The 48424-nt window shown below is 36.3% G+C and carries 50 protein-coding genes, 2 tRNA genes and 1 rRNA gene; 1 reads left to right on the top strand and 52 read right to left on the bottom strand.

Features of this window, described 5'->3' with window-relative positions:
- Positions 1–360: 360 nt before the first annotated feature.
- The 42 genes from lysS to metG form a co-directional block, all read right to left on the bottom strand.
- Positions 361–1860: a lysine--tRNA ligase gene (lysS, locus tag ACUXEY_RS25680; RefSeq protein WP_087959058.1), complete on the bottom strand. Its 1500-nt coding sequence runs from the start codon at positions 1858–1860 to the stop codon at positions 361–363.
- Between the two features lie 159 nt (positions 1861–2019).
- Positions 2020–3018 (bottom strand): tRNA dihydrouridine synthase DusB, encoded by a 999-nt coding sequence (dusB, locus tag ACUXEY_RS25685; protein ID WP_461301889.1) that lies wholly within the window; start codon positions 3016–3018, stop codon positions 2020–2022.
- Between the two features lie 23 nt (positions 3019–3041).
- Entirely contained in the window at positions 3042–3245 is a 204-nt protein-coding gene (locus ACUXEY_RS25690) for a helix-turn-helix domain-containing protein (protein WP_000387027.1), read from the bottom strand.
- Positions 3197–3712, bottom strand: coding sequence for a 2-amino-4-hydroxy-6-hydroxymethyldihydropteridine diphosphokinase (gene folK / locus ACUXEY_RS25695; protein ID WP_166705328.1), 516 nt, complete (start codon positions 3710–3712; stop codon positions 3197–3199). The genes ACUXEY_RS25690 and folK overlap by 49 nt, the downstream gene beginning before the upstream one ends.
- On the bottom strand, positions 3709–4071 hold the full coding sequence (folB, locus tag ACUXEY_RS25700; protein WP_048526406.1) for a dihydroneopterin aldolase: 363 nt from the start codon (positions 4069–4071) through the stop codon (positions 3709–3711). Before folB ends, folK begins: the two co-directional genes overlap by 4 nt.
- Positions 4072–4932, bottom strand: a complete 861-nt coding sequence (gene folP, locus ACUXEY_RS25705) for a dihydropteroate synthase (RefSeq protein ID WP_461301890.1) — start codon at positions 4930–4932, stop codon at positions 4072–4074. It abuts the gene before it with no gap.
- Positions 4907–5779 (bottom strand): aminodeoxychorismate lyase, encoded by an 873-nt coding sequence (pabC, locus tag ACUXEY_RS25710; RefSeq protein ID WP_429602130.1) that lies wholly within the window; start codon positions 5777–5779, stop codon positions 4907–4909. The genes folP and pabC overlap by 26 nt, the downstream gene beginning before the upstream one ends.
- Entirely contained in the window at positions 5773–6360 is a 588-nt protein-coding gene (gene pabA, locus ACUXEY_RS25715; RefSeq protein ID WP_048526403.1) for an aminodeoxychorismate/anthranilate synthase component II, read from the bottom strand. The genes pabC and pabA overlap by 7 nt, the downstream gene beginning before the upstream one ends.
- A 5-nt stretch (positions 6361–6365) precedes the next feature.
- Positions 6366–7763 carry an aminodeoxychorismate synthase component I gene (pabB, locus tag ACUXEY_RS25720; RefSeq protein WP_461301891.1) on the bottom strand — a complete coding sequence of 466 codons (1398 nt, stop codon included), beginning with the start codon at positions 7761–7763 and terminating at the stop codon, positions 6366–6368.
- A 220-nt stretch (positions 7764–7983) separates the two neighbouring features.
- Positions 7984–8907: a cysteine synthase A gene (gene cysK / locus ACUXEY_RS25725; protein WP_461301892.1), complete on the bottom strand. Its 924-nt coding sequence runs from the start codon at positions 8905–8907 to the stop codon at positions 7984–7986.
- A gap of 113 nt (positions 8908–9020) precedes the next feature.
- Positions 9021–9896 (bottom strand): redox-regulated molecular chaperone HslO, encoded by an 876-nt coding sequence (gene hslO, locus ACUXEY_RS25730; protein WP_098345288.1) that lies wholly within the window; start codon positions 9894–9896, stop codon positions 9021–9023.
- Between the two features lie 6 nt (positions 9897–9902).
- Positions 9903–10691, bottom strand: a complete 789-nt coding sequence (locus ACUXEY_RS25735) for a type III pantothenate kinase (protein WP_461301893.1) — start codon at positions 10689–10691, stop codon at positions 9903–9905.
- Between the two features lie 224 nt (positions 10692–10915).
- Positions 10916–12817, bottom strand: a complete 1902-nt coding sequence (ftsH, locus tag ACUXEY_RS25740; protein WP_071758861.1) for an ATP-dependent zinc metalloprotease FtsH — start codon at positions 12815–12817, stop codon at positions 10916–10918.
- Between the two features lie 85 nt (positions 12818–12902).
- Positions 12903–13445, bottom strand: coding sequence for a hypoxanthine phosphoribosyltransferase (gene hpt, locus ACUXEY_RS25745; RefSeq protein ID WP_000981839.1), 543 nt, complete (start codon positions 13443–13445; stop codon positions 12903–12905).
- Entirely contained in the window at positions 13442–14872 is a 1431-nt protein-coding gene (tilS, locus tag ACUXEY_RS25750; RefSeq protein WP_166705333.1) for a tRNA lysidine(34) synthetase TilS, read from the bottom strand. Before tilS ends, hpt begins: the two co-directional genes overlap by 4 nt.
- 224 nt (positions 14873–15096) lie before the next feature.
- A complete protein-coding gene (gene spoIIE / locus ACUXEY_RS25755; RefSeq protein WP_166705334.1) occupies positions 15097–17568 on the bottom strand; it encodes a stage II sporulation protein E in 2472 nt (823 codons plus the stop codon).
- A 260-nt stretch (positions 17569–17828) separates the two neighbouring features.
- A tRNA-Glu gene (locus tag ACUXEY_RS25760) sits at positions 17829–17900 on the bottom strand.
- A gap of 13 nt (positions 17901–17913) precedes the next feature.
- A tRNA-Met gene (locus tag ACUXEY_RS25765) sits at positions 17914–17987 on the bottom strand.
- Between the two features lie 159 nt (positions 17988–18146).
- Entirely contained in the window at positions 18147–18629 is a 483-nt protein-coding gene (locus ACUXEY_RS25770) for a S1 domain-containing RNA-binding protein (protein ID WP_000021452.1), read from the bottom strand.
- A gap of 87 nt (positions 18630–18716) precedes the next feature.
- A complete protein-coding gene (gene divIC / locus ACUXEY_RS25775; RefSeq protein ID WP_001208736.1) occupies positions 18717–19076 on the bottom strand; it encodes a cell division protein DivIC in 360 nt (119 codons plus the stop codon).
- A complete protein-coding gene (gene yabQ / locus ACUXEY_RS25780; protein ID WP_166705335.1) occupies positions 19073–19726 on the bottom strand; it encodes a spore cortex biosynthesis protein YabQ in 654 nt (217 codons plus the stop codon). Before yabQ ends, divIC begins: the two co-directional genes overlap by 4 nt.
- Positions 19723–20031: a sporulation protein YabP gene (gene yabP / locus ACUXEY_RS25785; protein ID WP_461301894.1), complete on the bottom strand. Its 309-nt coding sequence runs from the start codon at positions 20029–20031 to the stop codon at positions 19723–19725. Before yabP ends, yabQ begins: the two co-directional genes overlap by 4 nt.
- Positions 20032–20089: 58 nt before the next feature.
- Positions 20090–20365 (bottom strand): RNA-binding S4 domain-containing protein, encoded by a 276-nt coding sequence (locus ACUXEY_RS25790; protein ID WP_081143310.1) that lies wholly within the window; start codon positions 20363–20365, stop codon positions 20090–20092.
- Positions 20366–20376: 11 nt separating this feature from the next.
- A complete protein-coding gene (gene yabN / locus ACUXEY_RS25795; protein ID WP_166705336.1) occupies positions 20377–21840 on the bottom strand; it encodes a bifunctional methyltransferase/pyrophosphohydrolase YabN in 1464 nt (487 codons plus the stop codon).
- 12 nt (positions 21841–21852) lie between these two features.
- Entirely contained in the window at positions 21853–23454 is a 1602-nt protein-coding gene (locus ACUXEY_RS25800) for a putative polysaccharide biosynthesis protein (RefSeq protein ID WP_166705337.1), read from the bottom strand.
- A gap of 230 nt (positions 23455–23684) precedes the next feature.
- Positions 23685–24221: a stage V sporulation protein T gene (spoVT, locus tag ACUXEY_RS25805; protein ID WP_000648302.1), complete on the bottom strand. Its 537-nt coding sequence runs from the start codon at positions 24219–24221 to the stop codon at positions 23685–23687.
- A 136-nt stretch (positions 24222–24357) separates the two neighbouring features.
- Positions 24358–27888, bottom strand: coding sequence for a transcription-repair coupling factor (gene mfd / locus ACUXEY_RS25810; protein ID WP_461301895.1), 3531 nt, complete (start codon positions 27886–27888; stop codon positions 24358–24360).
- A 105-nt stretch (positions 27889–27993) separates the two neighbouring features.
- Positions 27994–28218: an anti-sigma-F factor Fin gene (locus ACUXEY_RS25815; RefSeq protein ID WP_000399442.1), complete on the bottom strand. Its 225-nt coding sequence runs from the start codon at positions 28216–28218 to the stop codon at positions 27994–27996.
- A 70-nt stretch (positions 28219–28288) separates the two neighbouring features.
- Positions 28289–28849 carry an aminoacyl-tRNA hydrolase gene (gene pth, locus ACUXEY_RS25820; protein WP_279588549.1) on the bottom strand — a complete coding sequence of 187 codons (561 nt, stop codon included), beginning with the start codon at positions 28847–28849 and terminating at the stop codon, positions 28289–28291.
- A 72-nt stretch (positions 28850–28921) separates the two neighbouring features.
- Positions 28922–29875: a ribose-phosphate diphosphokinase gene (locus tag ACUXEY_RS25825; protein ID WP_000107420.1), complete on the bottom strand. Its 954-nt coding sequence runs from the start codon at positions 29873–29875 to the stop codon at positions 28922–28924.
- Between the two features lie 18 nt (positions 29876–29893).
- The gene (gene glmU / locus ACUXEY_RS25830; protein ID WP_000071036.1) at positions 29894–31273 is read right to left on the bottom strand and encodes a bifunctional UDP-N-acetylglucosamine diphosphorylase/glucosamine-1-phosphate N-acetyltransferase GlmU; all 1380 of its coding nucleotides are present in this window, start codon (positions 31271–31273) and stop codon (positions 29894–29896) included.
- A gap of 323 nt (positions 31274–31596) precedes the next feature.
- Positions 31597–31890 carry a septation regulator SpoVG gene (gene spoVG, locus ACUXEY_RS25835; protein ID WP_000454041.1) on the bottom strand — a complete coding sequence of 98 codons (294 nt, stop codon included), beginning with the start codon at positions 31888–31890 and terminating at the stop codon, positions 31597–31599.
- Positions 31891–32042: 152 nt separating this feature from the next.
- Positions 32043–32417 (bottom strand): RidA family protein, encoded by a 375-nt coding sequence (locus tag ACUXEY_RS25840; protein ID WP_048526389.1) that lies wholly within the window; start codon positions 32415–32417, stop codon positions 32043–32045.
- Positions 32418–32540: 123 nt separating this feature from the next.
- The gene (gene purR / locus ACUXEY_RS25845) at positions 32541–33389 is read right to left on the bottom strand and encodes a pur operon repressor (RefSeq protein WP_000702473.1); all 849 of its coding nucleotides are present in this window, start codon (positions 33387–33389) and stop codon (positions 32541–32543) included.
- Positions 33390–33443: 54 nt separating this feature from the next.
- Positions 33444–34313 (bottom strand): 4-(cytidine 5'-diphospho)-2-C-methyl-D-erythritol kinase, encoded by an 870-nt coding sequence (gene ispE / locus ACUXEY_RS25850; RefSeq protein ID WP_000772099.1) that lies wholly within the window; start codon positions 34311–34313, stop codon positions 33444–33446.
- Positions 34314–34509: 196 nt separating this feature from the next.
- Positions 34510–34689, bottom strand: a complete 180-nt coding sequence (gene sspF, locus ACUXEY_RS25855; protein WP_001985066.1) for an acid-soluble spore protein SspF — start codon at positions 34687–34689, stop codon at positions 34510–34512.
- Positions 34690–34780: 91 nt separating this feature from the next.
- Complete coding sequence (gene veg / locus ACUXEY_RS25860; protein ID WP_000044349.1) at positions 34781–35041, bottom strand: biofilm formation stimulator Veg; 261 nt, start codon at positions 35039–35041, stop codon at positions 34781–34783.
- Positions 35042–35279: 238 nt separating this feature from the next.
- Positions 35280–36143: a sporulation peptidase YabG gene (yabG, locus tag ACUXEY_RS25865; protein ID WP_048526387.1), complete on the bottom strand. Its 864-nt coding sequence runs from the start codon at positions 36141–36143 to the stop codon at positions 35280–35282.
- Between the two features lie 110 nt (positions 36144–36253).
- The gene (gene rsmA, locus ACUXEY_RS25870) at positions 36254–37132 is read right to left on the bottom strand and encodes a 16S rRNA (adenine(1518)-N(6)/adenine(1519)-N(6))-dimethyltransferase RsmA (RefSeq protein ID WP_071758545.1); all 879 of its coding nucleotides are present in this window, start codon (positions 37130–37132) and stop codon (positions 36254–36256) included.
- Positions 37129–37686: a ribonuclease M5 gene (gene rnmV, locus ACUXEY_RS25875; protein ID WP_000692830.1), complete on the bottom strand. Its 558-nt coding sequence runs from the start codon at positions 37684–37686 to the stop codon at positions 37129–37131. Before rnmV ends, rsmA begins: the two co-directional genes overlap by 4 nt.
- Before the next feature lie 215 nt (positions 37687–37901).
- Entirely contained in the window at positions 37902–38669 is a 768-nt protein-coding gene (locus ACUXEY_RS25880) for a TatD family hydrolase (protein WP_461301896.1), read from the bottom strand.
- Between the two features lie 166 nt (positions 38670–38835).
- Positions 38836–40818: a methionine--tRNA ligase gene (gene metG / locus ACUXEY_RS25885; protein WP_166705341.1), complete on the bottom strand. Its 1983-nt coding sequence runs from the start codon at positions 40816–40818 to the stop codon at positions 38836–38838.
- Between the two features lie 520 nt (positions 40819–41338).
- Here metG and ACUXEY_RS25890 point away from each other — a divergent pair.
- A complete protein-coding gene (locus ACUXEY_RS25890) occupies positions 41339–41623 on the top strand; it encodes an AbrB/MazE/SpoVT family DNA-binding domain-containing protein (RefSeq protein ID WP_000843036.1) in 285 nt (94 codons plus the stop codon).
- A 20-nt stretch (positions 41624–41643) separates the two neighbouring features.
- Here the strand turns inward: ACUXEY_RS25890 and rsmI are convergent, their stop codons facing one another.
- From rsmI to rrf, 10 genes are all read right to left on the bottom strand, one after another.
- Positions 41644–42519, bottom strand: a complete 876-nt coding sequence (rsmI, locus tag ACUXEY_RS25895) for a 16S rRNA (cytidine(1402)-2'-O)-methyltransferase (protein WP_048552623.1) — start codon at positions 42517–42519, stop codon at positions 41644–41646.
- Positions 42488–42778 (bottom strand): GIY-YIG nuclease family protein, encoded by a 291-nt coding sequence (locus ACUXEY_RS25900; protein ID WP_461301897.1) that lies wholly within the window; start codon positions 42776–42778, stop codon positions 42488–42490. The genes rsmI and ACUXEY_RS25900 overlap by 32 nt, the downstream gene beginning before the upstream one ends.
- On the bottom strand, positions 42765–43505 hold the full coding sequence (locus ACUXEY_RS25905) for a tRNA1(Val) (adenine(37)-N6)-methyltransferase (RefSeq protein ID WP_001055351.1): 741 nt from the start codon (positions 43503–43505) through the stop codon (positions 42765–42767). Before ACUXEY_RS25905 ends, ACUXEY_RS25900 begins: the two co-directional genes overlap by 14 nt.
- Before the next feature lie 120 nt (positions 43506–43625).
- Complete coding sequence (gene yabA, locus ACUXEY_RS25910; RefSeq protein ID WP_000412056.1) at positions 43626–43976, bottom strand: DNA replication initiation control protein YabA; 351 nt, start codon at positions 43974–43976, stop codon at positions 43626–43628.
- Positions 43977–43990: 14 nt separating this feature from the next.
- On the bottom strand, positions 43991–44818 hold the full coding sequence (locus tag ACUXEY_RS25915; protein ID WP_000272429.1) for a PSP1 domain-containing protein: 828 nt from the start codon (positions 44816–44818) through the stop codon (positions 43991–43993).
- A gap of 5 nt (positions 44819–44823) precedes the next feature.
- Positions 44824–45807: a DNA polymerase III subunit delta' gene (gene holB, locus ACUXEY_RS25920; protein WP_000169570.1), complete on the bottom strand. Its 984-nt coding sequence runs from the start codon at positions 45805–45807 to the stop codon at positions 44824–44826.
- 36 nt (positions 45808–45843) lie between these two features.
- Entirely contained in the window at positions 45844–46470 is a 627-nt protein-coding gene (gene tmk, locus ACUXEY_RS25925) for a dTMP kinase (RefSeq protein ID WP_429602139.1), read from the bottom strand.
- 1 nt (position 46471) lies between these two features.
- On the bottom strand, positions 46472–47893 hold the full coding sequence (locus ACUXEY_RS25930; protein WP_429602140.1) for an aminotransferase class I/II-fold pyridoxal phosphate-dependent enzyme: 1422 nt from the start codon (positions 47891–47893) through the stop codon (positions 46472–46474).
- Between the two features lie 72 nt (positions 47894–47965).
- A complete protein-coding gene (locus ACUXEY_RS25935; protein WP_000842028.1) occupies positions 47966–48145 on the bottom strand; it encodes a sigma factor G inhibitor Gin in 180 nt (59 codons plus the stop codon).
- 191 nt (positions 48146–48336) lie between these two features.
- Positions 48337–48424 (bottom strand): 5S ribosomal RNA (rrf, locus tag ACUXEY_RS25940); the annotation flags it as partial.

Consider the following 48424-nt stretch of genomic DNA (forward strand, 5'->3'; position numbering starts at 1 on the left):
TTAGTTTGTCTAGCATCTAAAAATAAAAATTGACGTTTCACGTTGTTTGTTTCGTTCAGTTTTCAAAGAACTTGTCTGCCGCTCAGAAGCGACTTTATTAATATAACATTTCGTTATATTTTCGTCAACAACTTTTTTCAATAAGTTGTTTTTCGTTTGTTTTGCTTGTTACCTTTCGTGGCAACGAATATAAATATACCAGTTTGATTATTAAAATGCAATAGTTTTTCTAATAAAATTTTTAACTTAGTAAAAAACTATAAAAACAGCACATTTCTTCTATATAAATATAATTTCTCGCACCACCAAACTCTACTACTTATACATAAATAAAAAAAGCTTTGGAGAAATCTCCAAAGCTTAGTCTTGTTTATGACGCATAGCAGGGAATAATAGTACATCACGAATAGATGGTGCATTTGTTAATAACATAACAAGACGATCAATACCAATTCCTAGTCCACCTGTTGGAGGCATACCGTACTCAAGAGCTTCGATATAATCGTCATCCATCATGTGAGCTTCGTCATTACCTTGTTCACGTTCTTTTAATTGCGCTTCAAAACGTTCTTTTTGATCGATTGGATCATTTAACTCAGTGAATGCATTTGCATGTTCACGTGCAACGATAAATAATTCGAAACGATCTGTGAATCGTGGATCTTCGTCATTCTTTTTCGCAAGTGGCGAAATCTCTACAGGATGACCGTAAATGAATGTTGGTTGGATTAATTTATCTTCTACTTTTTGTTCGAAGAATTCATTTATAATATGACCAACTTCCATTGTATCCTTAATATCTACATTGTGTTCTTTCGCAAGTTCACGTGCTTCTTCCACACTCATCGGATTCCAGAAATCCGCTCCAGAATGTTCTTTAATTGCATCTACCATATGAAGACGTGTCCATTCTGGCTCTAGATTAATTTCATAATCACCATATTGGATTGTTGTTGTACCTAGTACTTGCTTCGCGATATGAGCAACCATATTTTCTGTTAGTTTCATAATATCTTTATAATCAGCATACGCTTCATATAATTCAATCATCGTAAATTCAGGGTTATGACGAGTTGATACACCCTCATTACGGAATACACGACCGATTTCATAAACTTTTTCTAATCCACCCACGATAAGGCGTTTTAAATGAAGTTCAATTGCGATACGCATATATAATTCCATATCTAACGCATTATGGTGCGTAGTGAAAGGACGAGCAGAAGCTCCACCTGCAATTGCATGCATCATAGGTGTTTCCACTTCAAGATAACCGTTGTCATCTAAGTATCTTCTCATTTCGCGAATGATCTTACTGCGAGTAACGAATGTTTCACGGCTTTCCATACTTGTAATTAAATCTAAGTAACGTTGACGGTAGCGTTGTTCAACATCTTTTAATCCATGATATTTATCCGGTAATGGACGAAGGGATTTCGTTAATAGCGTAAAGCCCGTTGCTTTCACTGAAAGTTCTCCAACGTTCGTTTTGAACACTTTACCTTCAATACCTACTAAGTCACCTAAATCTGCTGTTTTAAATAATTCGTACTCTTCATCTCCAACAGCATCTTTACGAACATAAATTTGAACTTGTCCATGTAAATCTTGAATATGCGCAAATCCAGCTTTTCCTTTGCCGCGTTTCGTCATAATACGACCAGCGATAGAAACAGAGATTTCTTTTTCTTCTAATTCTTCTTTAGAGAACTCTCCATATAAGCTTAATAAGTCATTTGTTGCATTTGTACGTTCAAATCGTTTACCGAACGGATCGATTCCTTGCTCACGTAAGTTATGTAGCTTTTCACGACGAACAAGCAATTGGTCATTTAATTCTTCGTGGTTCATGTTATCCATGGTATTGATATCACTCCAGCTCTATTAATTTTTACAATATATACAGTATAGCATTTTCTACTCAACTAGAAAAACTGCCAGCAACTAACTGGCAGTTCTTCTTTCTTTCACGTAATTATAGGAAGTGTATAGAAGAATGTCAATCTTCCCTTTCTACTATTAACCAACGTGAATTGTTTGTTGTTTCGCTTCTACTTCTTCTACAAATGCACCTAATACATTCGCAAGGTCTTCACGCGTATTACAAGCATTAATACCATTACGTACAGTTGCATTACCACGAATACCTTTTAAATACCAAGCTGCATGCTTTCTCATCTCTCTTACAGCAACACTTTCGTTCTTTAAATCAATAAGACGATCTAGATGTAACATACATACGTCAATTTTCTCACGCACTGTCGGTTCCGGCATTAATTCACCAGTCTCCAAATACTTTACCGTACGATAAATCATCCACGGATCTCCAAGGGCAGCGCGACCAATCATAACACCATCTACACCAATTTCATCAATCATGCGCTTCGCATCTTGCGGCGTCGCGACATCACCATTTCCGATAACCGGGATATTTACAGCTTGCTTTACTTGCTTAATAATACCCCAATCCGCTTTCCCTTCATACATTTGTACTCGTGTGCGTCCATGAACTGCTACCGCTTGTCCACCAGCACGCTCGACTGCTTTTGCATTCTCGACTGCAAAAATATGATCCTCATCCCAACCAATACGCATTTTAACTGTAACTGGTTTTTCTACAGCATCTACAACTGCCGCTACCATTTCATATATTTTATTCGGGTCTAACAGCCACTTTGCTCCTGCATCACACTTAACAATTTTCGGTACTGGGCAACCCATATTAATATCAATGATATCCGCTGTCGTATATTGATCCACATATTTCGCAGCATCTACAAGAGTTTCTTTCTCTCCACCAAAAATTTGCAAACTTAATGGCTTTTCTCTCTCATTGATATATAACATATCTAATGTTCTTTTATTGTTCAATAGTATCGCCTTATCACTTACCATTTCGGCACAAACTAGACCTGCACCGAATTCTTTTACTGTCAAACGGAATGCAGAGTTACACACGCCCGCCATCGGTGCTAATACAACCGGGTTTTTCATCTCAATATTTGCGATTTTTAACACTCGATTTACTCCTTCCTTCATGGTCACTTTGGCATTAGCTCATCTATCGAGACCTTTAACGCTTTAGCAACTTCTACTACAAAATCTTGGGAAGGCGATCGATTCCCTCTCTCAACTTCACCTAAAACAGATACAGATACCCCTAATTCTTTCGCAAAACCTTCTTGCGTATAACCTTTTAGCTTTCGAAAAGCACGAATGCGTCTTCCCCATTTTTCTGCTTCCATACCGTTACTCCCTCTCGCCTTTTCATTTCTTCTACTTGTGAACGTGAAATGTTTTGTTTTATATCTTGATTAATTTCTAACAACGGAACGATAACAAAAGCTCTTTCGAACATCCGCGGATGCGGAACAATAAGATTCTCTGTTTCAATATTTTCTTGATTATATAGTAAAATGTCAAGGTCGATAGTCCTCGGACCCCACCTTATTTCCCTTTTTCTTCCTAGGTCGTTTTCTACTTTTTGCGTGATTTTCAATAATTCTTGCGGTGATAAATTGGTAGAAATTTTTATAACTAGATTTAAAAAGGAACTTTGGTCAGTATAACCAACTGGTTCCGTTTCATATACAGATGAAACATCCTCAACTTGGATATAAGGATTTTTATTTAGAAATTGAATCGCTTCAGTTAAATACGTATAACGCTCTCCAATATTTGAGCCTAATGCAATGTACGCTATATTATTCATGGACGTTCTCTCGTAATTTCCACTGCTACAGCACGATAATGTCCTGGTATTGGTGGATCTGGTTTAATCACTTTTATTGTACATCTTGAAATACTCTCATATTGTTTCAATATATCTGCAGCAATATTTTCAGCAATGCTCTCTACAAGCTTATACGTTCTATCTTCAACAACTTTCCTACATAATTCGAAAAGCTCTCCATAATTGACAGAATGCTCTAAGTCATCACTTTCTCCTGCCTGCTTCAAATCCAATTCTACCGTTAAGTCCACTTTAAATCTCTGGCCCAATTTATTTTCCTCTGGGAATACACCATGATAACCGTAAAACTCCATATCATGAATATAAATTTTATCCAATTACTTTACCTCCTTACCAATCATCACATCCATCATCTTAGCCATACGCGCCATTTCCTTCACATCGTGAACACGAACAAACTCACAGCCCTTTTCAATACCGAGACAAACGGTAGCTCCCGTTCCCTCAAGACGTTCCTCTACCGGTAAATCTAGTACATGCCCAATAAAGGATTTTCTTGAAGTACCTAGGAGAACAGGATAACCTAGTACGTTTAACTGTTCTAAATTACGCATCGCTTCTAAATTTTGTTCAGGCGTTTTAGCAAAACCGATACCTGGGTCTAAAATGATATTCTCATCTCGCACGCCAGCATCTTTAGCAATTTTAATACTGTCATATAAATCAGCAATCATATCAGCCATTAAATTACGATAATTCATGTTATCGCGATTATGCATTAAGATAATAGGTACATCGTAATGAGCTGCAACTTCAGCGATTTTCGGTTCCCCCTTTGCTCCCCAAACATCATTAATAATGTGAGCACCCGCTTCGATTGCTTGTTTTGCAACTTCAGCTTTATACGTATCGATAGAAATAGGCAATTTTACTTCTTTTGAAACAGCCTGAATCATTGGAACAACTCGCTTTATTTCTTCTTCTACTGATACTTTAGCAAAACCCGGACGAGTAGATTCACCGCCGATATCAATAATATGAGCACCTTCATCTCGCATTTCTTTCGCATGGCGCACTGCAGCCTCTACCTCGTTGTAACTCCCACCATCAGAAAACGAATCTGGTGTTACATTTAAAATCCCCATAATTAACGTTTTTTCATTTAAGTTCAATGTATATTCACCGCAGCGCAAATCATAATCCCACTTCAAACTACACATCTCCTCTTCGCAATTCATTTCTGCTCCACAATTTCTCTCTCTGCATTTCATAATGATTCATAAATCTTTTTGTAACCATCCCTACTTTACCCGGGAAATCTCGCTCCTCTATACGATTAAGCGGAACAATTTCTTGAATCGAGTTTGTTACGAAGACTTCATCAGCTGAAAGCAATTCATCTTTTGTAAAGAAACCTTCCTTCACTTCTACGCCTAGTTCTTCAGCAACCTTTATAATAAACGCACGAGTGATGCCATTTAAAATCCCTGTTTCGAGCGAAGGTGTATATAAAATATTACCCTTCACAAAAAAGAGATTCGAAACAATACCCTCTGCAACATAACCTGTTTCAGTAAGGAAAATACCTTCTTTATTTGCAACATTTCCAATTTCACGTTTTCCTAAAATGTTATTTAAATAATGGTGAGACTTCAAGCGAGATGCACCCTCTGGTGTATTACGCACTTGTTTTAAAATAACCCCTTCTTTTTCCACTACATCTCCCGGGGCTGCTAAAGGTTTTATAAAAACAATAACAGACGGCTCTTCATACATTTCCGTTTGCAATCCAATTTCATCTATACCCGCTGATACATTAAAACGGACGTATGCATGCTCTAACTCATTCTTAACGAGTAAATTCTGCAAAATAAGCATTACTTCATCCTTCGTCATCGCCCATTTAATTTGCAATGTATCCAGCGCATCTACTAAACGGTCATAATGATCATCCAATAAGAAAGGATGACCATTATAAATACGAAACGTCTCAAAAACTCCAAGACCATATAAATAACCATGGTCATACGGCGAAATTCTCGCTTCATTCGCTTCTACATACTGACCATTTACGTAAATTAACATGATGTCACACTTGGACTGTATTTCCGAATGAAATTCTGCAATAACTCTTTCCCGTGAGAAGTCATAATAGATTCCGGATGGAACTGTACACCTTCAATCGGCAATGTTGTATGACGGAGCGCCATAATTTCCCCTTCCTCTGTCCAAGATGTTACCTCTAAGCATTCCGGTAACGTCTCTTTCTTAACGATAAGGGAATGATAGCGCGTCGCAGTAAATGGATTAGGGATATCCGAAAAAATCGTCTTTCCATCATGATGCATAGGCGACGTTTTCCCATGCATTAATCGCTCGGCACGAACAACCTCTCCACCAAACACTTGCGCAATAGATTGATGTCCTAGACAAACCCCAAAAATCGGAATCTTTCCAGCAAAGTATCGAATAACCTCCATACTAATTCCTGCTTCATTCGGACTACATGGACCTGGCGAAATCATTAAAAAATCTGGTTTCATATTCTCAATATCCGAAATAGTCACTTCATCGTTACGTTTAACAACGAGCTCTTGTCCAAGTTCTCCAAGAAACTGCACTAAATTAAATGTAAAAGAATCATAATTATCAATCATTAATATCATTTCTCTCACCTAACCGTTTCTTCGCTACGTTCTTTTGCACGCCATAAAGCAATCGCCTTTTTTAGCGACTCTTTATATTCATTTTCCGGATTTGAATCAATTACAATCCCCGCTCCTGCTTGTACATGCGCTTTTCCATCTTTAGCAAGAAGCGTTCTAATTACAATATTCAATTCTGTATCTCCAGAATAACCGATCCAACCAATTGAACCTGTATAAATCCCTCTGCGAACAGGTTCTAATTCTTCAATGATTTCCATCGTACGTATTTTCGGGGCACCAGTAATTGTCCCCCCAGGGAATACAGCCTTCACTAAATCAAAAGCATCTTTATCTTCTTCCACTTCACCACGCACATTAGAAACAATATGCATAACATGTGAGTATTTCTCAATTACCATAAATTCATCTACTTCTACCGTACCATATTTACAAACGCGCCCTAAATCATTTCGTTCTAAATCTACAAGCATGACGTGCTCTGCTCTTTCTTTTTCGTTCTCAATTAATTCTCTTGCTAACGCTTCATCTTCTTGCGCATTTGAACCTCTAGATCTCGTCCCAGCAATTGGCCTTGTACTTACTTCGGTTCCTTGTTTCTTAATTAACAACTCTGGCGATCCACTAACAATTTGAAAATCCCCAAGCTCCAAGTAACCCATATATGGAGATGGATTAATTTCACGAAGACTTGTATAAATTTCTAGCGGGTGTGTTTGTAACGTCCTTTCTTGTCTCGTCGACAAGTTTACTTGGAACACATCACCAGCCCCAATATATTCTTGAATACATTCAACTGCCTTCATAAAGCTTTCTTCAGTAAAAGCAACTGCTTCACTTTTCTTTTCAGGGCACGCAAATGGTATAGTCAATTCCGGCGCTTCTGTCGCCCAAAGAATCTTCCACTCATTTAATCGCTCTTGTGCCTCTTCATACTTATCTACATAATGTGTAATAATCCATAATACTTTTTCTTCTTGATCATACACAAATACATCGTCAAATAATAAAAAGAATATATCAGGTATATTAATGTCATCCTCTGCAAGAGAAGGAAGTTTTTCAATATAACGGATGCAATCATAACTAAAGTAACCAATTGCACCACCTTGAAATGGCGGGTACTCCGGATTATAGTCCGTTTTCCATCGCTCCATATATTCCTGCATTAAATCTAATGGATTTCCTTGCTTTATTGTTTCCTTACCACTTTCACTTATATGTAACGTTTCACCCTTCCCTCGGATTACCGCTACTGGATTCAACCCCACAATGTTATAACGGCCGCCACGTCCACTCTCTAACAAAATATGTTGCGGTTTATCCTTAGAAAGAAATTTATATTGCTTAAAGAAATCTAACTGATATGGAATAGAAAGCGCTAAAGATTTTCTTCGTTGCATATCAACACCCCGTCTTCTTTTATCCCACCCTCTGAAAGTAGCCACTTCAAACTACATTTGTTATGTATGCAGAAGGGTTATACTCGAAGGCTAGTGAAAATAAATTAATTATACTACATCTTATTTTACATGAAGTTTTCTAGTCATTCACTCTTTTCCTATTTCCAATCCAAAAAGAAAAAGCATCCTTTTTCAAGGATGCTTTTTCAATCGCATATAATTAAGACTCAAATTGATAAAGTGGTGTACTTAAATAACGTTCACCGTTACTTGGGATAATAACAAGTACCTTTTTCCCTTTACCTAACTTTTTCGCAATTTCTGCTGCTGCATAAATAACTGCTCCAGAAGAGATACCGACTAAAATACCCTCTTCTTTCGCCACTCTTCTCGCATATTCAAACGCTTGTTCTGTTTTCACTTGAACAATTTCATCATATACTTCTACATCCAACGTCTCTGGGATGAATCCCGCTCCAATTCCTTGGATTTTATGTGGACCTGGTTTCCCACCAGATAGTACTGGTGAATCCGCAGGTTCTACTGCATAAATTTTAATATCTTTATACGCTTCCTTCAGTACTTCACCAGCACCAGTAATCGTTCCACCTGTACCAATACCTGCAATAAATGCATCTAATTGGCCACCCATTTGTTCAACAATTTCCGGACCTGTTGTTAAACGGTGAATTTCTGGATTCGATTGGTTTTTGAATTGTTGTGGTATAAAGTAGCCATGCTCTTTTGCTAATTCAGTCGCTTGACGAATTGCTCCACCCATTCCTTCAGGTCCTGGAGTCAATACTAATTCCGCACCGTAAGCACGTAATAAATTACGACGTTCAATACTCATTGTTTCTGGCATTACTAAAATCGCCTTATATCCTTTAGCAGCCGCTACCATCGCTAAACCAATTCCTGTGTTACCACTTGTTGGCTCAATGATTGTATCGCCTTCTTTTAATAATCCCTTTTTTTCAGCATCTTCAATCATAGCTAATGCAATACGATCTTTAACGCTGCTTCCCGGATTCATAAATTCTAATTTTAAGTATATATCTGCGCTGTCTGATTCTACGATGCGGTTCAACTTAACGATCGGCGTTTTCCCGATTAATTCTGAAACTGATTGTGCCACTCGCATTCCTGTCACTCCTAACACCGAGTATTTTTATTGGTTTTATCTATATTTAGATTTTGTCAGAAAATTCCCTGTTTGTCAATGTATTTAGGGGGTGAATCCCCTTAATTTCCTTATTACAAATTCTCAATTAAATTTGTAATATCTTCTTTAGAGAACTTGTATCTCTCATTACAGAAATGACAATGAACTTCCGTCTCTTCCTCTTCTTCACGAACTTGCTCTAACTCTGTTTTACCTAAACTAATCAACACACTCTCAATACGTTCGCGTGAGCATGTACAATTAAATTGAACATCCATCGTTTCTAATACTTTTACTTTATCTTCTCCAAGAACTGCATACAGTAACTCTTCTGGAGAAAGCCCTTGTTCAATCAACGTTGATACAGGAGGAATCTTCTGCAAACGATCTTCAATGAACGAAATTGTTTCTTCCTGTGCACCCGGCATAATTTGAAGGATAAATCCACCTGCCGCTAATATGCTGTCGTCTCCATTTACAAGTACGCCAACACCTACAGAAGAAGGTGTCTGCTCAGAAACCGCAAAATAATACGTGAAGTCTTCTCCTAATTCTCCTGAAACAATTGGAGATTGACCAATAAACGGCTCACGCATACCAATATCTTTAATTACTGTTACAAATCCTTCATTACCTACCGCTTGATATACACGTAATTTCCCTTGTTCTGTTCCTTCAAAGTCAACATGCGGATTCGTTACATAACCACGTACATCCCCATTTGCATGAGCATCTACTAGGATAGGACCAATCGGGCCATTACCTTCTACCTTAATCGTCAGCTTTTGGTCACCTTTTAACATTGCGCCCATCATTGTACCTGCAGTTAAAGAACGACCAAGTGCTGCTGAAGCTGTTCTCCATGTATCATGACGTCTTTGTGCCTCACTTACTGTATTTGTAGTACGTACACTATATGCACGCACTTCTCCGTCAAACGCTAACGCTTTTACTAAATAATCTTTCATACTCATTTATTCACCTTTCTCATGCTGTAAATTTGCATTACGCTCGTATAACATATGCAAGCCTTTTAACGTTAAGAATGAATCTACAACATCAATTACATTCGATTCTTCTGAAATTAATTTTGCCAATCCACCTGTTGCAATAACTTTCGGTTCTTGTTTAGCTTCCTCTTTCATACGCTTAACAATACCTTCCACTTGTCCCACATAACCGTAAAGAATACCAGATTGCATCGCACTTACCGTATTCTTTCCAACAACACTACTTGGTTTTGTAATTTCAATACGTGGAAGTTTTGCCGCTCTACTATATAAAGCCTCTGCTGAAATCATAATTCCCGGCGTAATAACGCCACCCATATAATGCTTTTCTTCGTTAATATAACAATATGTAGTAGCCGTACCGAAATCGACAATAATAAGCGGACTTCCATATAAATGGATTCCTGCTACTGCATTTACAATTCGGTCCGCGCCTACTTCACGTGGATTTTCATATTTAATATTTAGCCCCGTTTTTATTCCAGGACCTACTACAAGCGGTTTAATTTTAAAATATTTTTCACACATGCGCTCTAAAGCAAACATAATTGGTGGTACGACTGAAGACACGATAATACCTTTCACATCTTCAAACGAAAGACCCTCATGCTCAAGCAACTGTTTTACAAGCATTCCATATTCATCTTCTGTCTTATGACGATCTGTTTCCATGCGCCAATGTTGACGAAGTTCCCCCTCCTCAAACACGCCTAGTACAGCATTTGTGTTCCCTACATCCAATACAAAAATCATATTCTCACCACTTATCTTATTTAATCTATATTTGTGCAGTATGTACAAAACTTATAAAAACATCATATCACACATACTTATATAATCAGCTTTTCTATCCTCATCATTTTACAAAAAGATTACGCTCTATTTCAATTTTTAATACCAGATTTATTTAATTTCTTTTTCTGCTTCATTTCGTTCCACAAATAAAAAAGGAGTGACTATCGTCACTCCTTCATCTCTTACTTATCTTCTGATTCTTCATCGTCCTTCTTCATGTTAATGTTTACTTTCACATCAGCTGAAGATGTTGGACGTTCTGGCAATCTGCCGTAATCACATAAGTGATTGATTTGCTCTGCATCTAACGTTTCTACTTCAAGTAACGTTTTCGCAATAAGATCTAGTTTATCACGATTTTCAGTAAGAATATCTTTTGCACGAGCATAACATTCTTTCATAATCGTTTGCATTTCCACATCGATTTCGTGTGCAATTGCATCACTGTAGTTTTGTTCTGAATGGAAGTCTCTTCCTAAGAACACCTGACCACCTTGTGAACTACCAAATTGCATTGGTCCAAGCTTATCACTCATACCGAATTCCGTAACCATACGTCTCGCAATGCCAGTCGCACGTTGGAAGTCATTGTGAGCACCTGTACTCACTTCACCAAATACAATCTCCTCAGCCACTCGACCACCAAGTAAACCAGTGATTTTATCCAGTAACTCTGGTTTTGTCATGAAGTAACGATCTTCTTTCGGAAGCATTACTGCATACCCACCAGCTTGACCACGAGGGACAATTGTTACTTTATGAACGACATCAGCTTCATCAAGAACAACACCAATTACAGTGTGACCCGCTTCATGGAAAGCAACGATATTACGTTCTTTTTCAGAGATAACACGACTTTTCTTAGCCGGACCTGCAATAACACGATCCGTCGCTTCATCAATGTCACTCATATCAATTTTCTTCTTATCCTGACGTGCAGCTACTAAAGCAGCTTCATTTAATAAGTTTTCAAGATCGGCACCAGAGAATCCTGGCGTACGAGTTGCGATTGCTCTTAAGTTGATATTCTCATCAAGCGGTTTATTACGGGCATGTACTTTCAGTACAGCTTCACGACCATTTACATCTGGACGATCTACTGTAATTTGACGGTCAAAACGACCCGGACGTAATAATGCTGGATCAAGAATATCAGGACGGTTTGTCGCAGCGATGATAATAATACCTTCGTTTGCACCGAATCCATCCATTTCAACAAGTAATTGGTTCAATGTTTGCTCACGCTCATCATGGCCACCACCAAGACCTGCGCCACGTTGACGTCCTACTGCATCAATTTCATCAATGAAAATGATACAAGGAGCATTTTTCTTTGCATTTTCGAATAAATCACGTACACGTGATGCACCGACACCGACAAACATCTCTACGAAGTCAGAACCACTGATAGAGAAGAACGGAACGCCCGCCTCACCTGCAACAGCACGTGCTAATAAAGTTTTACCTGTACCTGGAGGTCCCACTAATAGAACACCCTTAGGAATACGGGCACCAACTTCAGCAAACTTGCGAGGATCTTTCAAGAATTCAACTACCTCAACAAGCTCTTGTTTCTCTTCATCCGCTCCAGCAACATCTCTGAAACGAACTTTTTTCTTTTCGTCATTATATAACTTCGCCTTACTTTTCCCGAAGTTCATAACACGGCTACCGCCGCCCTGAGCTTGGTTCAATAAGAAGAAGAATAAAATGAAGATAATGACAAACGGAATGATAGAAGTAAAGAATGTTACCCAAGCACTTGTTTCTTCTGCTGGTTGATACTTAACTTCAGCACCTTGCGCTTTTTCATTAATTTTCTTTTGTAATTCCTCAGTATTTGGTGCATAAGTAACAAATTGTTCTCCCTGGCTAGAGTTATTAAATTGTCCTTTTACTTCAAATACACCATTTTTCGGTTGAAGCTGCACATTACGCACTTCACCTTTTTCTAGTTTAGTAATGAATTTATCGTAGCTAACTGATGTCGTTTTTTGTGTCGAACCATTAAAATAGCTCACGATTCCAATTACTACTAGGAATATCAGTAAATAAAAGATGGTATTACGGAAGATACGATTCATTCCTAACCTCCTCTCACGGCATAAACACTATAGTAAATCGTAACATAGAAAAACTTTCCTATACAATTGTGACGCCTGTATTTAATTAATTTGAGTAAACGCTTGGTTTTAATACTCCTACATAAGGAAGATTACGGTACTGCTCTTTATAATCTAATCCATACCCTACAACAAATTCATGCGGTACAGTAAATCCAACATAATCCGCTTTCAAATCTACCTTACGGCCTGTTGGTTTATCTAATAACGTAACAATTTTTACAGACTTCGCTTTACGATATTTAAATAGGTCTACTAAGTAGCTTAGCGTAAGACCGCTATCAATAATATCTTCAACGATTAAAATATCGCGACCTTCTACAGAAGTATCAAGGTCTTTTAAAATTTTCACTTCGCCTGTTGAAACAGTTGAGTGACCGTAACTAGATACAGCCATAAAATCCATTTCAAGATATGTATCTGTTCTCTTTAATAAATCTGCCATGAATGGCATTGCACCCTTTAGTACACCGATCGCAAGAGGTACTGTGTTTTTATAATCCTCTGCAATAACCGCGCCTAATTCGAGCACCTTTTCTTGTATTTGTTCTTCAGAAATTAATACTTTTTCGATATCTTGATTCATCATTTCATTATCCTCCCGGAAGACTCCTTGCTTTTGTAGTGAATAATCATATATTTATCCTTCTTTGCTGTCTCTTTCGAGATAGCAAATGCAGATCGCTTCAACAAGGGTAACCAAATAATATTCCCACTTGCATCACAAACGACCGGCCATTCTTCTCTTTTTTCTCTTGGTACTTTCGCTTCGATAAAAATAGTTTTTATCTTTTTAGTGCCATTCATACCTTGTATTGACATGCGATCTCCATTTTCTCTAGAACGAATACGAAGTGGATATGATATATCATTATACTTAGCAACAAAAACTGTTTCATTCATGTTACTTGGTATATCTTCGCTCACCTCTGTTACAAGCTTATCCCCGTTCGATAGCGTAATTGTCCCGGGCACTGATAAATCTTGTAAAAAAGGAGAAACAATTTCTTGTTTAAATCCAAAGCTGCACTCCTCGTATGCACGGACAATTTTTAAATCACCTGGGAAATCAAGTGAACCCGAAGGTTGTGTCCGCTTAAAAAACTCAATCACTTTGTCAATATGTATAGAGGAAAGAGAAGATGGAATCTTATATTCATAAAGATAGTTTAATATTAGTTGAATCCCTCTTCTTTGTAAAGGCATAGACATGGATTCAAAGGCAGGAATTGATAAGCTAATTTGTTTATCACTTTTTTTTGTAATTACTTTATTCATTTTCTCAAAAGCTAATTCCTGCAAATACGCCTCATCCTCTTGCATCTGCATGCTAAATTTTTGGAATTTCTCATGCACCTGTGGATTTTCTTCTTTCAAATGAGGGAGAACATATTTACGTAATCGATTCCTTGTATATACTTCCTTTTTATTACTTGGATCTATACGTGGAATTACTTTCAGCTTATGACAGTAATCAACAATTTCTTCCTTCGTTACTCCAAGTAACGGCCTAATTAAATACCCATTATGAAAAGGACGCTTCACTGCAATTCCTGCATATCCTTTCGGAGTACTCCCTCGTACAAGGCGCATTAAAATCGTCTCTACTTGATCATCACCATGATGTCCAAGGGCTACGTATCTCGCATCATATTTCTTCATTATTCTTTCCAAAAATGCATATCTGCATTCTCTAGCAGCAACCTGTGCATTCATCCCGTATTGCTGTTGATATTGCGACACATTAATCCTTATCGTTTCGCAAATAACTCCCAGTCCTTTACAAAGTTCCTGCACAAACTGTAGGTCCTCATGAGATTCATCACCTCTAAACATATGATCCACATGCGCCACTACAATTTCAAACTGTTTTGCTGCTCTTTTTTCTAACAAATAATATAAAAGAGCCAAAGAGTCAGGACCACCAGAAACCCCTACAACAATTGTTGAACGTTCCTTTAATACATCATGCTGCTTTACAAAGTCATCTACCTTCTCAACAAATGTATCTTTCAACTTCGTAATCACCTTTCATTAAACAAGAACAGCAACGTTAGTTACCTTGTTTATAATGGTACAACTTTTACAAACATTGTGCAAAAAAAAGATATACAAAAATTGCATTTTTATCTTACATCATCCATACATATTCAAAAAAATAATAACATTATCTTTTAAAGCAAAAAACCTAGGCATTCACCTAGGTTTTTAGAAAGAAATATCACACTTGAAATTTCACCTTATTGTGCCTGCATTCCTACAATTGGAATCGTAGCCCACTTCGGCATATTTTTCTTCACTTTCGCCACAACAATAGTCATATCATCATTTATATAACCATCACAAGAGCGAATCACCTCTTCCATAATGATATCAGCAATTTCTTGTGGGTCTTCAGTTTGTAACTCTTTAATTTTCCGCTTCATCCATAGTTCATGATTTTCCACATGTTGCGCTCCCTCAAAAATCCCATCGCTCATCATAATAAGAATATCGCCCGTTTTTAATTGCTCACCCACTACATCAACTTCAACATCCTCAATAATTCCCATCGGTAAGTTACTTGCTTCAATTTTCAAAATATTATTTGCGCGTTTAACAAAACTCGGCGTCGACCCAATCTTTAAAAACTTCGCACTCGCATCCCGTAAATCTACCATAGCTAAATCTAACGTCGTAAACATCTCTTCTGTTGTTCTCAAAGAAAGAATAGAGTTGATAGACTTAATCGCTATTTCCTCATCAATGCCTGATTGAAGTATTTTTTGTAATAATTTCACCGTTTCTTTACTCTCCATATGAGCCCTTTGCCCATTTCCCATACCATCACTAATAGCAAGGGCATATTTACCGACACTTAAATCCATCATCGCATAAGAATCACCCGAAACAAACCCACCACCCTTTGCAGCTGTGGCTAAGCCCGTATCAAGAGAATACGTTTTCGCTGAACCAAATGATATTAAGCTATGACCATTCGGATAAGAAGATTTTTCTTCATGTTTAACAACAATATTTTCCTTTAGAATATCAGAAAGCATCGGTGCGACTAACTTTTCACACTCTCCATGTTCATTAGATGCAACTGGAATCAACATTTCAATATCAATACTTCCTCTATCTAAACAGTAAATATCAACATGCTCTACTTCTACACCAAAATCACGAAACGCTTGCAGAATCTGTTCTTCCTGTACTTGATGATTTTCTCGTTCTCTTTGTATCTCCTTAGCAAAATCCTCCATAACTTTTGATACACCTAGCAGTTGCTCTGCTACTATTCTACGATTTTCTTTCATTTGTTTTCGTAATTTTTGTCCCTCATAAAAGTGATCTAATTCACCTGCTACTAAATCCGTCACTTTCTTCCCTCTCACACAATGCTTGTCCCATTCACGAACTAACTTCCGATTATGCTGCAGAGTTCCTTCTTCCGTTTCACTCATTATTTGTTTCATATAATCGTACGTTTTGTCGAAATTAACTACCCAGCATTGGTCCTTCTTAAAGCATGTTTGACATGTTTTTGAGGTAATTGTACTTAAGAACAAATCTGCCTCCGTCTCTTTATCTTCCTCCTCCACATATCCATATACAGAAAAGCTATTAGATAAAGCAGCAAATACATTGGCAAATTGGTTAATTTTATTCGCTGTAACATCACGCATTCTTCTTAAATACTGTTGTTGATCTTGCGAATGTTCCTGTGTGCCTGGCATAAATTTAGCAATACGATCCATAACAAGTTTCGGTGTTAATAAGAAGAATGCAATTGCTACACCAGATTCAATTAAAGTTGTCACGATGTTTGTTTGCTTGTCTACATATAGCGTAATCAAGCTCGTTCCAATTAATAAACCTAAACTAACACCTAGACGCTTCCCTTCTTTTAGCAAACCACCAAGCAGCCCAGAAAAAGCAAGTAGACTAAGTTGAGACAAACTGGAGACATTCGCTAAACTTAATATTAATCCAGTGACGACCCCCACTGTAGATCCTGTAGCAGCCCCCGCTATAAATGCAAACACGAGCACTAAATATCTAGTAAAAATATGTTGAATAGAAGCGTCATATACGAACCAATCTGTTGTACCTGTTAAAACAGATGCTAGTAATATAATTAAACAAACAATTTCTTCTGTCTCTAACGCTTGTTGTTTACCTTTTCGTTCTACTAAAAGTGGAACACTTTGTAAAAATATCATAGTTAATACGAAGCTAAGCCCTGCCTCAATCGTACTAACGAGTAAATCGTACATGGTGACAGTTTGTTGTGCAAAATATACAACAACTAAATGTGCGGTTAATGCGGAGATAAATACTTGGAATGGAACAAGTCCAACAGTTTTACGTGTAAACCGACTAAAGAAGATATTATAAATGAAGAAAGTAAAAATAGATGCAAAGGTAAAGAATAAATTATCTATCGAAACTGAAAGTGCGCCCCCCATTAAAGCTAAGAACGCGAGCGGCATTTTATCCCGCTTCATAACATAAACAGCAGCAAAAAACGGCAGTGCAAACGGTAAAATGTTTGTTAATATATATGCTCGTCCCAAAAGAAAACCAATAACAACAATAATAAATCCCCATCTAAAGAAAACTTGCTCAAACTTCATTCGCAACTTACTCGTCCACTTTACTCCTCCAAGCTGACCTTCATTCATTGCCAATGCACTTGTATTCATAGTATTCCTTCCTGCTTTAGGCATATTTTTAACACCACCTGCATAGTTTAATTACTGTCATTATAAAAGATGATTATTGGGATTTTTGTCAAAACAACAGTTTTCACTTTTATAATCGTTCGACTTTTTATTCGAAATAACTCTACATATATACACAGTATGTAATTTATTTTTAATATTTTAATCGAACATTCAGAAAATATAGGGTGATTTTGTAGAAGTGTTGTATGTCTTAATTTATTTAACAAAAAAAGATCATGCAAATTTGCATGATCTTTTTAGGATGACCCGTACGGGATTCGAACCCGTGTTACCGCCGTGAAAGGGCGGTGTCTTAACCACTTGACCAACGGGCCGTTAAATTAAATATAGCGGCGGAGGGGATCGAACCCCCGACCTCACGGGTATGAACCGTACGCTCTAGCCAGCTGAGCTACACCGCCATGTCGTCTTATTTAACGGACAATTAGTATCTTACCTCAGATATAATTTAAAGTCAACACATCTTGAAAACTTTTTTAAAATATATTTTCACATATAAAAAAGTACCCCGAGCAATCGCCCTGGGTACCTCTCTATATGCTAAGAATTAAACGTTGTTATTATCCGCGACGTGCGCCACGGCCACCACGTTTAGATTCAGTGTTACGCTTTAAAGAAGTTAAACGATCTTCGCTATCCTTTAAGAAACGAGCCATCTTTTGCTCGAATGTTTCTTTTGGAGCGCGGTCGTTACCGCCACCACGGTTATCTCTGTTGAAAGAACGATTACGTTGTGGACGTCCAGAACGTTGTTGATCGCCACCGCGTTGGTATTCACCACGTGGACGATCTCCTTCTGTTTTTTCACGCTCTTTCGCTTTTTTAATAGATAGACCGATCTTGCCATCTTTTTCAACGTTAATAACTTTTACTTCTACTTGGTCGCCCACTTTTAAGTGATCGTTAATATCTTTCACATAATTATCAGCAACTTCACTAATATGAACAAGACCCGTTAAGCCTTCTGGCAGCTCCACAAAAGCCCCAAAATTTGTAATACCTGTTACTTTACCCTGTAACTTGCTGCCTACCTCGATTGACATAAAAAAAATGCTCCTCCTTAGTGGTTAAAAAGTCAAATTTTACTTTATTATATATAATCCTAAAATATAGTGTCAATAAGACATACTCTACTTAGAAACAGGAAAAATTATCTCCCCTTTTCCAGAGAAGAAATAATCCCTTCTAGCAATCTTTAATACGTACTCTTCATCATTTAACTTTTGAACTTCGTCTTTTAGACTCTTTTCTTTATTCGTTAATGAATCCAGTTCTTTTTTCATGTCCTTAACTTTTGCTTCTTTTGCTTTAATGGAACTGTTTTGTTGATAAAACGTTACACTAATACTCGCAATAATTGTAAAAGCAAAGACAAGAAAAACCGCTAAACGGCGATAAAGTCGCTTCCTGTTCTCATCCGTTTGTATTATATGCTCTTTAACAGGATTTGGACTCTGTTTTTCGATTGTTCTTTGTCTCAGTTCCCTCATTTCCGAGGTCCCCCTAACTTCTTTTTTATACGCTCCCATAATTGGAAGATATGTCCCTTCAATTTTGCTATATATTGCAGGAACCCTACATGTTTCATTATAAAAAGTTTAACATGATTAGGGAGAAGTTTCCATATGAGCGAAGCAATAAATCGAACAGGCCAGAAAAAAACTTTCCATATGAAAAGTAATATCCAAATCACCATTTTCCATAACACATGTCCAATTGAAAGCAGTATACGAAATAAGAATAATATAAATGCAATAAATAGCTGCGCTATAATAATAACAGGTTTTATCATGAGTAGCTTTATAATTTGAACAAAAAAGTGTGTTGTTTGCACAAAAATATAGATGAGAAAATTTAACAGTCTCATGTATAGTGCTTTCAATAAGCTTTGATATGCCGCAAAACCACATAATAATGCCAAAAATACATATATACGTAGTTCAGCTTCATTTACAAGAAGCAATACGTAAAAAACGAATAATGCTTGGACTATCCAAAATAGTATATCATGTATAAATACAAGCCAACGTTTACGTTCCTGACGTTTTAAAAATCGTTGGTATGTATCTAAAGACGCTCCAATCCAAGCACCCATTCCGATCATTGAGAGCATCGTATACAACTGAATTGTTAAACTCATTTAAACAACTTACTAAAGAATCCTTTAGTTTTCTCCCCTTGATTCTCATCAATATACAGCATCTCATGAACTTTCCCTTTAATCGATACAACACCTTTTTCTACATCTAAATTTTTCATTTGCAAATTTTGACCACGAATTGTTAAAAAGCCCATTACGGTCTCAAGTAAAAACTCTTCGCTATCAAAACTCTCTACCTGCTTTACACCGGTAATATCAATTACACGCCTGCCACGCATAATAATATCATGCTCTACAGAAACATTTTGTTGATTAGAAGACATAGGTGAGTAACTATTATTCACGTAAATCCCCCCATACATTTATACTAGCTAATAGTAATGTATGAAGAGATAATTGATTTTAGAACAAGCCTTCTTCAGCCTTTATTTTTTCTTCGCGAACTAAGCTATACATATTTGCTGCATCTTCTTTTTTAGTCGTTTCTTTCAATTCGTTTATTTTTACAGTTACTATTTTTTGACCGAAACGAATTGTTAATTCATCAGCAACTTTCACATCAGAACTCGCTTTCGCCACTTGACCATTAATTGATATTCTTCCTTGATCAGCTACTTCTTTTGCTAATGTTCTTCTTTTAATTAAACGTGATACTTTTAAAAACTTATCTAGACGCATATTAAATCCCCCTATTTACGCTCTGTTTGTTTTGCCTCTTCCCATAAAACATCTAACTGCTCTAATGATAAATCTTGCATCTCTTTATTCATTTCAGCTACCTTGGCTTCCATGTATAAGAAACGACCGAAAAATTTCTCATTCGTTGAACGTAACGCTTCTTCTGGATCTATTTTATAATGACGAGCTATATTAACAAACGCAAATAGTAAATCGCCAAATTCACTTAACATCTTCGCCTCATCCATGTTTGTAACTTCTTGTTGGAATTCTTGCCATTCTTCTAAAGCTTTCTCTATCATCGGTTGTACATCAACCCAATCGAAACCAACCTTGCCAGCTTTTTTCTGGATTTCATAAGCACGTAGTAACTGTGGCAAACTTTTTGGAACTCCATTTAAAACAGATTCTTTCACGAATCCTTTTTCTTGTTTTTTAATTTCTTCCCAATTGGCAATTACTTCATCGGCATTATCTACATCTGTATTCCCAAATACATGCGGGTGGCGACGAACCATTTTCTCAGATAAAGTTCGAATAATATCGTCTATAGAGAACCAACCTTCATCTTCTCCGATTTGGGCATGCAGCATAACTTGTAATAATATATCACCCAGTTCTTCTACTAAGTGATCATCGTCCTCTTCATCAATTGCTTCCAACACTTCATAAGCTTCCTCAATTAAATACTTCTTTAAAGATTGATGTGTTTGCTTTTTATCCCACGGGCAACCATTCGGTCCGCGAAGGTCTGCAATAATTTCTCTAAGCACATCAAACTGTTGATACAAGGACGCACGTTCCTGAACTGGTGGTACATATACACTCGTTAAATTATTCAACTCCGTTTCATGATCTAACATGTACAACGGCACCTTTTTAACTTGTTCAAATGAAGTCCCTGCCGCTGTTACGATATATACTTCATAATCATCTGGCAGCATCTCCATTAATGTTAATTTCACATCAGATGCAACGAATGCGTCATATACTTGGCAAAAGATTAAATGTTGACGTAATTCTAATTGTCCTCTTTCAAATGATGTTGCGTCAATTAATTGGAATCCTTCAATCGGATCAATCTTTAGACTTGCAAACATCGGATCAAGGAAACTTTGTCCACCTTCAATGCGTACTTCAACATTCGCTACTTCGCCTTTTTCCAACAATAGCTGAACCGTTCTTTCCGCTACAAGCGGATGCCCTGGAACGGCATAGATGATTTCTGTGCCTTCAGCTTGTTCTATTAATGTATTCGAAATTGTTTCATATACAATTTCAAATGTATCGTGTGCTTCATATACACTGTCAAAGGCTGTATATTGTATACCTTCTTTCTCCAATTCTTCTATAACGGGATGTTCCTTCGTTCTAACAAACATGTGATCTGCTTCTTTTATTTTTCGATATACACCCATCGTTAACTGATCTAACTCACCAGCACCTAATCCTAAAATAGTAATGATTCCACTCACAACCTGCCACCTCTATCCACTCTTCTTCAATGAACCTTCTTTTTTCTCTTTTTTCATCACGGTTCCTATTTCCGCTTTTGTAAATACACGTAATTTTAAAATTAAAAACATATATGCCAATCCGCCGATAGCTACACCTAACAATGCCTCAATCGTCGCAATTCCTCTATGTTCCGTATCAATTACTAATCCAGACATTTGCATCACACGCATAAACATTATTAATACAAATCCCATACCGATACCACTAATAACTACACCTAACATATTACGCTTATCGATGAGTGATTCAGATACAGCTTGCATAAGTAATGCACTATTTAACACAGAAATTACAATTAACGCAACTAGTGTTGCGATTGCAGCTCCCTTCACACCAAAATACGGCATTAATATATAATTTAAAGCTAACTTTAAACAACTCCCAAATATAACGAATATTGCTGGTTTTAATGTTTGTCCTAACCCTTGCAAAATAGAAGCAGTTGTAATCGACAATGAACTAAATAAAATAGATAAAGATAAAACGGATAAAACATCTGATCCGTCACTATTTTCAAACAACATAATATTCGTAGGCTGAATAATACAAGTTAATCCAATGGCCGCTGCAAATCCAATAACAAATGTTATTTTCATTGCTAACTTTACCTTTTCTCGAATAAAGGAAAGATCTCCTCTTTCCTTCGCAGCTGTAATGATTGGAATAAGCGACAACGAGAAAGAAGTTGTCACGACAGTCCCTAATTGCATAAGCGGGATACTTCTGTCATATACACCTTTTAATACCTTTGCACTTTCAGCTGGCTCTCCTGCCCCAATAAGTAAAGAATAGAAGGAAACAGAATCAGCCATTTGTATAAAAATAAGCACTAAGTTACTAACACAAATCGCCAATCCCTGCCAAAACAGAATTTTAATGATTCTCTTTTTCCCCTTAATTCTCTTTACACTTTTGAAGAATATAGAACGAAAGTCATGACGCATATAAAGTACAAGTACGATAATCCCAATCAGTCCGCCTGCGATTGAACCTAACATAGCACCTGCACCAACTGTATATAAATCAAATCCGTGAGCAATTAGGAACAGAGATAAAAATACAATAATAGAAACACGAATCGTTTGTTCTATCACTTGCGAAACAGCTGTTGGCATCATATTATTGAACCCCTGAAAATATCCTCTTGCTACAGATAAAAACGGCATCAATATGAATGAAAATGAAATAACACGTAATAACTTATCTAAGTGTATATCACCCATGGCTGTTGCAATTGCTTCGGCACCAAAGAACAATGTAAAAAATCCTATGAAGCCAATTCCTAATAAAAACCAAAAAGATACACAAATAATTTCTTTTGCTTCTTGTTGTTTCCCTCGCTCTAATCGTTCTGCAACCATTTTTGAAATTATAATGGGGAATCCATAAGTAGCTAAAATTAAACAAAATCCATAAAACGGATAAATTTGTTGGTAAATATAAAAACCAATATCACCCGCTATATTTTGATATGGAATACGGTAAAAAGCGCTTAATACCTTTGTAACAAAACTTGCGATTGTTAATATAATAGCCCCACGCCAAAAGGCTTGATACTTCTTCGATTCCATACAAGAAAACTCCTTTTTCTATTCTCACCCCTCGTATTATAACATAAAGAAAAGGACAAGCTTCCTTACCTACACGAGTAATAATACGTCCGTGCAACGCTGGAAATGTTCAACGAAAAAAGGTAGCAAAGCGCTACCTTCATTCAATATACATATATCTCCGAATAATTGATTTCTCAATAAGAAATGTCATAATTTGGAAAAATTGCTACTTCTAAAATCATACAACCCTACTGCTCCATTTGCTTCGCTAAGAAACTGGCAGCAGTATTGACCGCTTTATGCTCTATTTCGCTTATAATTGCTTCTTTTGAAAAAATAATGACAGCCCCAATTGGATCTCCATTTGCAACAATCGGTCCAACTGTATAAGAATGAACCTTTTCTGTTACACCATCAATAATGGAAATATCACTTTCATCCGTCATAATAACGGACTTTCTTTCTTCCATCGTTTTTTCAATTAGATCTCCAACGCTTTTATTTAAGTATTCTTTTTTGGATACGCCTGATACTGCGATAATAGAATCTCGATCGCATACAAGCACATTATGTCCTAAGCTATCATATAAAGCATCTGCATATTCTTTTGCAAAATCACCTAATTCGCTAATTGGAGAGTATTTCTTTAAAATTACTTCTCCATCGCGATCAACAAATATTTCTAGCGGGTCACCTTCTCGAATACGTAAAGTTCTACGAATTTCCTTCGGGATTACTACCCTACCTAAATCATCAATTCGACGTACGATTCCAGTTGCTTTCATTCTAATGCTGCCTCACTTTCTACTGATGATCAAAGTGGTGAATTTACCTGTTCATGTAAAAATCACCAACTGTTAGACATAGTATTTTACACATTAGTTCTTCTATGCACGTCGAATTGTATTTTTTTATCTAATATTAGGCATTTATGACTTCTTTTTTTACTTCTGGCAAGCCTTTTAATAAATTTTCAGCAATTGTTAACCACTTCGATGTCTCTAAGCCATTTGTTTTCATGACGATTTTCAATTGTGATCCTTCCATTCCTAGACCGATCATACGTCCAAAACTATTTCCGAGCATGAATAATTTTCCGCCATCAATATTTTGACTCGCTTGTTCTGAAAACAGAATTGTTACTTCAAATTTATTTTGCTTAATTAATTCAATTTGTTCTTTCATTGCCAATACTTTAATATTTGCAATTTGTAATAAGTAACCAACTTCTTGCGGGTAATCACCAAATCTATCTATCATCTCTTCCTGCAACTCTTCAATATCCTCAATTGCAGAAACACCTCTAAATTGTTTATACATCATAATTTTTTGTTTACTATCTGAAATATAAGCATCTGGTAAATATGCATCGACTTCTAAATCAATTTCAACATTAACTGTATTTTCAACTCCGTCTGTTCCTCTACGCTGTTCAATTGCATCTTTTAACATTTGAGAATATAGATCAAATCCGACAGAATCAATAAATCCATGTTGTTCGGCTCCTAACAAGTTACCTGCACCACGAATTGATAAGTCTCGCATCGCAATTTTGAAACCAGATCCAAGCTCTGTAAACTCTTTAATTGCTTGCAGGCGCTTCTCTGCAACTTCTGATAACACTTTATCTCGTTTGTATGCAAAGTATGCATATGCAACACGATTAGAACGTCCAACACGCCCACGAAGCTGATACAGCTGCGATAATCCCATACGATCTGCATCAAATACAATTAACGTATTTACATTCGGAATATCTACACCCGTCTCAATAATTGTTGTACTTACAAGAACATCATGCTGCCCTTCTAAAAACGATAGCATAACAGACTCTAATTCACTTTCGTTCATTTTCCCATGTGCATACGTTACACGCGCGTCTGGAACTAACATCGAAATTTCATCTGCTTTTCGTTCGATATCCTCTACACGATTGTATAGGAAGTAAACTTGACCACCTCTTGCAAGCTCTCGCTCTATCGCTTCTCGCATTAATGCTGGATTATACTCTACTACATACGTTTGAACCGGGAAACGATTTTCCGGCGGCGTCTCAATAACAGATAAATCACGCACACCAAGCATAGACATATGGAGCGTACGCGGAATCGGAGTTGCCGTTAATGTTAATACGTCAACATTCGCTTTTAATTGTTTAATTTTTTCTTTATGCGTTACACCAAATCTTTGTTCTTCATCAATAATAAGAAGACCTAAATCTTTATAAGTAACATCTTTAGATAAAATACGATGCGTTCCGATTACAATATCTACCGTGCCATCTTTTAAGCCCTTAATCGTTTCATTTTGCTGTTTTCTCGTACGGAATCTACTTAACAATCCTATATTGATTGGATAATCTTGAAAACGCTCTCGAATTGTTTCATAGTGTTGTTGTGCAAGGATCGTTGTCGGCACTAAAATTGCAACTTGCTTTTCATCCATAATTGCCTTAAACGCCGCACGAATAGCCACTTCCGTCTTGCCATATCCTACATCACCACAAAGAAGCCTATCCATTGGACGTCCGCGTTCCATATCCTTTTTAATCTCTTCAATAGAACGTAGTTGATCCTCTGTCTCTTGATACGGGAAAGAAGACTCAAATTCTTGTTGTTCTGCCGTATCTGGTGTATATGCATAACCCTTTGAAGCTTCGCGCTCGGCATATAGTTTAATTAGGTCATCCGCAATATCTTGTACAGATTTTTCAACCTTCGTTTTGACCTTCTTCCAATCATTTCCGCCCAGTTTATAAACTTTCGGATCCTTACCTTCAGATCCTACATATTTTTGCACTTGGTCAATTTGTTCAATTGGAACGTATAACTTATCATTACCTTGGTATTTAATATTTAAATAATCTTTATGAACACCATTAATCTCTAATGTCTCGATACCTAAAAATTTACCTATCCCATGATTTACATGGACTACATAATCCCCAACTTTTAATTCCGAATAACTTTTAATACGTTCAGCATTAGATAACTTTTGCTTACGTTGTGATTTTTTAACTTTCTTATGAAAAAGCTCTTTTTCAGTAATGGCAACAAGCTTTTGCATCGGCATTTCAAATCCTGCATGTAAATCACCTACAGCAATTTGTAACCTTCCAGGCAATAATATATCTGTGCCCTCTACAATATCCGCCTCAATATCATAATCACTTAAAATATGTTGTAGTTTTTTTACACGTTCATCATCTGTGCCAAGCACAACCGTCGTAAAATGCCCTTCGTTCCATCTATCAATTTCAGTTTTCAACAACTGCATCTGTCCATGGAAATCTTGCATCGTTTTACATGTTACATTCACAATGTTTTGCGGATGTGTATGTGCTATATGACGTAAGAATAACGTTAAATATACAAAGCTTCTTTTTTTATGATGAAGAAATTCTTCAAACGAATGGGAGAAAGATAAATCTTGAATAATCGTTCCCTCACCAAGAAGTGATATATACCATTCCGCTTCTTCCGTTTCAAGATGTGATGCTGTTTCTTGAATACGGGAAATCTCATCTAAAATTACAACACCATCTTCTGGTAAATAATCTATCAGACTAGCAGGTTCGTTATAGAAAATAGATAAATATTTAAACATCTGTTCTATACTTTGCCCGTTTTTTAACATCTCAATTTCATGACTTACCGTTTCAAGCACCGTAGTCTTTAATTTATCATCGGAAAGTTTTTGCATCGTCTTAGTTAAACCTTCCTCAAGACGCTTAATCCCCGATTTCAGTTCTTCCTGTGAAAATAAAAACTCCGTTGCTGGACCAAATCTAACGCTTTCTTTTTTATCTTGAGAGCGCTGTTCATCCACATCAAATAATCGAATAGAATCGACTTCTGTGTCGAAGAATTCAATACGAACTGGTAACTCTTCAGTTAGTGGATAAATATCTAATATCCCCCCGCGCAAACTAAATTCCCCAGGAGCTTCTACCATCGACTTACGCTCATAGCCAATATGATGTAAAGTATGCAAGAATGTATCTAAATCAATCTCTTGCCCTAGACTGATTTCGATTTGCCTTTGCTTCCACAATTCTTTCATTGGTAAAAATCTGCGTAACCCCGCAACTGGTGCTACAATAATCCCATTCTCTCCTGCAGCTAAACGATTTAATACTTCAATGCGTTGTGCCTTCAATTCTGGGCTTGCAACACCAAGTTCTGATGCTATCAATTCATTTACTGGGTATAGCCACACATCCTTTTCACCAAGTAACGCTACTAAATCTTCATGTACTTTTTGTGCTTGATATAAATTATGCGTCACAATAAGTTGTGATTTTTTTGTTTTTTTATATAAGGCCGCCATTAACAACGAACGAGAAGAGGTTGCCATACCTGATACAAGTTGTTCTTTTAAACCATCTTCTAATCCGTTAATAACCGATTGGATCTCTTCATTTTTATAAAATTGCTCTAATAAACCTATCATTTTCAAAACCCCTCTCAACATAAAGAGCAAGCCACTATATTTTATGCAAATATTTCGGAAAAAGAAAACAGAAAAATGCTTTGGACATGCCAAAGCGACAACATTTTATTGCAGAAATTTTTCATATTCATAATACTCAGGATAAGATGCGAGCGTTTCTTGACACGATTCACAAATCGTTTGTATATATATATTTCCATTCTCATGAAAATGAATCATCTCTACTACTTCTTGCTCTGTTAGTTGAAATAAAACGTCGCTATACACTTTTTCTGCAGTAACGGAGCCTACATTACTCCCGCAATGTCTGCAATAATAATATCCTTCCATACTAGCCTCCTAAAAATCCAATTACTGCTAGTATGGGTAAAAATAAAACAAAATATTCTCAATCATATCCTTAACTATTGAAAGTATTCATGATTTGAAGAAAAGGTTTATTTAACCATTCTTCACATGCATCTGCTGCTTTTTCAATTGAATAATTAACATCAGGAATTTCTTCTGATGTAAAACGTCCTAATACATAATCTACTACCTTCATTCCATTTTTCGGACGATCAATTCCCATGCGGATACGTTGAAACTCTTGTGTTCCTAAATGTGAAATTGTTGATTTCACACCATTATGTCCACCAGCACTACCTTTCATACGAAGGCGTAATTTACCTACTGGGATGTCTAAATCATCGTACAGAACAACGAAGTCCTCTACATCAATTTTGTAGTAATCCATAAGCGGACGAATGCTTTCCCCAGATAAATTCATATATGTAAGTGGCTTTAATAAGATTACTTTTTCCCCATTAACAAATCCTGCACCAAATACTCCTTTAAATTTTTGTTCGTTTAAAGAAATATTCCAACGCTTTGCAAGTTCATCAATTGCCATAAATCCAATATTATGCCTTGTTAATTCATATTCTCTACCCGGGTTCCCAAGTCCTACTATCAATTTCATTCTTGTACCACTACTTTCTTTTTTCGATACGAAAAGACGTAACCAATCTTGGTTACGTCTCATTCTATCCAATTAATTGAATAATACACTTACAGATTCTTCTTCGTATACACGAATGATTGCTTCTCCGATTAGTGGAGCAACTGAAAGTTCATGTACTTTGTCGATCTTCTTCTCTTCTGGTAATACGATAGAGTTCGTTACAACTAACTCTTTAATATTTGAGTTTTGGATACGCTCAATTGCTGGACCAGATAATACTGGGTGTGTACAGCAAGCATATACTTCAGAAGCACCGTTCTCAACAAGAGCGTTTGCTGCTAATGTAATTGTACCAGCTGTATCAATGATGTCATCAATTAAAATTGCTGTTTTACCTTCAATATTACCGATAATGTTCATTACCTCTGATACGTTTGGACGAGGACGACGCTTATCAATAATAGCGATTGGTGCTTTTAGGCGATCTGCCATTTTTCTAGCACGAGTTACTCCACCGTGATCAGGTGACACGATTACGATATCTTTAAGACCTTTTGTTTCAAAGTAATCTGAAAGAATCGGTACACCCATTAGGTGGTCGATTGGGATATCAAAGAACCCTTGAATTTGTGGAGCATGTAAATCTAGAGTGATTACACGAGTTGCACCTGCTGTTTCAAGCAAGTTTGCTACAAGTTTCGATGTAATTGGTTCACGAGAACGCGCTTTACGGTCTTGACGCGCATAACCATAGTAAGGAATAACAATATTAATTGTTTTTGCAGATGCACGCTTTAATGCATCGATCATAATAAGTAATTCCATGATATGTTCGTTTACTGGGAAGCTTGTAGATTGAATAATGAATACATCGCAACCACGGATACTTTCTTCAATGTTAATTTGAACTTCTCCATCACTAAAACGATCAACAGAACATTTTCCTAGTCCTACTCCAATGTGCTTTGCAATTTGCTCAGCAAGTTCCTTATTAGAGTTTAAAGAGAATACTTTCAAATTAGAATTTAGATATTGAGTCGACATCTAGATTAACCCTCCACATTATGATTTTTTCTTATTCAGCAATTGATCAACATAGTCTTCTTTGTTAACTTGACGTGCACGTGCTACAGATAATGCTTTTGATGGAACATTCTCTGTAATTGTAGAGCCTGCTGCCACATAAGCACCATCTTCAACTGTTACAGGAGCAACAAGGTTTGAATTACATCCAATAAATACCCCGTTACCAATCACAGTTTTGAATTTATTCTTACCGTCATAGTTCACCGTAATTGAACCACAACCAAGATTCACGTCTTCTCCAACTTGTGCATCCCCGATATAACTTAAGTGTGAAGCTTTACTTCTATTACCAAAAACAGTTTTTTTGATTTCCACGAAGTTTCCAACGCGTACTTCATCTCCAATAACTGAATCTGGGCGAATATGTGCAAATGGACCAACCGATACTTCTGTACCAAGTTTACTATCATGTACAGTAGATTGACGAATTGTCGTACGATCTCCAATTTCACTATCGCGAATTACTGTATGCGGCCCAATTTCACAATCAGAACCAATTACAGTGTTTCCCTCAATAATTGTTCCTGGATGAAGAACTGTATCACTACCGATAATTGCATCAGCAGAAATATACGTGTTACTTGGATCGATAATTGTAACACCATTTACCATGTTCTTTCGGTTGATACGGTTTTTCATAATAATTTCCGCTTGCGATAGAGCGACTCTGTCGTTAACACCTAACGTTTCATCGAAGTGCTCTGTTTGATAAGCCGATACAATATGACCTTCATTTTTTAAAATCTCAATAACATCTGGCAGGTAATATTCACCTTGTACGTTATCATTTGAAACTTTAGAAAGTGAAGCAAATAAAGCTTTATTATCAAAACAATACGTACCTGTATTGATTTCTTTAATAGCTAATTCTTTCTCATTTGCATCCTTATGCTCAACAATCTTTTCAACATGACCATTCTCATTACGAACGATACGACCATATCCAGCAGGTTCTTCTATGTAAGCTGTTAGCACCGTTGCCATTGCCCCTGCTTCTTTATGTTGCTGAAGCAATGCTTCCATCGTTTCAGCAGTTATTAGCGGCGTATCGCCACAAATAACTAAAGTTGTTCCTTCTTCATTTGCAAGTACACTTGCAGCTTGATCTACAGCATGCGCTGTACCAAGTTGTTCTGCTTGTAATGCAAACTCACTTACGTTTCCTAGCTGTTCTTGTACCATTTCAGCACCATGTCCTACGACTGTTACAAGTTTCTGCAATCCTAATTGAGATACTTGATCGACAACATGTTGTACCATAGGTTTTCCACATACAGGATGAAGCACTTTGTATAGCTTAGACTTCATACGTGTGCCTTTACCTGCAGCTAGAATCACTGCAAATCTGTTTGACATATAGACCCTCCATCGCAACCTATTTATCCATTAACGATATTATCCTAAATCATCATATATTTCAAGAAACACATTTTAACTATTAAATTTTACCATAATTCTTATAAGATGTTTTACTCTTTAGTATCTTTTTTAAGAATTAAGCTATACTATTTAAAATGATTTTGAAAAAATTAGAAGTTCCCTCTTTATTTTATTTAATTTAGAATTTTCTAAACTTAATGTATATATATAAACACAAAAAAACAAACCCCTGTAAATGCTTACAGGAGTTTGTTGCAAAATTATAGGGCTTTCTCTAAAAAGCCCTTTTCATTCGAATTTTACGAAGCACCCGCTTCTTCAAACTCAACCTCTTCTAACTCGCCTAAACGATGATACTCTGTTAAAACCGCATCTTGAATTTTAGAGCGTGTACCAGAATTAATTGGGTGTGCAATGTCACGGAATTCTCCATCTGGAGTACGTTTACTTGGCATTGCTACAAATAATCCATTATTACCATCAATTACACGAATATCATGAACAACAAATTCATGGTCTAGAGTAATAGAGGCAATTGCTCTCATGCGGCCTTCTGTGTTTACGCGGCGTAATCTTACGTCAGTCACTTCCATCTTGTGTTCACCACCCTTTTCTAAATAAGCGATATATTTGTATAAATTCCACAAAATTTCTAATTTCCCTTTAATTTTTTAAAAATTTTTAAGATAAAAATTTTTAATGTAATTGAATATAGAGATTAGTGGAGGTTATCGCTTACAAAGAATTACTTAACTAGGGCAATTACCTCAATTTCAACTGAAACATCTTTCGGTAATTTTGCTACTTGTACACAAGAACGAGCTGGCTTATGAGCAGAGAAATAAGAGCCATATACTTCATTAACAGCATTAAAATCATCCATATCTTTTAAGAATACTGTTGTTTTTACTACTGTATCAAATGAAGCACCCGCTTCTTCTAATACTGCTTGTAAATTTTGAAATACTTGCTCTGTTTGTACTGTCACATCTCCTGCTACAAGCTCTCCACCTGCAGTTAACGGAATTTGTCCTGAACTGTAAAACATATTATTTACAATAATCCCTTGTGAATATGGTCCAATTGCTTGTGGTGCATTGTTTGTTTGAACAACTTTCATATCTTTCACCCTTTTATTATTTATTTTTACTCTTTAAAAATAGTGCACGAAAAGCAGTTTGTCCATCTATTTTATAATTTATAAATAGAATAAAAAAAAGATAAAGCTATTTGCTTTACCCTTTTACTCAGCCTCTACAAGCCCTTCATCAAATGGTGCCAATGAATAATTTCCCTTTTCCACTTGAATCGCTTTTTCTTTGACATCAACTTCTGATAAACGAATTAATGATACAAAGTTATTAATTAGTCTTTCTTCAATATCTGTGGACTCTACTAATACACCAATACCAACAACATTAGCTTTAAACTCTTCTAACATACTCATCATACCTTGAATGGTTCCGCCAGCTTTCATGAAGTCATCAATAATTAAAACATTAGATCCTTCTGGAAGGCTACGCTTCGCTAATGTCATTGTTTGAATGCGCTTAGAAGAACCTGATACATAGTTAATACTAACAGTTGGTCCTTCTGTTACCTTATTGTCTTTCCTTGCAATTACTACCGGTACATCTAAGTAATTCGCCACTGCATAAGCAAGTGGAATTCCCTTTGTTGCCACCGTCATAACTGCATCAATTGGTTGCCTAGCAAAAACAGAAGCAAACAAACGACCTGCGCCATTAATATGACGAGGATTACTTAAAAGATCTGTCATATATAAGTAACCACCAGGCAAAATGCGATCTGGATTCTCAAATAAGCTACAAAGCTCACCAATAATTAGATCTGCCTCTTCCTCACTTATATACGGTATATATTTCACTCCTCCTGCTGCTCCTGGTATCGTTTGCAATGTGCCGACCCCTTGTTGTTCAAACGTTTGCTTAATAATAACTAAATCTTCACTAATGGAAGACTTAGCTGATTGATACCTTTCAGCAAAAAAAGTGAGAGAAACTAGCTGACGAGGGTTTTGTAACAAGTAATACGTCATATCGACTAATCTTGTACTTCGTCTAATTTTCATACTCTCACCTCAAATCACGAATATTCTAAACAAATCATAACGTATTATACGTCTTTATTCAAGCGTTTCTCGCTCTCCTAATAAACGTACTGCGTATACTTGTTCACAAAATCCTTTTAATCCGTTATATATACGATGCATTCGCGAATCATGGTGCACAAGACCAAATACAGTTGGACCACTTCCACTCATTAAAACAGCATCTGCCCCAAATCGCTTCATCTGTGCCTTAATACGTGCAACTTCAGGATGCATCGCAAACGTTACATCTTCTAAAACGTTACCAACAGTATCACAAATCCCTTTGTAATCCCCAGCATTTATGACATCAACCATTTTATCTACATTCGGATGTGTAACTCGATTTAATTTTAAATTTCCATACACATCAGCAGTAGATACACCAATATGAGGTTTTGCTAAAATAACCCAACAAGAAGGTGGAGTTTTTATGTGCTCAATTTGTTCTCCTCTTCCAGTGGCAATTGCTGTCCCACCATATACGCAAAACGATACATCTGACCCAATTTCTGCACCAAGCTCTGCTAATTGGTCAATTGTAAGCCCTAAATTCCATAATTTATTAAGGCCACGTAATGTCGCTGCTGCATCACTACTTCCACCTGCTAATCCAGCTGCTACTGGAATCGTTTTTTCAATAGTAATAGATACGCCTTTTTTCACATTAAACTTCTCTTTTAATAATCTCGCTGCTTGATAAGCTAAATTTCTTTGGTCGTCTGGGACATACCGATTATGGGATAAAATTTCAATACGGTCTTCTGCTAATTCCATTAGTTCTAAACGATCCGCTAAATCAATTGTTGTCATAATCATTTTCACTTCATGATATCCGTCTTGTCTTTTTCCCAGTACATCTAACGACAGATTAATCTTTGCTGGTGCTTTCACTAGTAGCTTCAATCTATTCACCCACTCTATGTACTCAATCTTTTATCGTTTATTTTACCATAAATTTATAGTAAGACGATGACACTTCCCTAATTATAACGAAAAGCATTCAGAATGAAACTACTTATGTAAAATGATGGCACCTTTTATAGTACAAAAAGCCGAGGAATCACTCCTCGGCTACCGTAGCATAGAAAGTATCTTACAACTACTGGTTTTGTTTCATTAATTGCTGTTCTGCAATTTCTATAGCACGTTTCACCATGTTACCAGCATCTTTCGCACGAATTCCGCCCCAGCCTTCTTTCTGAACAACATCATAAAAGCCTAACTCTTTTGCAAGCTCTTCTTTAAATTGATTTGACATGACACCTCTTCGTCTACTCAATGCAGAGTCCCTCCTTATTTTGCTACGGTATAATTAGTATGCAAAATAATATAGCTTTTCATTTGTGGGAATATATGTAACGATACATAAATTATAAAATCACTTCATTATGAGGTTCACCATAAAATGTTAACTCTACTGTCTCTGTTAAAACATCCGCATAGCTATACGATACACGTTGCAACGCGTCTTCTTGCTGATCCAGTTGTACAACAAAAACAGAACGATACGTTTCTGCAAGTACACCTGATTGTTCTACCGTTTTTCTTCTCCCACTGTTTGCCTTTAACATCAGTCTCTGTCCAAGATGGTGATCTAATTCGCTTTTAATTTCATCTAAACGTTTTGACATATACTTCGTTACACCTCGCTGTAATTTAGATTGAACACTTAAAACACGATATATCTATCCCAATTATTAACCGCAACTCACAGACAATATCATTATAAAAGCATTATGCGTTCGAATAGATAGAAGAAATACTATATTGTAAAAGTATCATTATGTAGTCTGTGCGTTCTTGTCTATTTTTATCCAAGCAGATTTAAATCCTTTCCACACAAAAAAGCAAGATACATATGTACCTTGCTTATTCTTCATAATGTTGAAAGGGTAATCCAGTTCGTAAAATGCCCCTCGTCTCAATTCCACCAAGTCCCTTTTCGCCAGTAATCGTATTACGTACAACATCCCATACGTTGACTCTCTCCATAAATGACGTAAAACTAATTTTACCAACCACATATACAGGATCTAGTGCATGAATATTAATTCTAGATGGAGAACTAGCAAAATTAGCACCAGCTCGAATTAATGCTTCAAAGTGTGATTGACATGCCCCAGCAAAAATAACGAGTTGATCTAGTGATGGATATTTTTTCCGCACTTCTCGAACAGCCTGTACAAAATGCCTTGAATGCCTATACGCTGCTAAATCTCCCTTTACTCCTTTTGCTTTTGTATATGCATCGTGCCCTGTGATTACTAAGATGTCTGGACGAAAATGGTCTATTAAATCTACTACCTTTTCATGCATCTCTGTTTCTTTACAATGAATACCTTGTACAGGAACACCAATTTTATTATATAAGTCTAGACACTTGCGCAAATATAATGGGTCTCCATCTATATGCAATACACGTCCCGGCATTTGAAAATAATTCACCTCACTTGTATATCCACCAGTTGAAGTGTGTTCATGCCTTTGTTTCATTAATACATAATCTTGTTGAAACAAACGATACGTACGCTCCATTGTTTCTTTCTCACGCTTCGCTCTCTTTTTGTGTTCTCGTTGATCTATACTAATTAAATCTTCAAGCGGCGCATCTGCCACCAATCTAATTTCCTCTCCAAACAATATAGCTATCTCGCCTTTTATTTCTATAATACGAAAAAGGATATCCCTATTATGAGAATATCGTTCCACTAATTCTCCAACATGTAAAGCCATTCTCCTACCTCCAAACTCGTTAGGCCATCTTACCTGTTTTTAAAGTATGAATTTAGGAGGGGAAAGGTGACAAAAGGGACAGTTCAAGTTGAACTGTCCCTTTTATATTCTTATGATAATTTATGAAGAACTAATGCGTTACTTAATGTTGCAAACTCCTCGATAGATAGCGTCTCGCCTCTTCGTTTTGGATCAATTCCTACCTCTGTTAAAATTCGATCCAACAGCTCTTTATCTTTCGGGAAACCATTTAAATTATTTGATAAATTATTCATTAATGTTTTACGACGCTGTGCAAAACTTGCTCGTACTACTTCAAAGAAGAACGTCTCATCTGTTACTTCTACAACTGGTTTCGGACGCTTTAGGAGACGGATAATTGCAGAATCAACATTTGGTTGTGGTACAAACACTGTACGCGGCACAGTCATAACTGTTTCTACCTCTGTATAATACTGAATAGCAATTGATAAAGAACCATACTCTTTCGTTCCAGGTTTAGCAGCTAAACGATCCCCAACTTCTTTTTGCATCATAACAACAAATCCACGAACCGGTAATTTCTCTTCTAGCAATTTAAATAAAATTGGCGTTGTAATATAGTATGGTAAGTTAGCTACTACCATTACATCTTGCCCTTCTTCAAATTGCTCGCTAAACACCTCGTGTACATCTGCCTTTAGTACATCTTTATTAATAACTGTAACGTTGCCATATGGAGCTAACGTCTCATCTAAGATTGGTAATAATCTTTGATCAATTTCAAAAGCCACAACTTTTTTAGCACGCTTCGCTAATTGTTCTGTTAATGCGCCGATACCTGGTCCAATTTCAATTGCACCACTTTCTGGTCCAATTTCAGCGTGATCAACGATACGATTTAATACATTCGTATCAATTAAGAAATTTTGTCCTAAACTTTTTTTGAATGAAAATCCATACTTTTCAACAATGTCTTTCGTACGATTTGGCGTTGCGATATCCTTCATTTTCTTTCCTCCTGTATGACTTGCTTATAAGCTTCTGCAAATGATTCTTTTGAAACTTGAAACATTTGTAAACGTTTATGTAACTGTTTTGCGTTTGTATAACCAATCTTTAATAGCTTACCCATTCTTTCTCTGCGACTCTTTGCCATTTCTCCGCCCACTAAACCTGCATCGACTAGATCGCTCCAACTAATTTCACTTGTGTAAGCTTCCATTTCTTCATGTATATTCTCTAAAGCACGGCGAATTGATTCATTAGAAGCATGTTCAATTCCGACACCTTTTTTCCTTTTAGCAAGTGCTTCTTCCTTCGGTAAAAAAGCATGTTTACACCCAGGCACCTTATCAGAAATAATTTTTCGAATACGCTCTCCAGGATAATCCGGATCTGTAAAAATAATAACGCCTCTTTTTTGCAGCGCTAATTTAACTTGCTCAATAACATGATCACCGATTGCTGAACCGTTCGTTTCAATTGTATCCGCATCAACAGCACGCTTAATCGCAACTGTATCATCTTTACCTTCTACAACGATAATCTCTTTAATTTTCATGCTTGCCTCCACACTCGTTTCGTCTCTACTTAGTAAAACAAAAAAATGACGACTTTTCCATTATTATTTTCCCCATTCTTACATTTTAAAAAATAGAATGTCCAAAACTTTGTTCTCTCTCCTTATTGTAACACTTCCTTATTTGCCCGTATTTTCTCTATCACTCCTGCTACTTTTTATAAAAATAAAAAAAGAATGGGTTCTCCCACTCCTTTTTATTCAACACCAAATAAAGCTTTTGCATTTTTTGTTGTTACTTCTGCTACTTCCTCATAAGAAATCCCTTTTAAGTTCGCAATTTCTTCTGCTACGAGTTTTACATAACTTGGTTCATTTCGTTTCCCTCGAAATGGATGCGGTGTTAAATACGGACAATCCGTCTCTATTAACAATTTCTCTAATGGAATCTCCGCAGCAACTTCTTTCGGCTTCTTAGCGTTTTTAAATGTAACTGGTCCGCCTAACGAAATTAAAAAGTTCATATCGACACATCGCTCTGCCACTTCTACGCTGCCGCTAAAGCAATGCATAATACCTCCTACTTCAGCTGCATTCTCTTCTTCTAGAATATCAACAATATCTTGAGTTGCATCACGGTTATGTATAATAATCGGCAATTTCACCTTTTTCGCTAATGCAATTTGTTTACGGAATACTTCTTTCTGTATTTCTTTTGGGGACTTATCCCAGTGATAATCTAAGCCCATTTCTCCAAGTGCAACGACTTTAGGATGAGAAGCAAGTTCTTCTAACCATGCTAAATGTTCTTCTGTCATGTCGATTGCATCAACTGGATGCCAGCCAACCGCAGCGTAAATAAAATCATAAGCTTCAGCTAATTCAATCGCCTTTTTTATCGTTACCTCATCAAAACCAACAACAACTGTATAAGTAACTCCCGTTTCTTTCATTCGGGCAATAACTTCTTGTAAATCTTCTTCAAATTGCTCTGCATTCAAATGTGAATGTGTATCAAACAGCATAATACATAACTCCTTTTATCTTGAAATCAAGTTTATTCCACAAAAATAAGCTTTTTCATAACTTAACGATAACAATACTACAATCTTAATGCAAAATTTGAGAGTGTAAAAAGAAAAAAGACGCTTCACACATGTTACACGTGAAACATCTCTTTTCTTGTCTTAATTACTTGATTTTTGTACCGTTTGGTAGATTTTGGTCAATTGATGCTAATGACAATACGCCATTCTCTTCACCCGCTAAAATCATACCTTGTGATAATTCACCGCGTAATTTTACAGGTTTTAAGTTTGTTACACAAATAACCTTTTTACCTTTTAGGTCTTCTGGTGAATAGAACTTTGCAATTCCAGAAACAACTTGACGCTTTTCTGTGCCTAAGTCTAGTTGAATTTTTAACAACTTGTCTGCTTTTTTCACAGGTTCAGCAGATAGTACTTCAGCTACGCGTAATTCTACTTTAAAGAAATCATCAATTGTAATTTCTTCTGCCTTCGGTTCTTCTTCTTTTTTCTCTTCTACTTTAGGAGCAGAGCTTTTCATTTGTTCTTTAATGTACGCTACCTCTACTTCCATTTCTAAACGAGGGAAAATTGGGTTTCCTTTTTCTACTTTCGTTCCAGCTGGAATACAGCCAATTGTAGATAGGCTTTCCCAAGATTTATGTGCTTCATCAGTAAGGCCAAGCTGAGCAAACATCTTGCTTGGTGCTACTGTTAAGAATGGCATAAGCATAATACCCGTTTGACGAAGTACCTCTGCTAAATGAGCCATCACAGAAGCTAACTTTTCACGATCATTCTCATCTTTTGCTAGTACCCATGGTTGTGTTTCATCAATATATTTATTCGTACGGCTAACCAATTGCCAAATTGAGCTTAGTGCTACAGAGAATTCCATATTCTCCATTGCTTCTTCTACTTTTTTCAATGTATCTTGCGCAAACGTTACTAACGTTTCATCAAATTCCGTTACATTTGCTTTAAATGCAGGGATTTCTCCGTTAAAGTACTTATCAATCATAGCTACCGTACGATTTAATAAGTTACCTAAGTCATTTGCTAAGTCGAAATTAATACGCTCCACAAATCCTTCTGGTGTGAATACGCCATCTGATCCGAATGGGACTTCACGAAGTAAGTAATAACGTAATGCATCTAATCCGTAACGATCGATTAATGTAACTGGATCTACTACGTTTCCTTTTGACTTACTCATCTTTCCATCTTTCATTAAAATCCAACCGTGAGCAAAGACTTTTTTCGGAAGAGGTAAATCTAATGCCATTAAAATGATTGGCCAATAAATTGTATGGAAACGAACAATTTCTTTTCCAACTAAATGCACATCTGCCGGCCAGAACTTCTTATACATCTCTTCATTTTCTGTTCCATAACCTAATGCTGTAATGTAGTTAGATAATGCGTCAACCCATACGTAAATAACGTGTTTCGGGTTACCTGGAACACGAACTCCCCAGTCAAATGAAGTACGAGAAACTGCTAAATCTTCTAAGCCTGGTTTAATGAAGTTATTAATCATTTCATTCTTACGAGACTCTGGCTGAATGAAATGTGGATTATCTTCATAGAATTTTAATAGTCTGTCGACATATTTACCCATTCTAAAGAAATAAGATTCTTCACGAACAAGTTCTACATCATGACCACTATCTGGACTTTTTCCTCCAACTACTTTGTCACCTTCCATAATTGGATCTACTAATTGATGCTCTGTATAGAATGTCTCATCTTGTACAGAATACCAACCTTCATATTCATCAAGATAAATATCACCTTGATCTACTAGTTGTTTGAAGATTTTTTCAACAACATCTTTATGACGATCTTCCGTTGTACGAATAAAATCATCATAAGAGATATCCATCTTCTCCCAAAGTTCTTTAATTCCTGCAACGATGTTATCCACATATGCTTGTGGTGTAACGTTTAATTCTTCTGCTTTCTTTTGGATCTTCTGTCCATGCTCATCAGTTCCTGTTAAATAATGAACATTATATCCTTGCATACGCTTATATCGTGCCATCGCATCTCCTGCTACTGTTGTATAAGCATGTCCAATGTGTAATTTTCCACTTGGATAATAAATTGGGGTAGTAATATAAAAGGATTTGTTTTCCTCTGTCATTGTTTTGGACCTCCCGGATAACCTCATATGTATTTATAAATAGTATATCAAAAACTTATATATAAAGTGAAACTTTAATCTGTGAGGAGTTTTGTTCATTCCCGCGGATTATTAGCCTGCACCAATCGGGCTTTTACGAGCAATCCGGCTCCTACTTAACCTCTTTGCTCCAGCCGAATTTTAAATTTAAAATCTTACCGCTTGTTAATGCGGGATAAAAACGAGTTAATACTTGATACCTTTATCATCTATTACTCATATTTCAAGAAAATATACAGTCCCCACTTACAATTTATAAATTTTTCTGAAAATAAAGTAAAATAATAGTAGAAATTACTCACATTCTATTATATATAAGAAGTAAGAAATCTATAAATCTTTTTAAAAAATATAGAATTAAAGAATTGACGGAAATGTAAATGATTGGTATCATATGTCCATAGGGTATTTTGTCGAAAAATGACGAATCTAGAAAATAGACTCGAAACTTATAAACTATTTCTTTAGGAGGAAAAGAATTATGAAATCTACTGGTATTGTTCGTAAAGTTGATGAATTAGGTCGTGTAGTAATTCCAATCGAATTACGCCGTACTTTAGGTATTGCAGAAAAGGATGCTCTTGAAATCTACGTTGATGACGAGAAAATCATCTTAAAAAAATATAAGCCAAACATGACTTGCCAAGTAACTGGTGAAGTATCTGATGGCAACCTATCTTTAGCTGAAGGTAAAATTATCTTAAGCAAAGAAGGCGCTGAGCAAATCTTAAACGAACTTCAAGATTATATCGAAACAGCAAAATAAGCTTCTCAATTATGAGAAGCTTATTTTTTATCGACATGATAGATTTGATATACATCGCGTTTCGACAAATCTCGATCTTTCGCGACTGTTTTTATCGCCTCTTTTGAATTCATCCCTTTTTCGTTTATATAATGTTCAATATGATCATATACTGAAATAGATTCCCACCATTGTTCTTCTGGAGCAGGTTCTTCTGTTGAACCAGCTACTAAAATACAAAACTCACCACGAACTTCATTTTGTTTCGTCCACTCAATCGCTTCTTCGACTGTTCCTCGAATAAATTCCTCGAATTTTTTCGTTAACTCTCGACATAATACAATTTCTCTATTTCCCAACACTTCTTGCATCGAGATTAAAGTATCATCCAGACGGTGAGGCGCTTCATAAAACATCATTGTAGTTTGTACATAACGAAGCTTCTCTAACTCCATTTTTCTTTCTTTCTTATTTCTTTGTAAAAATCCATAGAAATAAAATTGTTTTGTTTCAAGACCTGATGCAATTAATGCTGTAAGGGCTGCATTTGCCCCAGGAAGCGGGATTACATGATACTGTTCCGTTACAGCCTCTACAACAATATCGTAACCTGGATCGGAAATACACGGCATACCAGCATCACTAACAAGTGCTACAGTCTTTCCTTCGTCTAGCTTCTCTAATATTTTCTTTCCACTTACTTCCTTATTATGCTCGTGGTAACTCATCACAGGCGTCTCAATTTCAAAATAATTACAAAGTTTTTTCGTTTGTCTCGTATCTTCAGCAGCAATTAAATCAGCTTCTTTTAAAATTCGAATTGCACGAAATGTCATATCTTCTAAATTTCCAATAGGAGTTGGTACTAAATATAAAACTCCCTTTTCATTTTGTTGAAAGCTTTTTTGTTGCCACATAGCGTTCTCCTTTTTGCATATATTCTTCTTTTTGTTTTCTATTTAATTGCTTAAAATAATACTCTGCTTGCATAGCTGTACGTTTATCTTCATGAAATTCTACGTAGTTTAAAACAACAGGAAGTCTAGCACGCGTATACTTAGCCCCTTTTCCGCCATTATGGGTCTCAATTCGCTTCTCTATATGATTTGTATATCCAGCATAATAACTTCCATCAGAGCACTCTACTACATAAAAACAATGCTTATTCTTCTCCATATAAAATAGAACGAATCTCCTTTGTATATTCATTATTTTCTTCATATACAAAAAGAGGTGGCAATATTTTCAGATCGGCATTTCCGTCCTTAATTCCTTCAATTAACAATGTATTCGCTTCTTTTCCTGCCTTAGGATAAACAAATCGGACACGCTTTGGTTCAATTTTGTATTTACGCATTAATGTAACAATGTCTAGTAAACGACCTGGGCGATGTACAAATGCTACTTTCCCGCCTTGCTTTACTAGCTGACTACTTGCAGATACAACATCCTCTAATGTACACATAATTTCATGACGGGCTATCGCTAAATGTTCATTCATATTTTTTTCAGAAGTTGCAGGTGTTTGGAAATAAGGCGGATTACATGTGACAACATCATATTGATGACGTCCAAGTTTCTCCGGCATATCTTTCAAATCCCCATGTATTAAGTGAATTCTTTCTTCCAACTTATTATATTGAACACTTCTTATTCCCATATCATATAAGCGTTCTTGAATTTCCACGCCAGTAATATTCCCTTTCGTTCTTGTACTTAATAGAAGGGGCACAACCGCATTACCTGTACACAAATCAAGTAAATTACCTTTTTGAATTGGTACCCAGGCAAAATCTGCAAGTAAAACAGCATCTAACGAAAAGTTAAATACTGATGGGCTTTGTATAATCTTTAAATCTTGTGCTAATAAGTAATCTAAACGTTCATCTTCATATAAATTCATATGTTACTCCTTTTCTTACACTTAACCTACCCTATTTCATCTTCAACTAATAAAAAACATATTTCATTCTACTCTCATGTATAAAAAATTACCTTTCCAATTATCATTGGAAAGGTAATTTCACTTTTTATTTAAAAATGACAGGCAGAATAAACAATCTCCCTCTTTACGTACACTTCCATAATGCAGATTACAAATATGAAAACCTTCTTGATATAGTCTTGCTAAATTATCGTAGCCTTCACCAATATCTGTCTTCGGCTTCACTTCTTTACGTTTTTGAGTTTTTTGTTTTTCTTTAATCTGCACTTCTTCAAAGCGGTGTCGCAAATTTTCATTTTCCATTTTTATATGTTGGTTTTCTTCTAACAACTCTGCAAGATGTTGTTTTAATTCGCCCAACTGTTTGTATAAATGTCCAATTTGCTCTTCCATACTAGAAACCGATGCAAAAATATCTTTTTTCTCCACAAGCACCCACCTCATTAATCTGTGGTTTGACTCGAAACGACCCCTTTATTCACTAACTCATCTAACGTATATTCTACTATCCGTTCCTTGTCTACTAGTTCCACTTGAATTAATCTTTCTAAAATATTTAATCCGATAACACGGCCAGTACCATGCGGGGTTTGTATACGTTGATCTAAATCAGGAAGTTGTTCCTTTGCTGCCTCATATTCATCGTTCTCATATTTTAAGCAACACATTAAGCGACCACATAAACCAGAGATTTTTGCAGGATTTAATGATAAATTTTGATCCTTTGCCATCTTAATGGATACAGGTTCAAAATCTCCTAAAAAAGTAGAACAACAAAGCATACGACCACATGGACCAATACCACCAAGCATCTTCGCTTCATCACGAACACCAATTTGTCTTAGTTCAATTCTTGTCCTAAAAATTGCCGCTAAGTCCTTCACTAGTTCACGGAAATCAATCCGACCATCCGCAGTAAAGTAGAAAATAATCTTATTGCGATCGAACGTATACTCTACATCTACAAGTTTCATATCAAGATTATGTTCTACTACCTTTTGCTGACAAACTTGATATGCTTCTTTTGCAGCATGTTTGTTCTCTTCAACAATGGTACGATCATTTTCATTTGCAATACGAATAACCTTTTTTAGCGGTAATACAACGTCGTTTTCATCAACTTGCTTTTTGGTAATAACTACTTTTCCGTATTCAATACCTCTTACCGTTTCTACAATTACAAACTCATTTTCAGAGATATCGAACTGATTCGGATCAAAGTAATACACCTTTCCGGCCTTCTTAAAGCGAACACCTACTACATCATACAAAACGGTCATCCCTCCTGCAACCGCAACACTAACTGTTCGAACACAAGCTGCGCATTTACATTAGCGTTGATTCTATTTTTTGCCTCTAATATATTAAAGAGAGCTGATACAATGCGCTTCTGAGCGTAGGAGAAAGATTCAAACATCTCTTTCTGCTCATGAAAAACAAGACGATCTTCTTCTCCAAGTTGAACATATAATAAATCCTTATAAATAAGGAGTAACATATCTAAACCTTGCTGTAATTGCTCTTTCTCTCCAAAGTGTTTTCCCCATTTTTCTTGTACAAAAAAAATAGAGGCTTTATCTTTTTCGAGCGCTTCACATAATTTTATCACTAAAGCTCGTGCTTGTGCAAACCATTCATCACTACATAAAGCTAAAGCTTCATCAAAACTATTCGTGAGTTGTGCAGCAAGTGTCGATAAAGACGCCGTAATACCTTCATCCTGTAATCTTCTAATTAAAGATTCCGTAGGTAAAGGTCTAAATGTAACAACTTGACAGCGAGATAAAATCGTATTTAAAATTTGATGACTTTGTTCAGTAAGTAAAATAGCTGTTGTATCACTACTTGGTTCTTCTAAAAATTTCAAAAGTGTATTCGCCGCATTTGCTGTCATACGGTCTGCGTGCTCAATAATATATACTTTTTTATTTGCTTCTAATCCTGTTTTTGAAAACTCTTCTTGTAAATCATGAATTTGCTGCTTCTTAATAGATAATCCGTCTGGTTTTACAATATGTAAGTTCGGGTGGTTGCCTGAATCAATTCGCTTACAATTTGTACATACATGACAAGGCTCTACCCCATTCCGCTGAGAACAGAGGAAACTCTTTGCCATTTGAATCGCAGTCGCAAACTTTCCTGTACCTTTCCCTCCCTCTAACAAGTAAGCGTGGGATATACGCTCTTTTGCAATGCTATTCATCAACATTTTTACACCGATGGGTTGTATAGCAGAAAGCTGCTCCCACGTCTTCGTCATAATGCATACCTCACTTATTTCAATTCTTTCCTTCTATTATAACAATTTATCTTCTATAACCTGAATAACTTCTTCTATAAGTTTTTCCATTGGCTGATCGGCATTTACTAATACAATACGATCTGAGAAACGTTCTACAACTTGTAAATACCCTTCACGCACACGTTTATGGAAAGAGATATCTTCCATATCTAGTCGATTCACTTCACGTCCTCCATCTTTTGCAATTCGAGCTAAGCCAACTTCTGGCTCAATATCTAAGTAAATTGTTAAACTAGGCATACAGTCTTCTGTTGCAAAGCGATTTATTTCAAATACTTTATCCATACCTAATCCTCTTGCATATCCTTGATACGCTAAAGAGCTATCTATAAAACGATCACATAATACAAGGTAATCCTCGTTAAGTGCCGGCATAACCTTTTCTACTAAATGCTGTCTACGTGCTGCAGCATATAACAACGCCTCTGTACGTGCTTCCATCATCGTATACTCTTTTTTATGTAAAATCGTTCTAATATCCTCAGAAATTGCAATACCACCCGGTTCTCTCGTCGCCATTACCTTTTTTTCTTTTTGTTCAAAGTATGGCAATAAACTTTGAATTAACGTTGTCTTCCCCGAACCTTCTGGACCTTCAATTGTTACAAATAATCCCTTCATCCTAAAACCTACTTTCTATATCATACACTTTCATATATTTCGTGTTGCCTTGAAAACGAGCGCCCGCTTTCTCTAAATACATAATTTGCTCTTTATGTTCTGAAGTAATTCTTTCCCCATACATAATCAATGGAATGCCAGGTGGATACGGAATTACCATTTCCGCTGCTATCATCCCAACTGCTTCTTCTACAGATACTACTTTCGTTTCATATCCTTCCAGTTGTTTATATGTATACGGTAAAGGAGAAATTTCTCCTTTATAAGTATAACGAATAGATTCCTTCTTGTCTTTCACCTCATAAGATTGCAATGCCACACGGATCATCTCTATAGCCTTCATATACTCCTTATTTACTTGCAAAGGCAAAATAAATAAGACATTATATGGATCTGCCATTTCTGTATATATACCGACCCTTTCAAATACAGACTGTAATTCGTAGCCCGATAACTGGCAACGTGTCTGTACGGTAACCTTTAACTCGTCTTGTAATGGATATTGTAAAATAGATATTTGTGGAACAGAACTCAACTCTTCTTTAAATCCCCGTAAAAACTCGACAATCTCATCATGTCCCTTTTCTTTTATACGCGCTATTGTAAAGCGTGCAATATCAAGAGAAGTCATAATTGGATACGATGGACTACTAGATTGTAGCATACTTAAATAAGTAGAAACTTTTTCTTCTCTCACTAAGCGACTATTTATATGTAAATAGGAACCCATCGTCATCGCGGGTAATGTTTTATGAGCAGAATGAACTACAATATCTGCCCCATATGCTAACGCTGACTTTGGAAATGCCCCGCCTAAACAAAAATGAGCTCCATGTGCTTCATCTACTAACACAGGAATTTTATGTGCATGTGCATAAGCGATGCTTGCCTCTAAATCTATCCCCATACCATAATAATTAGGATGTGTTAAAATGAGTGCTTTCGCATTTGGATATTTTTCAATTGCTTTCTTAATAATTTCATCATGAATTCCCACCGGTACATTATAAGATTCATCAATCCATGGATCTAAAAAAATAGGATTTGCTCCTGCTAGTTTTAAACCATTAATAATTGATTTATGACAGTTTCTTTGTACAAGAACAATATCATGTTCCCCGCAGCAAGACAAAATCATTGCTAAGTTCCCGACTGTTGAACCATTAATTAAAAAATAACTTTTTTCCACTCCATATACATCAGCTAATAATTGTTGTGCCTCATCTATACATTCAAATGGACTATGTAAATCATCTAACCCTGACAACTCAGTCACATCGATAGATAATATATCTTTAAACTCCCCTACTGCCTCCTGAGGGAAGTTTAAACCATTTTTATGACCTGGAACATGAAAGGATAACGGCCCTCTTTCTTTAAACTCTATTAACGCCTCATATAAAGGTATGCGATTTTGATTCATCTATATCTCTTCCTTATTATTTCATTCTTTCTCTATTATACAGAACAAAAAAAATAATAGGCATATGCCTATTTAAAAATATGATACTTCTAATTTCCGAAGCTGTTTTAAATAATATATATACTTCGGATCATTTGTCTCCGTATTTACCATGTCCTTTTCACATTCATAACATATTAAATTATTATAAACATATATTCCTTCTTTTCTTTCTGTCTCACAAACAATACAAACTTCGTTTTGTGACTTCATATCCTTCCCTCCCTATTTAAATGGACATATTTCATACTTCTATTCCTTAACAATTTACAGAAAAATATACATCAATTTCTTATATAATATGATTCATCCTTGGGCAACGTGTTTGTATTATCCTTACTTCTTTTTACATACTGTTTAAAAAACACAAAAAAACACAAGTCAAAAGACTTGTGTTTTTAGTTGCTTGGCGACGTCCTACTCTCACAGGGACAAGGTCCCAACTACCATCGGCGCTAAAGAGCTTAACTTCCGTGTTCGGTATGGGAACGG

Source organism: Bacillus sp. F9_6S_D1_P_5 (assembly GCF_054823925.1).

What these genes read in the sequence shown, in the direction of transcription:
- ACUXEY_RS25790 (WP_081143310.1), bottom strand. Translation starts at nt 20,365, where the DNA reads ATGCGTCTAGATAAGTTTTTAAAAGTATCACGTTTAATTAAAAGAAGA.
- ACUXEY_RS25890 (WP_000843036.1), top strand. Translation starts at nt 41,339, where the DNA reads ATGAAATCTACTGGTATTGTTCGTAAAGTTGATGAATTAGGTCGTGTA.
- yabG (WP_048526387.1), bottom strand. Translation starts at nt 36,143, where the DNA reads ATGGCTTTACATGTTGGAGAATTAGTGGAACGATATTCTCATAATAGG.
- ACUXEY_RS25735 (WP_461301893.1), bottom strand. Translation starts at nt 10,691, where the DNA reads ATGATTTTTGTATTGGATGTAGGGAACACAAATGCTGTACTAGGCGTG.
- pabC (WP_429602130.1), bottom strand. Translation starts at nt 5,779, where the DNA reads ATGTTAATTTACGTAAATGGTCAGTATGTAGAAGCGAATGAAGCGAGA.
- ACUXEY_RS25935 (WP_000842028.1), bottom strand. Translation starts at nt 48,145, where the DNA reads ATGAAGTCACAAAACGAAGTTTGTATTGTTTGTGAGACAGAAAGAAAA.
- holB (WP_000169570.1), bottom strand. Translation starts at nt 45,807, where the DNA reads ATGACGAAGACGTGGGAGCAGCTTTCTGCTATACAACCCATCGGTGTA.
- yabQ (WP_166705335.1), bottom strand. Translation starts at nt 19,726, where the DNA reads ATGAGTTTAACAATTCAGTTGTATACGATGCTCTCAATGATCGGAATG.
- ACUXEY_RS25905 (WP_001055351.1), bottom strand. Translation starts at nt 43,505, where the DNA reads ATGAATTTATATGAAGATGAACGTTTAGATTACTTATTAGCACAAGAT.
- glmU (WP_000071036.1), bottom strand. Translation starts at nt 31,273, where the DNA reads ATGTCAAACAGATTTGCAGTGATTCTAGCTGCAGGTAAAGGCACACGT.
- ACUXEY_RS25930 (WP_429602140.1), bottom strand. Translation starts at nt 47,893, where the DNA reads ATGAATCAAAATCGCATACCTTTATATGAGGCGTTAATAGAGTTTAAA.
- ACUXEY_RS25770 (WP_000021452.1), bottom strand. Translation starts at nt 18,629, where the DNA reads ATGTCAATCGAGGTAGGCAGCAAGTTACAGGGTAAAGTAACAGGTATT.
- rsmI (WP_048552623.1), bottom strand. Translation starts at nt 42,519, where the DNA reads ATGTGGCAACAAAAAAGCTTTCAACAAAATGAAAAGGGAGTTTTATAT.
- lysS (WP_087959058.1), bottom strand. Translation starts at nt 1,860, where the DNA reads ATGGATAACATGAACCACGAAGAATTAAATGACCAATTGCTTGTTCGT.
- ftsH (WP_071758861.1), bottom strand. Translation starts at nt 12,817, where the DNA reads ATGAATCGTATCTTCCGTAATACCATCTTTTATTTACTGATATTCCTA.
- ACUXEY_RS25900 (WP_461301897.1), bottom strand. Translation starts at nt 42,778, where the DNA reads ATGGAGAAGAATAAGCATTGTTTTTATGTAGTAGAGTGCTCTGATGGA.
- pabA (WP_048526403.1), bottom strand. Translation starts at nt 6,360, where the DNA reads ATGATATTAATGATTGATAATTATGATTCTTTTACATTTAATTTAGTG.
- pabB (WP_461301891.1), bottom strand. Translation starts at nt 7,763, where the DNA reads ATGCAACGAAGAAAATCTTTAGCGCTTTCTATTCCATATCAGTTAGAT.
- spoVT (WP_000648302.1), bottom strand. Translation starts at nt 24,221, where the DNA reads ATGAAAGCAACTGGAATCGTACGTCGAATTGATGATTTAGGTAGGGTA.
- pth (WP_279588549.1), bottom strand. Translation starts at nt 28,849, where the DNA reads ATGAAATTGATAGTAGGACTTGGGAACCCGGGTAGAGAATATGAATTA.
- folP (WP_461301890.1), bottom strand. Translation starts at nt 4,932, where the DNA reads ATGAATTGCGAAGAGGAGATGTGTAGTTTGAAGTGGGATTATGATTTG.
- hpt (WP_000981839.1), bottom strand. Translation starts at nt 13,445, where the DNA reads ATGATGAATCAAGATATCGAAAAAGTATTAATTTCTGAAGAACAAATA.
- ACUXEY_RS25815 (WP_000399442.1), bottom strand. Translation starts at nt 28,218, where the DNA reads ATGGAAGGATATTATTATTGCAGACATTGCGGGAGTAATGTAGGCTCC.
- ACUXEY_RS25690 (WP_000387027.1), bottom strand. Translation starts at nt 3,245, where the DNA reads ATGGAAGCAGAAAAATGGGGAAGACGCATTCGTGCTTTTCGAAAGCTA.
- folK (WP_166705328.1), bottom strand. Translation starts at nt 3,712, where the DNA reads ATGAATAATATAGCGTACATTGCATTAGGCTCAAATATTGGAGAGCGT.
- cysK (WP_461301892.1), bottom strand. Translation starts at nt 8,907, where the DNA reads ATGCGAGTGGCACAATCAGTTTCAGAATTAATCGGGAAAACGCCGATC.
- metG (WP_166705341.1), bottom strand. Translation starts at nt 40,818, where the DNA reads ATGACAGAGGAAAACAAATCCTTTTATATTACTACCCCAATTTATTAT.
- divIC (WP_001208736.1), bottom strand. Translation starts at nt 19,076, where the DNA reads ATGAGGGAACTGAGACAAAGAACAATCGAAAAACAGAGTCCAAATCCT.
- ACUXEY_RS25825 (WP_000107420.1), bottom strand. Translation starts at nt 29,875, where the DNA reads ATGTCGACTCAATATCTAAATTCTAATTTGAAAGTATTCTCTTTAAAC.
- rsmA (WP_071758545.1), bottom strand. Translation starts at nt 37,132, where the DNA reads ATGAAGGATATCGCAACGCCAAATCGTACGAAAGACATTGTTGAAAAG.
- ACUXEY_RS25840 (WP_048526389.1), bottom strand. Translation starts at nt 32,417, where the DNA reads ATGAAAGTTGTTCAAACAAACAATGCACCACAAGCAATTGGACCATAT.
- rnmV (WP_000692830.1), bottom strand. Translation starts at nt 37,686, where the DNA reads ATGAAAATTAAAGAGATTATCGTTGTAGAAGGTAAAGATGATACAGTT.
- tmk (WP_429602139.1), bottom strand. Translation starts at nt 46,470, where the DNA reads ATGAAGGGATTATTTGTAACAATTGAAGGTCCAGAAGGTTCGGGGAAG.
- hslO (WP_098345288.1), bottom strand. Translation starts at nt 9,896, where the DNA reads ATGAAAGATTATTTAGTAAAAGCGTTAGCGTTTGACGGAGAAGTGCGT.
- ACUXEY_RS25800 (WP_166705337.1), bottom strand. Translation starts at nt 23,454, where the DNA reads ATGGAATCGAAGAAGTATCAAGCCTTTTGGCGTGGGGCTATTATATTA.
- mfd (WP_461301895.1), bottom strand. Translation starts at nt 27,888, where the DNA reads ATGATAGGTTTATTAGAGCAATTTTATAAAAATGAAGAGATCCAATCG.
- spoVG (WP_000454041.1), bottom strand. Translation starts at nt 31,890, where the DNA reads ATGGAAGTGACTGACGTAAGATTACGCCGCGTAAACACAGAAGGCCGC.
- spoIIE (WP_166705334.1), bottom strand. Translation starts at nt 17,568, where the DNA reads ATGCCTAAAGCAGGAAGGAATACTATGAATACAAGTGCATTGGCAATG.
- purR (WP_000702473.1), bottom strand. Translation starts at nt 33,389, where the DNA reads ATGAAAATTAGACGAAGTACAAGATTAGTCGATATGACGTATTACTTG.
- ACUXEY_RS25880 (WP_461301896.1), bottom strand. Translation starts at nt 38,669, where the DNA reads ATGCTGTTTGATACACATTCACATTTGAATGCAGAGCAATTTGAAGAA.
- veg (WP_000044349.1), bottom strand. Translation starts at nt 35,041, where the DNA reads ATGTCAAAACGTTTAGATGAAATTAAAAGCGAATTAGATCACCATCTT.